The sequence below is a fragment of the Massilia mucilaginosa genome, from assembly GCF_011682145.1.
Taxonomy (GTDB): Bacteria; Pseudomonadota; Gammaproteobacteria; order Burkholderiales; family Burkholderiaceae_D; genus Telluria_A; species Telluria_A mucilaginosa.
In genome coordinates this window covers 168,415-225,580 of record NZ_WHJH01000003.1, presented here as the reverse complement: position 1 = coordinate 225,580, position 57,166 = coordinate 168,415, and the positions used below count along the sequence as shown (strand labels likewise).

Annotated in this window: 51 protein-coding genes, 1 pseudogene and 1 other annotated feature (2 of these 53 running past the window's edge); of the genes and pseudogenes, 23 read left to right on the top strand and 29 right to left on the bottom strand. The window is 61.9% G+C overall.

From position 1 onward, the window contains the following. The 5 genes in view from F2P45_RS04965 to F2P45_RS04945 are tightly spaced (at most 48 nt apart) and all read left to right on the top strand, a layout consistent with a single transcriptional unit that may run on beyond the window. Nucleotides 1–570: the 3' portion of an alpha-hydroxy acid oxidase gene (locus F2P45_RS04965; protein WP_166871059.1), read on the top strand. It extends 564 nt beyond the left edge of the window; the window shows 570 of its 1,134 coding nt (coding positions 565–1,134); its start codon lies off the left edge, out of view; the stop codon is at nucleotides 568–570. Next, nucleotides 564–1,247, top strand: coding sequence for a Fe2+-dependent dioxygenase (locus F2P45_RS04960; RefSeq protein WP_166871058.1), 684 nt, complete (start codon nucleotides 564–566; stop codon nucleotides 1,245–1,247). Before F2P45_RS04965 ends, F2P45_RS04960 begins: the two co-directional genes overlap by 7 nt. A gap of 48 nt (nucleotides 1,248–1,295) precedes the next feature. Continuing rightward, nucleotides 1,296–1,568, top strand: a complete 273-nt coding sequence (locus tag F2P45_RS04955) for a PepSY domain-containing protein (protein ID WP_166871057.1) — start codon at nucleotides 1,296–1,298, stop codon at nucleotides 1,566–1,568. Beyond that, nucleotides 1,546–2,112 carry a cytochrome b/b6 domain-containing protein gene (locus F2P45_RS04950; RefSeq protein WP_229504916.1) on the top strand — a complete coding sequence of 189 codons (567 nt, stop codon included), beginning with the start codon at nucleotides 1,546–1,548 and terminating at the stop codon, nucleotides 2,110–2,112. The genes F2P45_RS04955 and F2P45_RS04950 overlap by 23 nt, the downstream gene beginning before the upstream one ends. Nucleotides 2,113–2,143: 31 nt before the next feature. Next, a complete protein-coding gene (locus F2P45_RS04945; protein ID WP_166871055.1) occupies nucleotides 2,144–4,783 on the top strand; it encodes a hypothetical protein in 2,640 nt (879 codons plus the stop codon). A 56-nt stretch (nucleotides 4,784–4,839) separates the two neighbouring features. Here the strand turns inward: F2P45_RS04945 and F2P45_RS04940 are convergent, their stop codons facing one another. From F2P45_RS04940 to F2P45_RS04930, 3 genes are all read right to left on the bottom strand, one after another. Then, complete coding sequence (locus F2P45_RS04940) at nucleotides 4,840–5,247, bottom strand: hypothetical protein (protein WP_166871054.1); 408 nt, start codon at nucleotides 5,245–5,247, stop codon at nucleotides 4,840–4,842. A gap of 178 nt (nucleotides 5,248–5,425) precedes the next feature. Next, complete coding sequence (locus tag F2P45_RS04935) at nucleotides 5,426–6,622, bottom strand: MFS transporter (RefSeq protein WP_166871053.1); 1,197 nt, start codon at nucleotides 6,620–6,622, stop codon at nucleotides 5,426–5,428. Then, nucleotides 6,619–7,815, bottom strand: a complete 1,197-nt coding sequence (locus tag F2P45_RS04930; RefSeq protein WP_223164675.1) for a serine hydrolase domain-containing protein — start codon at nucleotides 7,813–7,815, stop codon at nucleotides 6,619–6,621. Before F2P45_RS04930 ends, F2P45_RS04935 begins: the two co-directional genes overlap by 4 nt. Nucleotides 7,816–7,943: 128 nt before the next feature. On the opposite strand from F2P45_RS04930, the gene F2P45_RS04925 reads away from it, so the two are divergent. Next, nucleotides 7,944–8,864 carry a LysR family transcriptional regulator gene (locus tag F2P45_RS04925; protein WP_166871052.1) on the top strand — a complete coding sequence of 307 codons (921 nt, stop codon included), beginning with the start codon at nucleotides 7,944–7,946 and terminating at the stop codon, nucleotides 8,862–8,864. A gap of 38 nt (nucleotides 8,865–8,902) precedes the next feature. Here the strand turns inward: F2P45_RS04925 and F2P45_RS04920 are convergent, their stop codons facing one another. Then, nucleotides 8,903–9,883, bottom strand: a complete 981-nt coding sequence (locus tag F2P45_RS04920; protein WP_223164674.1) for a lipin/Ned1/Smp2 family protein — start codon at nucleotides 9,881–9,883, stop codon at nucleotides 8,903–8,905. Between the two features lie 359 nt (nucleotides 9,884–10,242). Between F2P45_RS04920 and F2P45_RS35420 the strand changes: the two genes are divergently transcribed. Continuing rightward, entirely contained in the window at nucleotides 10,243–11,010 is a 768-nt protein-coding gene (locus tag F2P45_RS35420) for an FxDxF family PEP-CTERM protein (RefSeq protein ID WP_187367141.1), read from the top strand. A gap of 31 nt (nucleotides 11,011–11,041) precedes the next feature. On the opposite strand, the gene F2P45_RS04910 is transcribed toward F2P45_RS35420, so the two are convergent. Further along, nucleotides 11,042–12,046, bottom strand: a complete 1,005-nt coding sequence (locus F2P45_RS04910) for a lipin/Ned1/Smp2 family protein (RefSeq protein WP_166871050.1) — start codon at nucleotides 12,044–12,046, stop codon at nucleotides 11,042–11,044. A 374-nt stretch (nucleotides 12,047–12,420) separates the two neighbouring features. Between F2P45_RS04910 and F2P45_RS04905 the strand changes: the two genes are divergently transcribed. After that, complete coding sequence (locus F2P45_RS04905) at nucleotides 12,421–12,795, top strand: hypothetical protein (RefSeq protein ID WP_166871049.1); 375 nt, start codon at nucleotides 12,421–12,423, stop codon at nucleotides 12,793–12,795. A 31-nt stretch (nucleotides 12,796–12,826) separates the two neighbouring features. On the opposite strand, the gene F2P45_RS04900 is transcribed toward F2P45_RS04905, so the two are convergent. The 8 genes from F2P45_RS04900 to F2P45_RS04865 form a co-directional block, all read right to left on the bottom strand. Then, nucleotides 12,827–14,173: a HEAT repeat domain-containing protein gene (locus F2P45_RS04900; RefSeq protein WP_166871048.1), complete on the bottom strand. Its 1,347-nt coding sequence runs from the start codon at nucleotides 14,171–14,173 to the stop codon at nucleotides 12,827–12,829. Between the two features lie 16 nt (nucleotides 14,174–14,189). Then, nucleotides 14,190–15,170 (bottom strand): beta propeller repeat protein, encoded by a 981-nt coding sequence (locus F2P45_RS04895; protein WP_166871046.1) that lies wholly within the window; start codon nucleotides 15,168–15,170, stop codon nucleotides 14,190–14,192. A gap of 16 nt (nucleotides 15,171–15,186) precedes the next feature. Next, nucleotides 15,187–16,806, bottom strand: coding sequence for a PAAR-like domain-containing protein (locus tag F2P45_RS04890; RefSeq protein ID WP_166871045.1), 1,620 nt, complete (start codon nucleotides 16,804–16,806; stop codon nucleotides 15,187–15,189). An 11-nt stretch (nucleotides 16,807–16,817) separates the two neighbouring features. Next, entirely contained in the window at nucleotides 16,818–17,921 is a 1,104-nt protein-coding gene (locus tag F2P45_RS04885) for a hypothetical protein (protein WP_166871044.1), read from the bottom strand. Continuing rightward, nucleotides 17,918–19,036: a DUF2169 family type VI secretion system accessory protein gene (locus tag F2P45_RS04880; RefSeq protein WP_166871042.1), complete on the bottom strand. Its 1,119-nt coding sequence runs from the start codon at nucleotides 19,034–19,036 to the stop codon at nucleotides 17,918–17,920. The genes F2P45_RS04885 and F2P45_RS04880 overlap by 4 nt, the downstream gene beginning before the upstream one ends. A gap of 520 nt (nucleotides 19,037–19,556) precedes the next feature. Next, the gene (locus F2P45_RS04875; RefSeq protein ID WP_166871041.1) at nucleotides 19,557–20,198 is read right to left on the bottom strand and encodes a hypothetical protein; all 642 of its coding nucleotides are present in this window, start codon (nucleotides 20,196–20,198) and stop codon (nucleotides 19,557–19,559) included. A gap of 129 nt (nucleotides 20,199–20,327) precedes the next feature. Next, nucleotides 20,328–21,137 (bottom strand): hypothetical protein, encoded by an 810-nt coding sequence (locus F2P45_RS04870; RefSeq protein WP_166871039.1) that lies wholly within the window; start codon nucleotides 21,135–21,137, stop codon nucleotides 20,328–20,330. Nucleotides 21,138–21,460: 323 nt separating this feature from the next. Beyond that, nucleotides 21,461–22,683 (bottom strand): IS3 family transposase gene (locus F2P45_RS04865; protein WP_166871037.1). Its coding sequence is split into 2 segments (ribosomal slippage): nucleotides 21,461–22,398 and nucleotides 22,398–22,683, totalling 1,224 coding nucleotides; the frame shifts between segments, so codons are not numbered across the junction. Beyond that, nucleotides 22,292–22,408: a sequence feature (AL1L pseudoknot), on the bottom strand. It overlaps the preceding gene by 117 nt. Here F2P45_RS04865 and F2P45_RS04860 point away from each other — a divergent pair. From F2P45_RS04860 to F2P45_RS04840, 5 genes and pseudogenes are all read left to right on the top strand, one after another. Continuing rightward, nucleotides 22,682–23,062, top strand: coding sequence for a hypothetical protein (locus F2P45_RS04860; protein WP_166871036.1), 381 nt, complete (start codon nucleotides 22,682–22,684; stop codon nucleotides 23,060–23,062). The genes F2P45_RS04865 and F2P45_RS04860 overlap by 2 nt on opposite strands. A gap of 59 nt (nucleotides 23,063–23,121) precedes the next feature. Then, a complete protein-coding gene (locus F2P45_RS04855) occupies nucleotides 23,122–23,373 on the top strand; it encodes a transposase (protein ID WP_166871034.1) in 252 nt (83 codons plus the stop codon). Between the two features lie 174 nt (nucleotides 23,374–23,547). Beyond that, on the top strand, nucleotides 23,548–25,071 hold the full coding sequence (gene istA, locus F2P45_RS04850; protein WP_166871033.1) for an IS21 family transposase: 1,524 nt from the start codon (nucleotides 23,548–23,550) through the stop codon (nucleotides 25,069–25,071). A gap of 36 nt (nucleotides 25,072–25,107) precedes the next feature. After that, nucleotides 25,108–25,875, top strand: coding sequence for an IS21-like element helper ATPase IstB (gene istB / locus F2P45_RS04845; RefSeq protein ID WP_166871031.1), 768 nt, complete (start codon nucleotides 25,108–25,110; stop codon nucleotides 25,873–25,875). Nucleotides 25,876–25,969: 94 nt separating this feature from the next. Then, nucleotides 25,970–26,950, top strand: a pseudogene (locus F2P45_RS04840) (IS3 family transposase); the annotation flags it as partial. A gap of 80 nt (nucleotides 26,951–27,030) precedes the next feature. Here F2P45_RS04840 and F2P45_RS04835 read toward each other — a convergent pair. The 4 genes from F2P45_RS04835 to F2P45_RS04820 all read right to left on the bottom strand — a co-directional run bounded on the left by F2P45_RS04835 (nucleotide 27,031) and on the right by F2P45_RS04820 (nucleotide 30,220). Continuing rightward, entirely contained in the window at nucleotides 27,031–27,588 is a 558-nt protein-coding gene (locus F2P45_RS04835; RefSeq protein WP_223164673.1) for a hypothetical protein, read from the bottom strand. A 148-nt stretch (nucleotides 27,589–27,736) separates the two neighbouring features. Further along, complete coding sequence (locus F2P45_RS04830; RefSeq protein ID WP_223164672.1) at nucleotides 27,737–28,150, bottom strand: hypothetical protein; 414 nt, start codon at nucleotides 28,148–28,150, stop codon at nucleotides 27,737–27,739. A 110-nt stretch (nucleotides 28,151–28,260) separates the two neighbouring features. Next, entirely contained in the window at nucleotides 28,261–29,067 is an 807-nt protein-coding gene (locus F2P45_RS04825) for a hypothetical protein (RefSeq protein WP_166871026.1), read from the bottom strand. Nucleotides 29,068–29,308: 241 nt separating this feature from the next. Beyond that, nucleotides 29,309–30,220 (bottom strand): hypothetical protein, encoded by a 912-nt coding sequence (locus F2P45_RS04820; protein WP_229504915.1) that lies wholly within the window; start codon nucleotides 30,218–30,220, stop codon nucleotides 29,309–29,311. A 544-nt stretch (nucleotides 30,221–30,764) separates the two neighbouring features. On the opposite strand from F2P45_RS04820, the gene F2P45_RS04815 reads away from it, so the two are divergent. After that, nucleotides 30,765–31,166 carry a CopG family ribbon-helix-helix protein gene (locus F2P45_RS04815; RefSeq protein WP_166871024.1) on the top strand — a complete coding sequence of 134 codons (402 nt, stop codon included), beginning with the start codon at nucleotides 30,765–30,767 and terminating at the stop codon, nucleotides 31,164–31,166. Then, nucleotides 31,163–32,425, top strand: coding sequence for an AAA family ATPase (locus tag F2P45_RS04810; protein WP_166871022.1), 1,263 nt, complete (start codon nucleotides 31,163–31,165; stop codon nucleotides 32,423–32,425). Before F2P45_RS04815 ends, F2P45_RS04810 begins: the two co-directional genes overlap by 4 nt. 482 nt (nucleotides 32,426–32,907) lie before the next feature. Here the strand turns inward: F2P45_RS04810 and F2P45_RS04805 are convergent, their stop codons facing one another. From F2P45_RS04805 to F2P45_RS04780, 6 genes are all read right to left on the bottom strand, one after another. Further along, on the bottom strand, nucleotides 32,908–33,687 hold the full coding sequence (locus F2P45_RS04805; RefSeq protein WP_166871020.1) for an enoyl-CoA hydratase: 780 nt from the start codon (nucleotides 33,685–33,687) through the stop codon (nucleotides 32,908–32,910). A 73-nt stretch (nucleotides 33,688–33,760) separates the two neighbouring features. Beyond that, the gene (locus tag F2P45_RS04800; RefSeq protein ID WP_166871018.1) at nucleotides 33,761–34,957 is read right to left on the bottom strand and encodes an acetyl-CoA C-acyltransferase; all 1,197 of its coding nucleotides are present in this window, start codon (nucleotides 34,955–34,957) and stop codon (nucleotides 33,761–33,763) included. A 169-nt stretch (nucleotides 34,958–35,126) separates the two neighbouring features. After that, nucleotides 35,127–35,573 (bottom strand): PaaI family thioesterase, encoded by a 447-nt coding sequence (locus F2P45_RS04795; RefSeq protein WP_166871017.1) that lies wholly within the window; start codon nucleotides 35,571–35,573, stop codon nucleotides 35,127–35,129. Between the two features lie 58 nt (nucleotides 35,574–35,631). Next, entirely contained in the window at nucleotides 35,632–38,028 is a 2,397-nt protein-coding gene (locus tag F2P45_RS04790) for a 3-hydroxyacyl-CoA dehydrogenase/enoyl-CoA hydratase family protein (RefSeq protein ID WP_166871014.1), read from the bottom strand. Between the two features lie 114 nt (nucleotides 38,029–38,142). Beyond that, entirely contained in the window at nucleotides 38,143–39,933 is a 1,791-nt protein-coding gene (locus F2P45_RS04785; protein WP_166871012.1) for an acyl-CoA dehydrogenase C-terminal domain-containing protein, read from the bottom strand. 103 nt (nucleotides 39,934–40,036) lie between these two features. Then, nucleotides 40,037–40,654 (bottom strand): TetR/AcrR family transcriptional regulator, encoded by a 618-nt coding sequence (locus F2P45_RS04780; RefSeq protein ID WP_166871010.1) that lies wholly within the window; start codon nucleotides 40,652–40,654, stop codon nucleotides 40,037–40,039. Between the two features lie 601 nt (nucleotides 40,655–41,255). Between F2P45_RS04780 and F2P45_RS04775 the strand changes: the two genes are divergently transcribed. Next, nucleotides 41,256–41,900: a beta/gamma crystallin domain-containing protein gene (locus F2P45_RS04775; protein ID WP_166871008.1), complete on the top strand. Its 645-nt coding sequence runs from the start codon at nucleotides 41,256–41,258 to the stop codon at nucleotides 41,898–41,900. Nucleotides 41,901–41,997: 97 nt separating this feature from the next. Here F2P45_RS04775 and F2P45_RS04770 read toward each other — a convergent pair whose 3' ends face one another. The 4 genes from F2P45_RS04770 to F2P45_RS04755 form a co-directional block, all read right to left on the bottom strand. Continuing rightward, nucleotides 41,998–42,372 (bottom strand): RNA-binding S4 domain-containing protein, encoded by a 375-nt coding sequence (locus F2P45_RS04770; RefSeq protein ID WP_166871006.1) that lies wholly within the window; start codon nucleotides 42,370–42,372, stop codon nucleotides 41,998–42,000. Beyond that, a complete protein-coding gene (clsB, locus tag F2P45_RS04765) occupies nucleotides 42,372–43,532 on the bottom strand; it encodes a cardiolipin synthase ClsB (RefSeq protein WP_166871004.1) in 1,161 nt (386 codons plus the stop codon). The genes F2P45_RS04770 and clsB overlap by 1 nt, the downstream gene beginning before the upstream one ends. A 25-nt stretch (nucleotides 43,533–43,557) precedes the next feature. Beyond that, nucleotides 43,558–44,370, bottom strand: coding sequence for an endonuclease/exonuclease/phosphatase family protein (locus F2P45_RS04760; RefSeq protein ID WP_166871002.1), 813 nt, complete (start codon nucleotides 44,368–44,370; stop codon nucleotides 43,558–43,560). A 68-nt stretch (nucleotides 44,371–44,438) separates the two neighbouring features. Further along, nucleotides 44,439–45,326, bottom strand: coding sequence for a LysR family transcriptional regulator (locus F2P45_RS04755; RefSeq protein ID WP_229504914.1), 888 nt, complete (start codon nucleotides 45,324–45,326; stop codon nucleotides 44,439–44,441). A gap of 56 nt (nucleotides 45,327–45,382) precedes the next feature. Here F2P45_RS04755 and F2P45_RS04750 point away from each other — a divergent pair, with 56 nt between their 5' ends. From F2P45_RS04750 to F2P45_RS04725, 6 genes are all read left to right on the top strand, one after another. After that, the gene (locus F2P45_RS04750) at nucleotides 45,383–45,661 is read left to right on the top strand and encodes a DUF2798 domain-containing protein (protein WP_229504913.1); all 279 of its coding nucleotides are present in this window, start codon (nucleotides 45,383–45,385) and stop codon (nucleotides 45,659–45,661) included. A gap of 68 nt (nucleotides 45,662–45,729) precedes the next feature. Continuing rightward, nucleotides 45,730–46,419: a hypothetical protein gene (locus F2P45_RS04745; protein ID WP_166871000.1), complete on the top strand. Its 690-nt coding sequence runs from the start codon at nucleotides 45,730–45,732 to the stop codon at nucleotides 46,417–46,419. Between the two features lie 100 nt (nucleotides 46,420–46,519). After that, nucleotides 46,520–47,041, top strand: a complete 522-nt coding sequence (locus tag F2P45_RS04740; protein WP_166870998.1) for a hypothetical protein — start codon at nucleotides 46,520–46,522, stop codon at nucleotides 47,039–47,041. A 78-nt stretch (nucleotides 47,042–47,119) separates the two neighbouring features. Further along, complete coding sequence (locus F2P45_RS04735; RefSeq protein ID WP_187367140.1) at nucleotides 47,120–47,305, top strand: hypothetical protein; 186 nt, start codon at nucleotides 47,120–47,122, stop codon at nucleotides 47,303–47,305. 3 nt (nucleotides 47,306–47,308) lie between these two features. After that, complete coding sequence (locus F2P45_RS04730) at nucleotides 47,309–47,719, top strand: hypothetical protein (RefSeq protein WP_166870996.1); 411 nt, start codon at nucleotides 47,309–47,311, stop codon at nucleotides 47,717–47,719. 221 nt (nucleotides 47,720–47,940) lie between these two features. Next, a complete protein-coding gene (locus tag F2P45_RS04725) occupies nucleotides 47,941–51,039 on the top strand; it encodes a calcium-binding protein (RefSeq protein WP_166870994.1) in 3,099 nt (1,032 codons plus the stop codon). A gap of 42 nt (nucleotides 51,040–51,081) precedes the next feature. Here F2P45_RS04725 and epsC read toward each other — a convergent pair whose 3' ends face one another. Continuing rightward, entirely contained in the window at nucleotides 51,082–52,005 is a 924-nt protein-coding gene (gene epsC / locus F2P45_RS04720) for a serine O-acetyltransferase EpsC (protein ID WP_166870991.1), read from the bottom strand. Nucleotides 52,006–52,292: 287 nt separating this feature from the next. Here epsC and F2P45_RS04715 point away from each other — a divergent pair, with 287 nt between their 5' ends. Next, a complete protein-coding gene (locus tag F2P45_RS04715) occupies nucleotides 52,293–56,870 on the top strand; it encodes a calcium-binding protein (RefSeq protein WP_166870989.1) in 4,578 nt (1,525 codons plus the stop codon). Nucleotides 56,871–56,906: 36 nt separating this feature from the next. Here F2P45_RS04715 and nudB read toward each other — a convergent pair whose 3' ends face one another. Next, a protein-coding gene (gene nudB, locus F2P45_RS04710) for a dihydroneopterin triphosphate diphosphatase (protein WP_166870987.1) crosses the window boundary here: on the bottom strand, nucleotides 56,907–57,166 show its 3' portion. The gene runs 199 nt beyond the window's last position; the window shows 260 of its 459 coding nt (coding positions 200–459); its start codon lies beyond the right edge, outside the window; it ends in the stop codon at nucleotides 56,907–56,909.

Genomic DNA, 57,166 nt, shown 5'->3' with positions numbered 1-57,166 from the left:
CGCATGCCGGCCGACTGCGTGGCGGCCAACCTGCGCGGCTACGCCCCGGCCGCCACGCCCGCCCTCGCGCCCGAACAGAGCCGCATCTTCCAGGGCATCATGAGCAGCGCCCCGACCTGGGACGACCTGCGCTGGCTGCTGGGCCAGACCACCCTGCCGGTGCTGGTCAAGGGCGTGCTGCATCCCGACGACGCCGTTGCCCTGCGCGCCATCGGCGTGGCCGGGCTGGTGGTATCGAACCACGGCGGGCGCACCCTCGACGGCGCCCCGGCCAGCCTGGACGTGCTGCCGGCCATCCGCGCCGCCGTTGGCCCGGCGTTTCCGCTGCTGTTCGACGGCGGCATCCGCTCCGGGGCCGACGTGTTCAAGGCGCTGGCCCTGGGCGCCGACGCGGTGCTGGTCGGGCGCCTGCAGATGTACGCGCTCAGCGTGGCCGGCGCGCTCGGCGTGGCGCACATGCTCAAGCTGCTGCGCGAAGAACTCGAAGTGTGCATGGCCCTGGCCGGCTGCGCCACGGTGGCCGAGATCGACAGCGGCACCCTTCTGCGCCGCCAGGACGCGCCATGCTGACCACCCTCGACGCGGTCCTCTCCAAGGACGAAGTTCGGCAGTGTCGCGCCTACCTCGACAAGGCCGAGTGGCGCGATGGCGCGGCCACCGCCGGCACCCTGGCGCGCTCGGCCAAGAACAATGCCCAGATCGACGACGGGGCCGAAGTGGCCGTCAGCCTCGGCAACCATATCCTGCGCACGCTGGGCAATACGCCGCTGTTCATCGCCGCCGCCCTGCCGCGCAAGATCTATCCGCCAAAATTCAATCGCTACAGTGTCGGCGAAACCTATGGCACGCACGTTGATAGTGCTGTGATGCAGATTCCCGGCACCCATCTGAGCCTGCGCAGCGACCTGGCCGCCACCCTGTTCCTGGCCGAGCCGGATGAATACGACGGCGGCGAGCTGGAAATCGATACCGAATTCGGCGTCCAGACCGTTAAACTGGGCGCCGGCGACATGGTGCTGTATCCGGCCTCGAGCCTGCACCGGGTCACGCCGGTCACGCGCGGGGCGCGGGTTGCCTCGTTTTTCTGGATCGAGAGCCTGGTCGGCGACGAGGCCGAGCGCACCTTGCTGTTCGACCTGGACCAGACGATCCAGAACCTGACCCCCGGCCTGGCGGCGGACGACCGCAACCTGCTCAAGCTGACCGGGATTTACCACAACCTGCTGCGCCGCTGGGCGGCGACCTGATTTTTCATCTGATTTTTCATCCGATTTTTCAATAAACAAGGAAACGACATGACTTCGACCTTCGCCAAACTGGTACCGCTCGTCCTCGCCTTCGCCGTCAACGGCGCCTGGGCGCACGGCGACGTGAAATGCACCACCCGCCCAAAAGCGGAGTGGAAACCGCACACCGAACTGCACGAAAAACTGACCAAGGAAGGCTGGGTGATTCGCCGCATGGAACAGACCCCGAGCTGCTACGAAGTGTATGCCAAGGACCCGCAAGGCAAGCGCATCGAAGCGTTTTTCGACCCGGTGACCTTTGCCCGCGTCGAAGAGAAGTAATCTGAGCAAAGCCTCGCAAAAAATCTGGGATGTGCCGGTGCGCCTGCTGCACTGGTCGCTGGTCGCAAGCATCGTCGCGGCCTGGGCGACCAGCGAGCGGATCGACGGGGCGCACGAGCTCATCGGCTACGCCTCGGCCGCCATCGTGGCCGCGCGCCTGCTGTGGGGCTTCGCCGGCAATCGCTACGCCCGCTTTTCCCACTTCGTGCGCGCGCCCGGCCCCACCGTCGCCTACCTGCGCGCGGTGGCGCAGGGCCGCGCCGCGCGCCACCTGGGCCACAATCCGCTCGGCGGGGCGATGGTGATCGCCCTGCTCTCCTGCGTGGGCCTGCTGGCCGTCAGCGGCTGGGCGCTCGGCACCGACCTGCTGTGGGGTTATGCCTGGCCGGTGCGGCTGCACGTGGCGCTTGCCTGGACCCTGGTCGGACTAGTGGTGCTACACGTGTCGGGCGTGGTGTTTACCAGCTTGCAGCATCGTGAAAACCTGATCCTTGCCATGATCACCGGCAAAAAGAAGCCGCCTGCGCAGGGCGACCAGGATTGATCCTGTCCAGGTAACGAAAGAACGCGTCTCCATGCCGCCTGATACGCAATCGCTTGAACGTCCCCTCCTTCTCGCTCTGATGCGCGGCGCCGACGGCCTGTTTGCGTGGGTCGCCGATGCGTCCGACGGCGCGCAGGCACCGGCGCTGCGCCGCATGGCGCTGGCCGAGCTGCCCGCCGGCCTGTATCCGCAGCGCGACACCTTGCTGGCCGACTGGCGGCAGGTCCGCGCGGCGCGCGAGCTGGGCGCCGCGTGGCCGGCCCTGTGGCGCGTGTTCCGGGCCACGCTGTCCGAGTCCGGCGACCAAGCCGCGCCGATGCCGCGGCGCGTCACGCCGGCCGCGCGCCCGATCGCCACCGCCGCCCACCCGCGCGCCTTTCGCGGCACCAAATTCCAGCCGCCCAAACAGGCGGCACCGGTGCTCGACCTGGCCGCCTGGCTGGCGGACGACCGCCTGTTCGACGGTTTTCTGGCGCGCCACGACCACGCGCGCCTGCCGCTTCCCGGCGCCGACGGCGCGCCGCTCGCACTTGCTGGGGCTGCGGATCGGGTGCCAACCGTGGCAAGCTTGCTGGCGCAGGGAGCGGGCCAGTGGCCGGCTGTCCCGGAGGCCTTCCGCCGCGCCTTCCTGTGGCGGCTGCGCACGCGTCCATTGAGCGAGCTGCTGGCCTGGCTGCAGCTCTGGCGTGGGCTCGGCGGCGTGCCGCACGGGCCCGCATTGATCGTGCCCGCAACCCTGTGCGCACTGGCCCCGCACGAGCATGCCTGGGCCGCGCTGGCGCTCACGCTGGCGCCGCCGCGCCAGATCGTCTTCTTGACGGCAGTGCTGAAACAGCGCGCGTACCTGCTGGCGCCGGGCGTTCTGGATCAAAGCCAACTGGCCGCGATCGATGCGCTTGACGCGGACGACGAGCGTTTCGCCGCCTACCTCGACGCCGTGCTCGATAACCTTCAGCGCAAGGTGAGCGTGGCCTACAGCCTGGAAGGCTGCCTGCTGGCCAGTCAGAGGGTCACTCCTCTTCGCCCGCACGAGTTGAGGTCCAGGCTGAGAGCGGGCAAAGCGTGCCCGGACTTTCGTGTCAGCGATATTGTCCGCATGCGCGTCACGCTTGGTCCGGATGGCGATTACCGCAATCTGCGTCTCTGGGAAGACTGCGCACACGCACCTGGACTGGCGCAGGTGCTGCGCGACACCTGCTGGGAAAAGCTCAGCGCCGGCGTGGCCGACACCTGGCTGTCAATCTTCACCAGCACGGTGTGGTACGACGACGATCAGACAGAAAAACAGAATGACAAACGCTGGCGTGCCCACCTTGCGATTTTTCCGACCTGGCACGCCGACCTGATCGCCCTGTCGGGAGTGTGGCAAGAAAAATATGTGCGCCTGACGAGCGACTATGCGAGCCGTTGGGACGATGGCGACACCTTGCGTGATAGCGTGGCGCACCTGGCGCCCTTGCTGCGGCGGCTGTGCAGCCCGCCGTTTTCAGCGGACACCGACATCGGGTTTCCGCTTTCCAGCATGGCCGACGCCTTTCCCGTGGAAGGCTGGCGGCAACTGGCCGCCGCTGGCGAGCGCACCTGGCTGACGGTGGAAAGGGCCTGCCGGCGCGAGGACGATGGCAGGATGATCGGACGCGGCCTGGCCAGCCTCGCGCGATGCTGGCCCGCATTCACCATGCGCAGCTTTAGTTTGGCACCACAGAGCCTGATGCGCGTCGCGCGGCTGCTGGGATACATCGCATGGGAACGCCGCCGCCAGTTCCTGTCCGAGAGCGCGCATACGGTCTGGTTTTCCACGCGCTGGACCGAGCTGGCGCCGGACGACGCCTGCCGCATGCTGTACCGGCTGTGCCTCGACTGCGGCGTGCAAAGCCCGGTGCCACGGCGCCTGCGCGAGCACTTCGAAGGCAAGGTGGTCTTGAGCGAGGCGCAGATCGCGCGTCACTGCCACCTCGCCATGTCGCGTATGCCGCACGTGCTGCTGGCGGCGCTGGAGCAGGCAATCCTGCGCAGTATCGACCAGCCGTTCAAGCTGCATGACCGATCCGGCGCGGCCAGCCACGCGGTGCGCCTGGCGGCCGGGATCGACACTAACCGCAAGGGATTGCGGCGCTTTCTGCGCGAGCAGGCCGAGGGCCGCGCCGGTGCCTACCTTGAGCACTCGCTTAACCGCGCCTGGTTCGCGCGTCATCCGCGCATCGACGCGCTGGCGTGGCAAGGCGGCGCGCTATGCGTGGACGTCGACGGCCTGCCCGGCGCGCGACTGACGGTGGCAAGCGATCCGCTCGACATCCTGATGCTTGGCACTCACGTGGGCAGTTGCCTCGGCCTGGGCGGCTTGTGCGACTATTCCGCTGTGGCCTGCCTGCTCGACGCCAACAAGCAGGTGGTGTATGCGCGCGATGCCGCCGGCCGGGTGCTGGCGCGCCAGTTGCTGGCGATCGATGAAGGCGACCGGCTGGTCTGCTTCGCGGTCTATCCGCCGAACGCCAATGAAGCGCTGCTGCGCGCGTTTCATGCCTTCGACCAGGCCATGGCCGCGTCCCTGGGCATCGACATCTATCGCCATGATGACGACGACGCGTACGAGGTCGCCATTGTCCTGGCCGAACACTGGTGGGACGACGGCCTGTGGCAGGAGCAGGACGACTACGCCGCTGCCGACTGACGCCGCGCCAGCGCTGGCAGCCGCCCGATACCGGCAGCGTTCACGGCGAAGGCCGATTAATGGCGTGCGCTCTTTTCCCCTGGCGTGATCAGGAACACCAGCTTGCCGTTTTTCGGATCGTTTCCGGTCCATTCCGTGCCCAGCTTTTTGCCTGCCAGATCGAGGCAATATTCGGGCGTCACCCGCTCCGGCGTGGGATCGACAGTGGTGCAAATCTGATCCTTGTCGGCACGCCAGGAGCCTTCCGACAAGGTGCTGCCGGCAGTGTGGCGAACCCGTCCGGAAGGGTCGAAGTAAATCGCGCTCGGGCCGAAGCGGTTCGTCACAAACATCGTGTTCCCGCTGACCAGGCTGGCGGCTCCATGACTGGTATTGTCGGTGGTGCGCGCCGCCGGAACGGTGCACGCCACGCACGCCACGCACGCCAGTGCCATGCTCGCGCAGGCCAGGGGTTTCTTCAACATCGTCGCTCCCATGCCTTTCCCATCCAAGAAATGATTTCCAATGGTTACCAGTATGCCACGCATGATGCAGCCGATGCAATATTAACGAAAAGGCCATCTCCGCTCACTGATGCGCAACGCTGGCCGCTGGTTCAACCAGGTACGTGAGGGACGACGGCGTATGGCACGACAGGGACAACTACGCCGCCGCGCCGCTCTCCTCCTCAGCGATGACGCGGCGCCGGGCGCCCGCGCCGCCGTACAACACTACCTTCAGTCCTGCCAGCAGCATCGCCAGCAGCGCGAACAGCACACCACTCAACAAACTCCCGCGCATGCCGGCATGCGCGATGAACACGCCGCCGGCGACGGAACCGATGGTCACGCCCAGGTTGATGAAGGCGATATACAAGCCAGCCGCAAACGCCGGCGCTTCCGGCGCCGCCGAACTCAGCCATACCTGTGTCACGACCAGGCCACTGGTATGCGCGGCTCCCCAGAACAGCATGATCGCCGCCATCCCCGCCACGCTGGCGGTACCGGAAAAATACAAGGCGGCATACGCCACAGCCAGCACCAGCGGCTGCAGCAGTACGGTCGCGACCAGGCGTTTTGCCAGCAGGCGTCCCGCCAGCGCATTGCCCGACAAACCGCCCAGCCCGAACACCAGCAGCATCAGGCTGATCGTGTTGCCGTCCATGCCGGCGCGTTTGAGCAAGTGCGCCGTGTAGGCATACACCGAGAACATGGCGGCAAACACCATCGTGGCAGCGCCGATATTGAGCCAGAGCGCAGGCTTGCGCAGGATGCGCAATTGCGCGCCGTAGGAGAGCATGGCGCCGCCGTGCGTGCGCGGCAGCCACACCAGCAGTCCCGCGCCCGCAGCCAGGTTCACGGCGGCGCAGAACAGGAACGATGCCTCATAGCCGACAGCGGCGGCAATCCAGGCGGTCAGCGGTATGCCCAAGACCATGCCCATGCTGGTGCCGATGAAGGCGCGCGCACTGGCACGGGTGGCCTCGCGCGGGGGATACATGGCGACCGCGGCGACCATCGCCAACGAAAAGTAGACCGGGTGCAGCAGCGCCGCCAGCATGCGCAGCGCCAGCAGCGTGTCGAACGTCGGCGCGTAGGCGCACAGGGCGCTGACGACGGCGAACAGCAGCAGCGCCCCGGCGAGCAAACGCTTGCGGTCGAATCGGGAAGCGAGCAGCACCAGCAGCGGCCCGCCCAGCGCGACCACCAGGGCGAACAGGCCGACCAGCAGCCCGGCCCGCGCGGCCGACACGTGGAAACGCTCGATCACCAGTGGCAGGATCCCCACCACGCCGAACTCGATGCAGTACAGGCCGAACAGGCCAAGGGCGAGGAAGAAAATGGGATGCGGGCCCTTCATGGCCGCACCCCGGCGGCGCTGTCCGTGCTGCCGTAGACCGCCTGGCACAGCTGGTCGACGAACGCGCCCGACATGCCTTCGAGCGCGGTGTTGGTGAACGCAACCACGCTCAACGCGCGCCGCGGATCGACGAACCACGAGTGGCCGTAGGTGCCACCCATGCGCCAGGTGCCGGGCGACTCGGGGCTGGCGGCCGCGCGCGCGTCTTTCAGCACGGTCACGCCCAGGCCGAAGCCGCGTCCAGGCCAGTATGCCATCGGCAGCTCGCCAATCCGGTTGCCGGTCATTTGCCGCACCAGCGCTGGCGGCAGCAGCGGCGCTCCGCCGCATCGCAGCATTTCCAGCAAACGCAGCAGGTCGGGCGCCGAGCCCACCATGCCGGCGCCGCCGGACGGATAGGCGCCGGCGTCCAGCGCGCGTCCCGGCGCCAGCCGAAAACCCGCACTGCCGTCGATGAAGGGAAGCCGCTCGGCACCGCGCAGAAGGCGCGGTGCCGGACTGGCGTTGGCGTAGGCTTGCGCCAGCCGCTGCGGGTCGGCCACGCCAAAACCCGTGTCGCGCATGGCCAGCGGTTCGCACACCAGTGCCGCAACCGCCTGCGCCAGCGGCATCGCGCAGGCCTGCTCGATCACCGCGCCCAGCACATCGGTCGCCAGCGAATAGCGCCATTGCGTACCCGGCGGGTACAACAGCGGAACGCTGGCCAGCCGCACCAGGTTCTCGCGCAGGGTGAGGCCGCTGTCATCCATGCCGTCGGAGACCTGGGCGCGCGCGTAGGGACCGTCCTCTTCCTGGAAGAAGCGATAGCCCAGGCCGGCGGTATGGGTCATCAGTTGGGCGATGGTAATGACGGCCGGCGCGCCGTCCGCCAGGGTCGGCTGGAAGTAAGGCAGGTAGGCGGCCACCGGCGCATCGAGGTCGAGGCGCCCCTGCGCGACCAGCACCAGCGCGGCCGCCGAGACGATCGGCTTGGACACGGAGGCAAGGCGGAACAGGGTATCGGGCGCCATCGGCCGGCCCTGCTCGCGGTCGGCCATCCCGGCGGCGTTGCGGTAGATCAGGCGAGCGCCTTGGGCGACCAGGACCACGGCGCCGACCAGGCGCCGTTCGGCCAGGGCACGTTCGATCACGGCATCGAGGCGCGCCGGCATTGCCGTGTCGGCATGAGTGAAAGTATGCGGGGAATCGACCATGGGATTTCCTTGTTAACGAGGGAAATCCAGCTTAGCCTTGTACGAACTGAAGAAAAATGGGCTACAGTTCCGCTCATAACGGACTTCACCATCCGCAATCGGGCATCGGGCATCGGGAATCGAACAGCATGGATCATTTGGGAGGAATCGCCGCCTTCGTGCAGGCGGCCGAGGCGCGCAGCTTTGTCGCGGCAGGGCGCATGCTGGGCGTGTCGGCCTCGGCCATCGGCAAAAGCATCGCGCGCCTGGAATCGCGCGTGGGCGTGCGCCTGTTTCATCGCAGTACCCGCAGTATCGCCCTGACCGCCGAAGGCGCGCTATTCCTTGAAAGTTGCCGCCGCATTTTGCTCGAGATCGAACAAGCCGAGCAGGCGTTGTCCAGCACCAGGATGGCGCCGCGCGGACGCCTGAAGATCAGCCTGCCCCTGGTGGGCGGCTTGCTCAATCCGGTGTTGGTGGCGTTTGCGCGGCGCTATCCGGACATCGAGCTCGATATCGATTGCACCGACCGCCGCGTCGACCTGATCGAAGAAGGCTTCGACGCGGTGGTACGCGTGGGCGAGACCGCCGATTCGCGACTGATGAGCCGCAAGCTGGGCACCTTCCATTTGCAACTGGTGGCCTCGCCCGACTACCTGCGCCGGCATGGCTGGCCGTTGCTGCCGGCCGACCTGGCGCGCCAGCGCTGCCTGCTGTACAAGTTCCCCAGCACCGGCAAGATCGAGCCGTGGCCGGTCGGCGGGTGGGAACAGCTGGTCGGCGCCGGCCTGCCGACGGTGCTCGAATGCAGCACGATCGACACCCTGATGTACTTTGCCGAACAGGGAATGGGCATCGCCTGCCTGCCCGACTTCGCCGTTGGCGCGGCACTCGCCGATGGCCGCCTGCACGCCGTGCTGGCGGAGCACACCCGTCACAATGGGGTATTTCAGGTGTTGTGGCCATCAAGCAAGCATCTGTCGCCGAAGCTGCGCGCGCTGATCGACTTCCTCAGCAGCGAGGTATTCGCCAACGCTGGCGCCACGACCAAGGACCACGTTGCTCCTTAGCCTCCCGGCATGGCGCCGGATCACTCACGCCTGCTGCATCAGCGGCGGCAACTGGCCACCGGCGTCGGCGTCACCACGAACGACAAGTGCGACCCGTACTCGCCGTGGATCGGCTGGGTGCCGGAGGCGCCCGCGTTGGGGCCGATGATGTAGGTATTGGCCTTGGCGATCCCGCCGTCGGCATACGCCGCGATATCGGTGGTCGCGTTACCGTAGGCGCGCACGATGTTCAGGCCCACCACATCGCGCAGGTGGCGCACGTAATCGGTCTTGAATTTTTGCGTATCGGGCGGAATCGGACCGTCGCCGTACGGGTTGGAATGATAGTGCCAGCGCCCGACCTTTTGAATATCGAGCCACTCCAGGCCATCCTTGGTAACCCAGTACGGGCGCGCCGTCAAAAAGATCACCTGGTAGCCCTTCTCGCGGTAGGCGTTGACCACCTGCGGCGCGTAGTAATACGCGGTGGCGGTCTTGACGCCGACGTAATCGGCATAGGCTTCGAAGTCGTTGATGGTGAGCGTGCCGTCGATGTCGAACAGCACCGCGTCGCGCCCGGCGTCAACCACGCTCAGGTAGCCGGTGGTGCCGCTCAAGTCGCCTTCAACAACAAAGCGCACCACATAGTCGCCGACCGGGCGCACGCCCAGCGGCACGTTGACCTTGCCGTCGCTGTCGGTCACGAAGTTGCCGACGTACTGCCAGCCGCTCATGCCGGTCCCGTACAGATACGCGTGCACCCGCTCGCCTTCCAGGTCCTTGTGCAGCACGGCGTCGTAATCGAACTTGCCGGTGATGGTCGCCGCCGTTCCGGCCTTGACGATGGTGTCGTGCGCCATGTGCCAGGGCTTGTACAAGCCGGCCAGGATGGTATTGCCGAACTTCGAAAACGTTTTCTTCGCCGGCCCGGAAAAAGCCGGCGGATTGGCTGCGGTGGTGTAATCGGGACAGGCGGCAACGGCAGGCAAAGCGGAACAAGCACAGGCAATCGCAATGCAACGCGCAACGGGTTTCAGCATGAAGGTCTCCGCAGGATGAGGGGATAGTCAGATGACGACGACACAAACTTTACGATTGTGTCTTGCCAACATTACCCTGCCGTGAGCATTTCTAAAATGACATTGTCACCTTTTTGACTGCGATGTTCAAAAAACAAGGATGAGTGTTGTATCGCGTGTACGGATACCCCCGCTGTCGGCGCCGGCGCCATGCGCCCGGTAAAACATGTTCCCGAATAAATGCTCGACAACGATCTTATTGACCAAAAAAACAACAAAATCCCCTATGCATATACGTTATTAACAATATGTCATGATTGACAGGTTTATACTGAGGCGAGCCAGCCGATACCCGGCAGCCCTCTCGCGAAAGCACCCCCATGTCCAACACCTCTTCCAGGCTCGCTTATTGCGTCCTCGCCGCTGCGGCGATCGCAACCGGCTCCGCCCATGCGCAATCGATCAGCACGTCCGCCTCCATTTCACAGTTCTCCTACCAACTGGTCGACCTGGACCTGACCGACAACATCTCCCCGAGCATTTTTTTTACGGAACACTCCGATAGCAGCTTCAGCTACTTCACCGACGCGCAAACCGGGAAAGTCACGTCCCAGAGCATCGGCACCCTGGGTACCACCTCGGCGAGCCACGCTGGCGGCACCGCGAGCACCAGTACGGACGCAGCCAACTGGCGTTCGACAACGTTCGCCAACGCCACGGCGCCGACCAGGGGCACCATGCAGGCCGGCACCTCCCACCTCGACAGATTCAGGCTGAGCCCGAACACGGGGATGATCATTTCCGCGATCGGCACCGTCAGCAACGACGTATCCAATCCGGCCATCGACTCGCGGGGATGGGCGTATTTCAGCCTGAAGGGCAGGCTGGGTGACCAGGAAGGCCAGACTCCCGGTGAAGAAATGACGTTCTACCAGTCCTATTACGCGCGCTTGACCGGCACGAAAACGTACACTGTTTCCGCCTATCTGGCGTCAGGTAGCACCGATGGCTATGGCCATCTCGAGTTTGACACCAACAACGTAGCAGAGGTCATTTCGGCAGTGCCCGAGCCGGAAACCTACGCCATGCTGCTGGCCGGGCTGGCGATGGTGGGCTTGTGCGCCCGCCGCCGCAAAGCCGCCAGGTAACTGCCGGCGAGGCGGCCCGCCCAAGCCACGGTCAGGATGGCGCGGGAAGGGTCGCATCGGCCCGGCAGCGCGCCAGCGGCGCCGGCCTGACCAAGAGGCGGTAGTGCTCCGCATACTCGCCGTGAAGCGGCCGGGTGCCGGCGACACCGGCATGCGGCCCGATGATATAGGTATCGGCCTTGGCCATGCCGGCGTCCGCATACGCCCCGATATCGGTGAGGGCATTGCCGTACACGCGCACGATATTGAGACCGACCGCATCGCGCAAATGGCGCACGTAATCGCCTTTGAACTTCTGGGTATCGGGCGGCACCGGGCCACCGCTGTAGGGATTGCTGTGATAATGCCAGGGCGCGATATTGTGCAGCTCCAGCCACGCGCGTCCATCCTTGGTCACCCAGTACGGCCGCGCGCTCAGAAAGATCAACTGGTAGCCCTTGTCGCGGTAGGCATTGACCATCTCCGGGGCGTACCGGTACGGCCTGGCGTTCCTCACGCCCACGTAATCGGCATACGCCTCGAAGTCGCTGGTGGTCAGGGTGCCGTCGATATCGAAGACAATCGTGTCGCGCCCGGGGTCGACCACGCTCAGGTAGCCGCTGGTGCCGCTCAGGTCCCCTTCCACCACGAAGCGCACGACATACTCGCCCACCGGCTGCGTGCCCAGCGGTACGTCGATCTTGCCGTCGCTGTCGGTCAGGTAATTGCCCACATACTGCCAGCCGCTCATGCCGGTCCCGTACAGATACGCATGCACGCGCTCGCCTTCGAGGTCCTTGTGCAGCGCGCCGTCGTAGTCGAATTTGGCGCTCATGCCAGCCGGCGTTCCCACCTTGACGATGGCGTCGTGCGCCATGTGCCAGGGCGCGTACCTCCCCGTCAGGACCAGGTTGCCGAGGTTGGCGAAAGGCTTTTTGATCGGGCCGGCCAAGGTCGGCGGATTGGCGGCCGTGATGTAGTCGGGACAGGCTGCAACGGCAGGCAGGACGGTAAAAGCACAGGCAAGCGCCAGGCAGCGTGCAACGGGGGTGGACATGCGGGTTTCCTCTGAAATGATCAGCGTACGACGATGGCGTCGACGCCACACCGTCAGATTGTAACCCGTCAATTTTTCCTTACCGCAGGTATTTATCGAGGAGCATGTTGCTGCATCGGGGAAACGGAGCGCGCCACCGGCGCCAGAGCAAGCCGGCGCTTGAGCGGACACAAGCGCCCCACGGCGGGCGGCTTGTAGTCTGGCCGGACAGGCGCAGCGGCAGAGCGGCAGAGCGGCAGCCGGCGTGCTGTGCGCGCGGACGCGGCGCCTGGCGTTTCCTTGCCTCAAGCAAGCGCACCGCCTTGCCGCAACGGCGCGGTGGGTGGCGAGGAGCTGGCAACACGTTTGCGGCGCAACCCATCAGGGGGAATATCATGGCTATCAGAAACGATCTCAACGGACTGCGGATGCAAATGCCCGGCGCACCGCACGTCTATCTCATCGATCAGGGCAGGAAGCGGCACATTCCCGATCCGCTCACGTACAACAACCTGTTCCGCGACTGGAACGGCATCTTGCAAGACCCGCATCTGAACAATATCGACACCGGCGTCGCGCTCAGCCATGGGGCCGTGCTGGCCCAGGCGCAGGGCGATGCGGCGGTGTACCTGATCGACAATGGCGTCAAGCGCCACATCGCCTCGCCGGCCACCATGGACCGCTATTACTTTGACTGGCACAAGATCCAGCACGTGGCGCCGATCCTGGTGCGCTCGATCCAGAATGGGCCGACGATTGGCTGGCCGTAGGCAGCGCTGCGCCCGGTCAGCCGCAGGTCGCTCAGCGTACCGCTGCGCCCGCGAGCATGGCGTCGATCCGGGCGATGCAGGCTTGCTGGACCAGAGCGCTGGCCCGCACGTGCACCCGCAGTCCGGGATGACTCTGCTGCAGGCTGGCTGCGGCAATGCTGCGTAGCGCCTGCGGGGCATCGCGCAGCAGCTCGCGCGCACGCGCCGGCGTCAACACGGCGCCAGCCAGATAGCGCAGCCCATGCGACAGCCCGCCGGACGGATGGTGCCGCACTGCCGCCACGTCCGGCAGCGCCAGGCCGAAATCGGCGTCCGTGCCCACGCCGCTCACGCGCGGCGTGGGCTGGTCGCGCTCCGGCTCGGACCCACCCAAGCCGGAGGCGACCAGATCGACACCGGTCATGGTCTGCCACACCCAGCCGGCGTAGCGCTCCAGCCCGGGCATATCCATGTGTTCGATGACGAGCGGCAGATGGCACGGATCGCCGTGCCAGGCCACGAAGCACAGGCGGACACGCGCCGGCAGCGCCGCCAGGGCGGCCGCGCATACCGCGCCGGGAGGCTGGAGCAAGGCCAGCTGTTGTACCCAGCGCTCCAGCCGCCGCTGCGCTTGCATGCGGTACCAGCCGCTGGCGCCGGCGGCCAGCTCGGCCTGCGTGGCCACGCAGTGCCACAGGATGGGCAGGAAGGGCCAGGCCGCGCCTGGCCGCGCATGCCCGGCCAGGCTGCCGATCGCGATCGCCGCTTCCGCGCGTACCGCCGCGACCGGATCGTCCAGCAGCGCGTGCACGCCGTCCCAATGGCCGCTCGCGCCAGGCAAAGCGGCGGCGGCGCGGCAGGCCGCCGCGCGCACATGCGGGTCTGGATCGGCCAGAAAGATGGCCAGCGGCCGGGCCATGACCAGCGCCGCCTCGCCCCCGATGAGGGCGATGGCGCGCAAGGCGGCAACCTGCATGACGCTGTCGCTGTCCGTGCCGGTCCATTGCGCGATCACGCGGCCGGCGTCGGCCGCGGGCAGCCAGGCCAGGGCACTGACAACGCCGCGCAACAACTGGTCCGGATGCGCGCGCAGCTGCTTGAGCAGGGCCTCGCTGTACGCCGGCTCGGCCATGGCAAACGCGACATACGCGCAGACGAAGGCCTCGGCCGGCTTTTTCCAGCGCTCCAGGGCGGCGTGGCAGTGCGGCCAGGCGTGCGCACCGGCAACGGCCAGCCCCTCCAGATGAGCGACCAGCAGCTGGCTGAAGCTGCCCAGCGCGGCCAGGCCGAGCCGGGGGGAGTCGGCAGATGCGTCATGCCGGTTCCAGTAAAATGCCGCGTCTTCGGCATGGCGGCGGACCAGAGGGGGGATCGCGCCAGGAATGAGGTGAGCAGGCATGGTGGCGCGCTCCCGCTCATTCGTCATACGGTTCAACCAGATGGCGCCAGGCGGCGCCATCGAAAGTGCGCACCGAGTCCTGGCTGGCAATGACCAGCAAGCCGTCGTGCACATCCATGCGGCCATACATGGGTACCGCTTCGCCCTCGTGGCTGGCGCGCGCCATCGCGCTGCCGTCCCACTGATAAAACTGGTAGTTCGAGGCCAGCCAGAGCTTGTCCTGGAACCAGCGTACGTCATTCCATGGCACTGTCGATGTCCCCCGGTAGACGGATTTCCAAGTCGACTTTTGTCCAAGCCACAAACTGCCCCCTTCGCCGGAAATGTACACATTGCCATCCCCCGCGCACGTCACGGTCGCCAGTTGCACATTGCTCGGGAAACCCATCTGCTTCCAGGCCTGGCCATCGAAATGCCATACGTCGCCGTGTCCGCCGACGGCATACATGTCCGATTCGGAAAACGCATCGATATCCTCGAATCCCATCCTGGTCGTCACTTCATCGGGCCTGGGCAGTCCTGCGTCGACGGCCAGCCACGTCCCGGAGTCGACGCGTTTGTAGACGCGTCTTCCTACGCCGACAGCGAAGGTATAGCCGCGAATGCACTTGAGCCTGAGCGTGCTTGGCCACTTGCCCGGATCGATATGCTCCATCGGCCCTTCCACGCCGCCGCCGCGCGGATACACATCGCCATCCATGTTCATGGCGCAGACCATGCCGCTCGGTCGCGGGAACGGCGGGCGCGAGACGCCCACCACGGAATGGGCCATCCCGGTCAACTGGCGAAATCCGCAATTGCTCCCCGCCTCGCGGTCGGTGTACAGGACGATCAGGCGGGTCGCAATATCGTGATCGAACAAGTGCGACGATTCTTCGATCGACATGCGCTGACGCGCACAAAAATGCAAGGCACGCCGGTCGAGCAGCGCCACGCTGGAGATAACAAAGCCGGAGAACACTTCGGTCCAGCGCTTCTTGTCCAGAAATACAGTCACAGCCAACTCCTCTTCATTAATTGACATCGCCGCCCACGACGCCGGGAGGCGTGGCAAGTTTACCCTGTGCATTGACCATCTTGGGCCTGTCATTGGCGCCACACACTTTGTCGTAGTAAGCCGCAAGTTGAGCGCGAATGCAGTCGAACGAACACTTCGAAAACGGAAATGCCGCTTGATGAGATCTGGCTGCCGCATCCAGGGCATCGCTCATGCTCATGCTGCCGTCGGCAGCGATGGTGCCGGGGAGCGCAGACAACACCAGGGCGGCGTGCTCCTTCGCCAGGTCGACATGCACCTGCTGGTGGCTGCCGGCGTTCTGGTTGGTGCCTTCGGCGCAGACCGTGGGCGCCGCCGCGTGCTTATACTGCAAACAAGTACCTGCCAGAGATTTCTCTGGAAGCAAATGGTGCCCGGTCTGTCCAAAACAGCAGCCGCCTTTTTTCACAGGCTCATGACTCTTAAGTTCGTTGGGCGGGATTCCTGTCGCATTTTCGAACGGCACCAGATGGCACTTGCGCGCGCGCACGCATTCATTCAACATCGCCAGCAAGCTCTGGGCCTCGGCGGCCAGCTTGACGGCGGCGTCTTCCTGTTGCTTGGGACTGAGCTGCTTGAATTTGTCGAACTCGTCGCGCAGCCTGTTCATATCGGGAAGCCGTTTCTCGAGCTCCTTCAGTTGTTCCAGGGCCTCATCGGCTACCTTTTTGATTTCTGTAACATCGCCGACCGATTCGACGACGTCGTACACCGACCACGCCGCCATCGCAACGTTTCCGGCCAGCGGCACCGCGCTGCCGATGGCCTGCTTGACTGCGGCCTTGGCAGCCCACTTGCCGGCGGCCCAGGCGGCCGCATCGGCGACCATGCCTTCCAGCTCGGCTTTGATCAGATTCATGGCATCGATTTCCTTGGGCAGCGCCGCCATGATCTCTTCCATCTCCTTGATGTAGGCCACCGCACCCGGCCTTGTCCCGACCGGCAGCTGCAGGCCATCGCAATGGTCGTCCGTCCAGTGCCAGCTGTCCGCTTCTTCGCGTTTGCCGGTTCGAACACCGGTGTTTTTCTTGCGCCTCAGAAGATCGAGCAGCGGGCTTCTGCTTCTGATCTCGCGCTTGGTCTCCGACATGTCCGCTTCGGGCCCGCATGCACGTTCAATGGCATCCTCTTCCTTCTTGCAGGGAAACGATTCCCAGAATCCGCGCGACAAGTACGGAAACACCGCCGTATTGCCAGGCTGCGAGCCATGGTTATGGCTGACCAGGTCGGTATGCCGCGGCACCCCGAAGCCTTCGAACACCACGTCGAAAGACCACTGCGTAAAATACGCCTTGCCCGTGATGACAGCGGTCGCCACGCCTTGGCCGAAGGCCTCGGTGGCCGCTTCATTGCCGGTACTGGTCGCGAAGAAAGAGTGATCCTCGATTGCAATTTCCTGCCCGCCAATGAACACCGTGCGGGTGCCATTCGTGATACTGCCGGCGAAACAGGTGTTCGGATAGGGAATGGCCACCGGGCCGGCCGGGGGACCCGGCGGGCTCCAGCAGGTATCGGGAAAGGCCTGCGGCGACACGCCATCGTTGCCGACGGCCTTGCAGGCGATTTCTTCATTATTGGCGTAGACGTGGGTCTGCATGGTGTTCCTGTCTAAGAGGCGGGCGGCGCCGCGCGGTAGCGCACCACCATGGCCGTACGGCGGCCGTCATCGCCGGCAAAATGCAGTAGTCCGGCGCGGCCGGGGCTGTGCGTCGGATGCCCCATCAGCGCAGCCAGCCAGGCCAGCGTCAGCAGGGCACTGGCGGCGCCGGTTTCGCCGACGCTGCGCGCCACCATCAGGTGCGGGAACTGCGCCTTCTTGCGTTCCATGCAGCGCGCCAGCGCCATGCTCACTTCCCTGGCATACCAGCCCTCGCCGGTCATGCCGCTGGCATGAAAGTCGAGCGCCGCGATCTCGCAGCCGGCGGCCTGCGCCGCGTTGCGCATGGCGTCCGTGAGCGCGCGGGCGCGTACCGGCGTATCGGCGCCGAAACGCCAGGCTTCCTCGGTGCTGGCAAGCGCGTCGATCCACAAGGCTGGCGCAGCCGCCTCCGCCCGGCTGAGCAAGACAGCGGCGGCGCCCTCGGCCGGAATGAATCCGTCGGCATTGCTTTTGGTGGCCAGCCGTTCCTGGTCCAGGTAGTGCTCGATCGCCCCGGCATCGAGCAAGCTATCGACCGCCGCCAGCAACACATACGCCGGCCCGTCGCGCTGCGCCATCGACAGCGACGCCTGCGCCAGCGCCTTGCCGACGCCGCCCTTGCCGTCGACGCACAATGCGCCGCGCGCATGAAACTGGCGGCCTTCGCCGCGCATCTCTTCCAGGATCGCGGCCAGGGCCTCGGCGAGGCAATTGCCGGACATGCCGGGCCGCCCCGGTTCGGCGCCCAGCACCAGGATCGCCACCGTGCGCGTATCGATGCCAGGCTGCCCGGCCATCGCTTCGGCAAGCACCGTGCGCAGCATCAGGCCGAGGCGCTCGGCGCCCCAGGCGCCGACCTCGTACAGCGCGCCGCCGGTGATCGGCGCGCCGCCCCGCGCCACGAATCCGGTTTCGCGAAAGTGGTTAATGCGGGCGTTGATGGCGGCGCTGGCCGCCGGCGCCGTGTGGCCGACCGCACAGCACATCGCGCGCGCGACGACCCGCAGCGGCATCCAGGGCGCCGTCGTTGACTGGTCCGTGCCGGTAGCGGGGGAAAGGGGCCACAGCTTCATGCCGGCATCGCGCCGGCATCCGCCGCGGCAGCGCCGCAGCCGCCGCAGCCAGCTCCCAGGCCCAGCGATTTTTCTTGCCACCAGCCGGGGTCGACCGGGCCGACCGCCACCGTGTCGATTTCCTGCAAGCGCCGCTTGAGTGGGGTGCTGATCCGCCAGACCACGGAAAAGCGTTGTTCGTCCGGTTCAAAATACAGCGTGTCGGCAAGCGCTTCGAGTACGCTGCTGCTGTAGTCGGTGCGCAGTACGCGCACCGTTTGCTGTTTCATGCGCGGCAGCGCAAAACGCACATCGGGACGGCCGCGCATCATGTTGCGCAAGACGACCGGCTCGCCGCCCTCGGGGTAGGCCATCTGCTGGTCCTCGGGGGCGCACTGGTGAAAGCGTTCGTCGAAATCTTCCGGCAGCAGGGGGAACACGTCGCGCCGCCAGGCAGCATCGTAGGTACCGCCATATTGCTTGCGCGGCGGCCAGTGGCGTCCGATGGCGGAAAAGGCGGCGGCGGCATGCTTTCCCTGGGCGCTGCGGAGCGGGTCATCCATCGCTTCGAGTTGCGCGGCAGGCGCGCCGTCGAGCTGCGCGCGCGTGCGCGCTCCGGCCCAGCCGATTCCGGCCGGGTTATCCGGATAGCTTTCGTACACGGCTTCGGCCTGCTCTTTCTGGAAAATACGGGTTCCCCCGAAGGCAAAGCCATAGTGCAGCGGCTGGGTCGTAAACGCTTCCGGTTTGCTCAGCGACAGCAAGCCCATCTTGCTGCGCCAGGTGCGCGGCCCGAGGACACGCAAGCCTTTGCGCAGCGCGCCAACTTGCCATGCCACGAGCAGTTCGGGTACCGGCAGGTTATCGGGCGCATGCGCGCTGGCGTTGAACAGGACATCGCAGCGCGCCTTGAAGCGCGCAAAGTCGGCGCCGTACAGCATGGCGCTGGCGCCGGGCTGGCCGGCATAGATATCGGCCTGGACCAGCGGCTGCGGCGGCAGCGGGCGTGCACGTTCTCCAGGTTCGGGAATCGACCAGGTGCTTTTGGCGACGATGACCAGGTGCTCGCGCCCCGCATTGTCCAGTGCCACTGCAATATCGGCTGCCAGGTGCTTGGAATCGACGACAATCTTCATGAACAGCGCTTCCTCAACGTGACGGTGGATGCATGACGCGTCCACCCGACACCGTCTTATCCGAAAGCCGGAGCGCGATTCGCAGCGCTCCCCGATCGGCCGCGCTACGCTAGCTCAGCCGTTTGATAAGAATAGTCTATTTGGCAATATTAGTCGATTGAAATGTGAGATTTTTTATAACTTTATGCGGCGCCTGCCTTGCCAGGCCGCGCACGTTGAGTCTCACAGAAGTCGGGATCGGAAATCACCTAAATCAATAACTTAACAAGAAAAATCCCACATAAGCTGGGACTGAATCTCACATAAGTCGGGATTATTCAACGAAATCTCACATAAGTCGGGATTATTCAGATTGCCTATTTTTTGGCACTCATCCCTCAGGTCTGTATAAGCTTGCCGCCATTACTGAACGGCAACACTAGGGAAGCGCTGATTTATTCAATATTTTCAAGAATTTTGCGTGTAACCCTTTGATTCTAAAGGGGGCGAATATTCGAAAAGTGAATAAATCAGCACTTCCCTAGAGGGAATTGCACGTAATTTCGAGGTCCGGAAGAGTATTTTCCTGGGCTAATTTTTCGATTAATGCACCTATGACATAGGGTGGTTCACAATTGGCCACAGCTCTATTGATGCTACTGCTTGGATGTGTTAGTCCTACCTTATGTGCCACTTCATGTCCAACTGTGTTTCCGAGTGATGGAATGGATCGCGGAAGAGCCCATTCATTAAGGCGAATCGGTCCATTGCCATCACCGTCATAAGCTATATTCTGTGCTGGGCCGAAGCGCAGCACAAAAGCCCAAAGACCGCCATAGGTCACGATTTCAACATTTTTGATACTTGTCCTAAGTTGGTTTGCAACGGTTTCAGCATCAAATCCAACCCAGGCAGCAGAATGCGGTCCGGATTTTGCATTCTTTATGTAAAATTCGTTGAGCGTTTTTTCAAATCGCAAAGAATAGATAGCGTCTATTGCAACCCGAACACCGGAGCGAATATTCTCAATGGAAGCCTGTGGTGCTACTATTTTACCAGCGCAAATTTCTGTATGCAAATTGCTGCAGGTTTTGCTGGCAATTTGATTACTCGTGCATCCCGAGCTAATCAATAGAAAAGAAAGCCAGATTCCACCTAGAGCGGTTCTGAAAAATTTTGTCATCGCAATGTCTCATCTCAATTATTCATGAGCCGATCGAGGAATCAGTCGCGGGATTCCGGTGAATTTGAATAAGATATCATACTCACCGCTATACAAATCGCCGCGAAGCCAGCTGATATCTGAACCAGTTTAACGAGAAACTCCAGGCACGATTAATTTTGCACCTTCTAGTTCGTTAATTTTTGGTACAAAAAGCTTTGAATCTATCTTGGCAGCAGTTTTTGGACCAGTAAACGATTTGTTGATAACTGCCGGAGCAATCACTACAGGTTGATCAACCGGAGCTAATACGCCATTCAAAATGGGACCGTAGACGCTGATGCTCGCAATTTTCTCCACTCCCCCGACGTTATTGTCGGTTTGAAAGGTACCTTCGGCCGTAGCGATAGTGTACGTGCCTTTTGCCGTGTTATTTGTTTTCTTATACTTACGCGTAGTTATTTTGGACAATGTAATGGCTGTAATGCACCAATACTTAGAACTAGCAAGTGCAGCCGGACGATTAGCAATGCACGAATCCAGTTTCAGTGTTGGATCCGTAGCGGAAATCAAATCAGTAATGACCAACTCGTTAAGAAATTCCTTGCTTCTGTTGAATTTAAAAAATGCAACAATATCTAGTCCGACGGTCTGCTTTTGGCTGATCAGCGCTCGGTACACCTCGCCATCCTTTAGATCAACTTGCAAGGCTGGAGTGGTCGTTCCTATCCCCTTCCCTTGCAGCATTATCACCCCGTTCTCTTTGGTAATGTAAGAGCCCACTAAGGTGCTAATTGCGGTCGACCACTGTGTCGAGTCGTTAATCGTCAACGATGGTCGTTTTACGAAAGATGCAAGGGCACCGTCCGGATCCAGCACTTCAGCCGCACAAGAAAAAGAACTTGCGCAAATCAACGCAACTGCCAATGCAGCTCGAATTCTAAATCGACAATCATGCATATAATTTCCTATTTGTCCTATAAAAACATTTACCCAAAGGTGGGAGTAATTGGCAATATGATATTAAAGCCATTCGTTACTGATCGCACAATTTTTCTCAAAATTCTTTTTTATCATGCAGTTTGTTGCGGAAGTGATACATATCAACATGTTTTTGTAACGCGCGGTGTGCAAAGAGCGAGAGCGCGGTCCTGTGAGGTGAAGATCGCTATGGTTTGCCCCCTACCGCTGCAATTTGTACTGCCATGGTGTTTTTAGCAACTAAATGCCGACAATGACTCTTTTGAATCGCCCCGAAATTATGGGAGGCCTTTTGGCGTGAGTCAGACCGTCATGGCCTGCTCGGAAAGTTGTCGAAAGTAGTTTGCCTCAGCTTCAGCCGGCGGAATGTAGCCTAGTGGTTCTAGCAGCCGGTGGTGGTTGAACCAAGATACCCATTCCAGCGTTGCCAGTTCAACGGCTTCGCGCGTCTTCCAAGGAGCACGGCGGTGGATCAGTTCTGCCTTGTACAAGCCGTTAATGGTCTCGGCCAGGGCGTTGTCATAGCTGTCGCCCTTGCTTCCCACAGACGGTTCAACGCCAGCTTCAGCAAGGCGCTCACTGTAGCGGATAGAGACGTATTGCGAACCACGGTCGCTATGGTGAATCAACGAGTCATCCCGTTCAGGCTGACGATCATAAAGGGCCTGTTCCAAGGCATCCAGGACGAAGTCGGTACGCATCGAGCTGCTCACGCGCCAGCCCACGATTCGCCGTGCGAACACGTCGATCACGAAGGCCACGTAGACGAAGCCCTGCCAAGTCGAAACATAAGTAAAATCGCTCACCCAGAGTTGGTTCGGCCGTTGTGCCTTGAACTGACGATTGACGCGGTCCAGCGGGCATGGTGCCGCGGCATTGCCGATCGTGGTCCGAACTACTTTTCCCCGCATCACGCCTCGCAGTCCAGCACGGCGCATCAATCGCTCAACCGTGCATCGAGCAACGTCGGTTCCTTCGCGGCGCAATTGCCGCCAGACTTTGTCGGCCCCGTAGACCTGCATATTGGCATTCCAGACGCGCTCAATTTCAGGTGCAAGTGCCTCATCGATCTTGGCACGCCGGCAGCGCAAGTCAGGGTTACGTCGCTGCGCGGCATAACGCCAGTAGCCGGACGGGGCAACCTGCAACACGTTGCAGATCGACTCGACCCCGTAAGCGTGGCGGTTCTGGTCGATAAAACCTCTCACGATTTGAAGCGGCGGTCGAGCTCCGCCTGGGCAAAAAACGCGCTGGCCAGCCGCAAGATCTCGTTGGCCTTGCGCAACTCGCGCACCTCGCGTTCCAGCGCTTTGACCCGCTCCGTTTCGGACGTGGTGACACCCTCTCGTCGGCCAGTGTCCCGCTCGTGCCGGCGGACCCAGCGACGGAGCGTTTCCGCAGTACAGCCAATCTTGGCTGCGATGGATGTGATGGCCGCCCACTGCGACTCGTACTGGCTGCCAGCCTCTTCGACCATGCGCACGGCGCGTTCCATCACTTCAGGAGAGTATTTCGATTTTTTCATGGTGGCTCCATTTTCTCAAATGTTGGAGCCTCCTTCAAACCCGGGGCGATTCATTTATAACTTCGCGTTGAAGAGTGTGCCGCCGATGATCTTTACGGTGCTGGTGACCGCATTCGGTGTTACCGCGTACGCATACTTCCATACGTTCGGTAGCCAAGGCGTTGGGGACCAAGCCACATGGGGGCAATTCGGTGACTACATGGGCGGGACATTGAATCCCCTCATCGGACTTTTTACCGTCTGGGGGCTGCTAGTAGCTTTCAGGCTCCAATCCGCCCAGTTGGCCGTGGCGCGGAAGGACTCCGCTCGACTAGCAAAAGACATGAAGGCTGCCGCAAAACTCAACGCACTTACGGCAGCACTGGACGCGACAAACTGAGGTAACCTGACTTTTTCGGACACTCTGGTTTGGTAAACTTCATCAACTGGAGAAATTTTATGACACGCTCAAAAACATACACCCCGGAGCTTCGGGAAGAAGCCGTGAAACTGGTTCTGACGCAGGGCCTCACGTTGGAAGACGCCTCATTGCGCCTGACGATTCCCAAAGGAACGTTGGCCAACTGGGTTGCGGCGGCGAGGCATGGCACGTCGCCCAAGGTGGCCCCTGGCAGCCGTTCCGTTCCGGAGTGGGTATTCCGGACGAACGTGACCAGTGATTCCGGCATCGTGACCAGTCATTCCGTTTGAACGTGACCACCCATTCCGGGCGAACGTGACCGATTTCGAGCATCTTCCGGAATCAGCGGTCACGATACCGGAATCACTGGTCACGATGCCGGAATGGCGTCGTACAGCGCAGTAATGGTGTTACGCATTTTGCAACCTAACGGGTACGCTCCCAGCTTTTTGACTGGAAACAGCGTGCCCGCACCAAGGATCAATATGCGTAAGATTAAGGACGTACTACGGCTCAAGCTTGATGCCAAACTGTCGCACCAGCAGATCGCCGACGCGCTGGGGCTGTCGAAAGGTGTGGTCACAAAGTACGCGGGCCTGGCAGCTGCGGCGGGCTTGGACTGGCCCACAGTGCAAGGCATGGACGAGGCGGCGCTGGAGCGGCGTCTGCTGGTCGGCTCCCAAAAGGCACGAGACTATGTGCAACCCGACTATGGCCGCTTGCACCAGGAGCTGCGTCGCAAAGGCATGACATTGATGCTGCTGTGGGAGGAGCATCGCGCCGACTACGCGGACTGTCAGACCTACGCGTACTCGCAATACTGCGAAAACTACCGCCGCTTCGCCAAGCAACTCAAGCGGTCGATGCGGCAGGTGCACCGCGCCGGTGAAAAGCTGTTCATCGACTACGCAGGCCCCACCATCGCGCTCACCGACGGCGGACGTGCCCACATCTTCGTCGCTTCGATGGGGGCGTCGAGCTACACCTACGCCTGCGCCACGCCGCGCGAAACGATGGCCGACTGGCTTGAGTCGACGGCACGCGCGCTGAGCTTCTATGGCGGCGTCACGCAGCTCATCGTTCCCGATAACCCGAAGGCGATGATCTCGCACGCCAACCGCTATGAACCGCGCGGCAACGACACCGTGCTCGACTTCGGGCGCCACTACGGCACCTCGATCCTGCCGGCACGCCCTTACCATCCACAGGATAAGGCAAAGGCCGAATCGGCGGTGCAGATCGTCGAGCGCTGGATCATGGCGCGTCTGCGCCACCAGCAGTTCGGCAGCGTGCACGAGGTCAATCAGGCTATGGCGCCGTTGCTCGCGCGGCTCAACGACAAGCCCTTCCAAAAGCTGCCTGGCAGCCGTGCCAGCACCTTCGCCGAGATCGATGCGCCAGCCTTGTGGGCTCTCCCGCTACAGCGTTACGAGATGGCTCGATTCAAGACCGTCAAGGTCCACATCGACTATCACGTGGAGGTCGAGCGCCACCGCTACAGCGTGCCGCAAACCTTGGTCGGTCAAGTACTGGAAGCACGCATCACCACAGCCGTGGTCGAGCTTCTGCATCGTGGCCAGCGGGTCGCCAGCCACGCCCGCAACACCCGCGTCGGCGGCTTTACAACCACGCCCGCGCACATGCCGGCCGCGCACCGCGCGCACATGGAATGGACGCCGCAGCGCCTGATCCACCGGGGCGAGAGCATCGGCCCGGCGACCGCCGAGGAGGTGACGCGGCTGATGGCCGAGAACAGGCATCCAGAGCACGGCTACCGCGCCTGCCTTGGCCTGCTGTCGCTGGCCAAGCGCTATGGCAAGGTGCGCCTCGAAGCGGCTTGCATGCTGGCCCTGCAGATCGGCGCCTGCCAGTACCGCCACGTGAACGACATCCTGAAAAACAACCGCGACCAAAGCGTGCCCGTGGTAGCCGACGAATGGGTCAGCCCAGAACACGTGCACCTGCGCGGCCCCGACTACTACCAATAAACAATATAAACAATATAAATAATAAGGAAGATGGCGATGATGATGCACACCACCCTGGCGCAACTGCGCACCCTGAAACTGGATGGCCTGGCAGCAGGATTGGAAGAACAACTGGCCCAACCCGGCATGACCGCGTTGAGCTTCGAAGAGCGCGTGGCGCTGTTGGTCGACCGCGAGGTCCACGCCCGCAATGACCGCAAGCTGGTGCGACTACTCAAGAACGCGCACCTCAAATATGGACAGGCCGCGATCGAGGACATCGACGCGCGTGCTGGCCGTGGCATCGACCGGCGCGAGGTGATGAGTCTGGCCCTGTGTGACTGGGTCAGCGCCGGCCACAGCGTCCTGGTCACCGGCCCAACCGGCGCCGGCAAGTCGTGGCTGGCCTGCGCATTGGCGCAGTACGCCTGCCGGCGTGGATACTCCGCGATCTATCAGCGTGTACCCCGCTTGCAGGAAGAACTGCGCATCCGGCACGGCAGTGGCGCCTTCGGCAAATGGCTGCTGCAACTGGCCAAGACTGACGTGTTGGTCCTGGACGATTGGGGCATGGGGACCATTGACGGCATGACGCGCTCGGATCTGCTGGAGATCATCGACGACCGCGCAGGCAACAAGGCCACCATCATCACCAGCCAATTGCCGGTCGAACACTGGCATGCCTGGATCGGCGACGCCACCATCGCCGACGCCATCCTGGACCGCGTCATGCAGCGCAACCACCGCTTCACGCTGACCGGTGATTCCCTACGCGCCCAACGGCCAAAAGCGGCTAAAAAGGAGAAAAATATCGACCCATCGTGACCGCAGGGATTAGAATTTGACCGCGTAACGCCATCTCATGCGCAGCGGTCACGTTCCCCGGAATGACCGGTCACGTTCGCCGGAATACGCACCGGAGCTCGAGGCCGAGGTCACCAAGCTGCGCAAGGAGCTCGCAGAGGCGCGTATGGAGCGCGATATCGTAAAAAAGGCGGCAGCGTACTTTGCGCGGGAGTCGCTGCCAAGTACGCGGTCATGAAACAACTACGACTCGAGTATCCCGTCACCGTTCTGTGCCGCGTCTTTGAGGTTTCGCGCAGCGGCTTCTATGCATGGACGCAGGGCAAGTTGTCGCAGCGGGCGCAGGATGATGCGCGCCTGAAGGTCGCCATCGAGGCCGTCCATGCGCAAAGCCGCCAGACCTACGGGCCGCTGCGCATGCAGCCGGAACTGGAAGCGCAGGGCTTTCCAGCAGGCCGGGACCGCATTGTGCGACTGCGCCGCGAGCTCGCCTTGCGCTGCAAGCAGAAGCGCAAATTCAAGGCCACCACCAATTCAAACCATGACCTTGCCCGTGGCCGAGAATTTGCTGAACCAGACCTTCGCGCCAACCCGGCCGAATGAAGCCTGGGTGACTGATATTACGTATGTCGCCACCGGCGAGGGCTGGCTCTACCTGGCCGGTATCAAGGACGTCTTCACCTGCGAGCTGGTGGGCTACGCGATGGACGAACGCATGACGCAAACGCTGACGGCAACGGCGCTCTGGAAGGCCGTGCGCAACAAGCGCCCCGCGCCTGGGCTGATCCACCACTCCGACCGTGGCACCCAGTACTGCGCTCACGACTATCAAAAACTGGTGAAGCAATTCGGCATGCAGTCCTCCATGTCGCGCAGGGGGAATTGCTACGACAATGCGCCGATGGAAAGCTTCTGGGGCAGCCTGAAAAACGAGCTGGTACATCACCAGCGCTACGCGACAAGGGCCGACGCTAAAGCGGCCATTCAGGAATATATCGAAAGCTTCTATAACCGCCAGCGGCGCCACTCGGGCCTCGGCAATGTTCCGCCAGCGCTGTTTGCCGAAAAATTCAGCAAACAGCGACAGGCGGCCTGAAACAAGAGTGTCCGCTATTGACAGTACACCTCAGACCTCCAAAAAGTCTTTACTAGACTTTCGACAGAACAACCTAACCTCTAGACCCACATCACAATATCGATGTTGGGGCTGTATTCCGCGCCAAGACAGTCATCTATCCTTGTCGCGTTCAACGGATGCAGAAGCTCAGGCGGGAACCGCCGTCCATGCGGATTCTGAATCAAGGCCTTAGGCGGAAACTCGTAGTGATGGTAACCGAACGGCAGCTCATTATCGATCAGTGGCTGATCCCTCATCAATGCATGAAGCTGAATTTGGTACCGGCACAGGAGGATCGCATCGACCATCGGAAATCTTACTGCCTCTCCGTTAGGATCCTTGTGAAACGAATTTTCTGTCAGCAGTCCAGACATCGGGTTTAGGAGCGCCGCGAGTACTTCTTGGACATGATCGTCCCAGACAACTGTCAGGATCCGAACGGCATCGGGACGAAGCTCCTCATATGCAGTGAATTTCTCGTTTGCGGAAATTAGAAAGTCTTTTACTGGGTTATCCCGCGGTAGCATCGGTGCCTCGACGGGTTGAACAACGCCCTCTGGCAATCGAGCCGTGAGTTGCCAATTTGCGACCGCTCGACGCCGACCGTGGGCTACCAAGCTAGGGGCCTTGTAACTGTTCAGCCCCTATGAAGGACTATCAAAAATCAGCAAATTTTGCTTAAAAAATGTGCAAAAACGCCTTTATTCGCTTAATTTTTCAGCAAAATTTCAGGCCTTTTCCCTACCTGTCATAGAGGCTGAACAGTTACGGGGCCTTTACCTCAACTGCATACCATAAGCCTTCCGCACACGCTTCGAACTCCGGATTCTTCCCTTTTTTTAGCCGTGGCTCATGGGTAAAAAGGGGAGAGCCAAATTCGTCTGCATCGGCCGATTGAACTGCTCCGCACGTTGCATATATTTCTGAAGCTATTTGGACCAGACTTTCGTACTGTGACTCACCTATGCCTTTTACACTTGCAATTCGAGAAATCATCTCCGCTGCATACCCAGGTACGGCAAAATCTATGCATGCCAACGCTTCACAGAGACCTTCCGTGTATGGCAAAGCCACGCCTTTTGTTGCGGCAGCGGCGAACATCTGAAGCATGTGCTGATCCGAAGGAACGGCACGCGCGAACACCTCAAGTATTTCCGTCTTCTTCAACACGATCTCCATTTCGGTTGCTTGCGTCTTATACCAGGCGTAAGCATGACAATCCATGCCCGCCGATACGGATTTCACTGCTCTAGTAATGATTACGAATTGGTTGTCTCGACTTTGGCTGGCTACGCCGCCACCGAGATCAAAGTAGCGCTCGATGGTTTTGACTCATCTTCCATGCTCATGGAAAGCGCTGTCCAACGCAAATAGCGCAAGAAAATCCAGCGAGTTTCTGCCCTTGCATGCTTCAACGAGAAGACTAACCATCCCATCCCGAAGATCCAAGCCACAGAAATTCCGATCAAAATTGAAAGCCTTTCGAAGCTCACGATGGCGAGTGTGATCATTGACCCGACTTTCGCATTCACGAGATAGACCACTATGCCTAGCAACAGAAGGGCGATTGGGTGCCGAAAGTACGCGACACCTGTTGTCGGCAAGTCCTTTTCAACGAGTTCAATAAACGAAATACATGATTCTATCTGGGCTTTTGTCGGCTTTTCAGTTGCAAAGATTTTGTCCTGGAACCACTTGAGACGCAGCAAGGAAGAATGAAGGTAACTCGGCTGAGAAGTACCGCTCCCAGTGATACCGACCGAACGATAGTCTTCTGGAAGCCCCATCCTTAAGCATTTATTGACGATTGGGCGGACACAGACGTACATCACCACCCCCTGTATAAATGGGTTTAGCCATGCGAATCTCCAGTCAAGATAAAGTAGCGTAAAGAGGATGAAGGGCGGCACTACGGTGGTGATCCAAAGTAGGTAGTTGTACCAGTGCAGAACAGGTGGGACAAAAGCCACTTTCAAAGTGCGAAAACCCACGCAATTCTGGTATGCATGGTAGAGCCGGCCATGCAATCGAACAGCATCGAGGGCATGGTATCCGGGGGATCCAACTGGATTTTCATCATGGGTATTTTCGTTCATTGTCGTGCCTTATAAAGGATTGCAACCATGGGGAAAAATTTCCACGCGCGCCTGGTCACCTCTGGCAGCCGGCGTCGCTGGATGCTAGCTCGTCAAATCATTTCCAATCGCAACGTGAGCTTAGTATCTCCGCTCGGAACTACAAGATTTTTCAGAATGCTTCGCGACATGGGGGCGACTGCGATGACTGAATGCGACGAAGACGGTGCTGGGATCCAGCACCGTCTTCGTCACGTGTCCTCTACATGATCACGCGGCCTCGGTCCCCGAAGCCGGCGGGCCTCACATCAATTGAGGCGAGCTGACTTAGAAGCGCCTTCCTGCACTTGAAACTGGTGGTCGATGATTGAATCCACGCACCCCGCTCCCTTTCCAGCCAGCTCGCCGCAAAAGCGTCTCCAGCGGAAAATCCGGCGTCATATGAGCGCACCCAACTCTCTGCGCGTTCCGTCGGCAACACTGCCACGTTTATGGCCAGCTCTGAAAATCCTGCGTCAGCGACATACGCTTTTGCAGGAAGCCCGCCTGGCAGTTCGAAATCGAAGACAATCCCGCGGACCGTGCTTTGGTCGCGCTGTTCAGTCCAGCCGGGCCAGCGATTGTCATGCGCCCGCAAACTAAACAGGCGCCGACGCAGTCCTTCATTAACGGCGCAAGTAATCAAATTGCGCCACGCTCTATCCCGCGAACTCTTATATTCGATCTCGTAGGCCCGTTTGCATGTCGTGATGAGCAGAACAGGAAGATCCAGCAGTTCAAAACTAAATTCAATGTCCGCCTGATGACCCAGCGCTAATAATTTGGCATCGAACTTTTCGTCATCGAGTAGTACAAAGTCCGGATCAGCCTCAAATTTAGGCAATGCGGCCAACAATGCTGCGTGGGTGCCGAAACCAAGTGACGCGGCTAATGCTTCACTCAGATGGGCAGAACCTACAGTGGGAAATTCATCGCGCAGTGCATTTTTGACAGACGCGACAGACGCTTTGACGAAGGGAAGGGACGACATAACGAAACTCCAATCAATAAATGGCCGGTGTCCACCGATTACACACCGACCTTCGATTGAAGGATCGATTAGATTTTTTGCTACGTCTGCTTTGACCCGGCGGCAGGTCAGGCCCAGACGGCCCGTATGTGGAGAATAGCTCAACCGCATTTCCTTTTCAAGCCACCTTTCGGCAGCGTTATGCGCGGCGGGTGACGGCTCGACATGGCGGCTACGCGGTCCAGCAGTATCCTTGCATGGATCAAGCAGTTGATGATTTCCAGTTCGGTATATGGCGCTATCTCCCGGTACTTGTCGGCAATCTTCCGCTCGTGGGGCGTGTAAGCCACCCGGTATTTCCTGGCGGAGTGCGCCGAAGCCATGTAGCGCGCGACGACCGACATGTTCGTTAGGAAGCGTCGTGCCGAGAGGAAGTAGAGGTGGTACGCGTCGCGGTAGCGGGATATGTCTGTACCCGGTACTGATTACCGGATTCAAGTCGTGTCCCAACCCTTCGAACCAAGGCTCCAGGGGATCGCGCTTGATCCTCGCTATCTCATTGCGGACGTTCGGCCGTTTTCCGAGCGGGCGGTGCCCCAAGGGGAAATTCATGCGGTGCGGCTCCGGCTGTGAATGTTGGCTGAGTCCGGCCTTGCAATTAATAGGGCCGTGCTTATAGTTTCCTGTAGTACATTGTAAGACAACCAGTATGAAAACAGCTACCGTAAGCGCGCGCCTGCCCGACGACTTCGGGGCCACCGTCTCCGCGCTCTCGAAGGTCCCCGGACAGTCGCTCTCCTCGATTACCGAAGATGCGCTGAGAGAGTACACCGGATGGCGGGTCCCGCAGATCGACGATCTCCAGCTAGCCATTGCCGCTGCGGACCGTGGCGAATTCGCGACCGACGACGAAGTAGATGCGGTATTCGCGCGATATGGAGCATTGAATCGAACTCAAGTGGTCGCGCCTCTCGATCCAGGGCTGGCACACCGCGCAGCAGCGCTAAAGAATCAGATTGGGAATGCTGGAGTCTTGCCGCGCGCGGCGGGTATCATTGGATGCCGCGACTACCGCACGCGACTTTCGCATCTAACCAGGACTGAAAAATGATCGACCAAATCTACGAAGCCGTGGAACGGAAATACTTCGAATCCGGAGATTTCAACGGCATGCCGATCTACGCGTTAAAAGGTTTTTTCGACGTGGATACGCCCGAGTTCCGCTCCGTCCTGCGCAAGGGGATAGAGAACGAGGTCCTGACCGCCAACTTCCACGGCAACACCCACATCAAGCCCTTTTCCAAAATGCCGACGGCGAAGGTGCTTGAAGTCTTCGATTCCGCCGAGTACCCGTCCCATACTTGCCTTTACCCGCATCCCAGCAAGCTGGCAAGTTCACCTCGCCTCTCCGGCTACGCGCAGGCCCCATACGAGCTGGAGCTGGCCAAGGGCGGGGGGCAGCTCGACTACAGGACGTTCGACCTGTCGGTCCTGGAACACTACCGGAACGATCCGCGTTACTCGTACAGCACGGACTTTATCCACGGCCAGATCTGCATCGAAGATGCATACTACGAATCCGGAAAGATGGCCGAACACGACCAGATACTTCTCGAAACCTTCGGCTTCGCGTACGACGACGACCTGAACCGGTACGTGGCGGTCTTCCTGCGTTACCTCTCGAAACTCAGCCCGGAACACCAGCGGGTATGGCATGCCAAGGAGGTCTCCGGGAACATCAAGCTCCACCCCGATTACTATGCGTCTTCCATCGAGGGTTCTTGGGGAACGCGGATCTCGATCTTCGAAGCGTTCGTGATGGAATTGCAAACGATAAATGAGATGTGCGCGCTCATGAAACGCCCCCCGCTGTTCCGGAATTCGTTCAGCGAGGACCGCCCCAAGGAGTTCGGATTTCTCCTCCGACCGACGGTCGCGGAATTCAACGACTTCATCCTGCTCCTGGACAAAATGATGTCCGACAACATTGACAAGGCCTTCTTCGGCAACGACGTGGAAATCGAAACCGACGAGGTACGCGCCGATGGCAAGATCGTGGTCAAGCCCAAGGGAACGGTGCAGATACTGGAAGCGTGGTTCGCCAAGCTGTTCCGAGCAGCCGACGAAGGCCCCATGAAAGCCATGATCGCCAGCTTCAAGAAAGTCCGGAAGCTCCGCCAAGCGCCGGCGCACAAGGTGAATGCCGACGCGTTCGACCAGGAAATATTCCGGAAGCAGCGGGACATCGTGATCGAGGCGTACGACTCCGTCCGAACCATCCGCCAAGCGTTCGCCAACCATCCTGCGGTCAAGAAGAATCCGCCCGAGATAGACGAACAGCTTTTCAACGGGGAGATTTGGGATATCTAGGTGCTATGAACGGGACCTTTGTTTTCAATAGTACCAGCCCTTATACATCTAACTGGCCACGGTAGCTCTACTCTTCGTATGGTGGACTGCCGGCGGCGCGCCGCGCGCAATCGCCGCATTGGCCTGCACCTGGTGATGATGCGCACCAGCTGGTGGCTGGCGCCTGGCCGGCGCCCAGGTCAACCTGCAGGTGCTCACCGGCGTGGATCCAGCACCAGATGGTGCACAAAAACGAGCTGCTGTTGGGCGCCAGGTCATTGGCAAGCAGCTCGGGGCATCAACGTTTGATGTCTTTTCCAACAACACGGCTCAGGCGTGGTTAGTGGCGCGGATTGTCTTTGCTCCGCATACTTGAACTAATGCAAAAAAAGTTCCCCATGAATAACTTTTGTTCAACTTATGCGAAAAAATCCCGACTTATGCGAGAAAAATCCCGACTTCTGTGACAGTCAACGGCGCAGGCGCGCTGTCAAAACAAGGTATCACGCAAACTTCGAAAAATCCGGCTTGCGCTTTTCAAAGAACGCGGTGAACGCTTCCTTCGCTTCGGGCGCGAGCAGCATGGCGCCGAACAAGGCGTTTTCGGCGCCCATGGTCTCGGTGATGGCCGCATTGCGCGAGCGCTTCATCAGCGACTTGGTCGCGCGGATCGAGGCGGCCGGCAGCGCCACCAGCTTGGCGGCCTGGCGCGCCGCGTACGGACGCAGTTCTTCCAATGGCAGCACTTTCGACACCAGGCCCATGTCGTAGGCTTCCTGCGCCAGGAACGCTTCGCCGAGCAGCAGCTTTTCGGCCGCGCGCGGAAAACCGGCCAGCTGCGGCAGCAGCAGGCTCGATGCGAATTCCGGGCACAGTCCGAGCTGCGAGAACGGCATCGAGAACTTGGCGTTGTCGGCAGCGTAGACCAGGTCGCAGTGCATCAGCAAGGTGGTGCCGATGCCGACCGCCGCACCCGACACCGCCGCCACCACCGGCTTGGTGCTGCCGGAGAGCGCGCGCATGAACTGGAACACCGGGCGCATGTCGGCCGGCACGCCGTCGACCGGGGCCGAATTTTTCATGAAGTCGTCCAGGTCGTTCCCGGCCGTGAAAATCTCGGGCTTGCCCACGATGAGGATCGCGCGCACCGCGTCGTCGGTTTCGGCGTCGACCAGGGCGTCGGCCATGGCCTGGTACATCACGCCGGTGATCGCGTTCTTGCGCTCGACGCGGTTGAATTCGATCGTCAGGATGCCCTCGGCCTTGCTCGTCAAAATATCCATGCATTCTCCAAAAAGTGAAAAGGGCGCCGGGGATAATCCACAGCGCCCTCGATAACGATAGTTTAACCGACGCTTACACGCGTTCGAAAATGCCTGCCGCGCCCATGCCGGTACCGACGCACATGGTGACCATGCCGTACTTCAGGTTATTGCGGCGCAGTGCGTGCACCACGGTCGCGGCGCGGATCGCACCGGTCGCGCCCAGCGGGTGGCCCAGCGCAATCGCGCCGCCCATCGGGTTGACCTTGGCCGGATCGAGGCCCAGGTCGCCGATGACCGCCAGCGCCTGCGCGGCGAAGGCTTCGTTCAGTTCGATCCAGTCCAGTTGATCCTGGGTGATGCCGGCGGCGGCGCAGGCGGCGGGAATGGCCACCTTCGGGCCGATGCCCATGATTTCAGGCGGCACGCCGCGCACCGCGAACGAGGAGAACTTGGCCAGCGGGGTCAGGTTATGCTCGCGCAGGATTTTTTCGCTGACGATCAGCAGCGCACCGGCGCCGTCCGACATCTGCGAGCTGTTGGCGGCGGTGACGGAACCCTTGGCCGCGAACACCGGCTTGAGTTTGCCGAGCGATTCGATGGTCGAATCGGCGCGCGCGCCTTCGTCGGTATCGACCGTGCGGGTCTTGATGTCGACCTGGCCGGTGGCCAGGTTCGGGGTGCGCGTGATGATCTCGACCGGGGTGGTCTCGTCCTTGAAGAAGCCGGCCTGCTGCGCGGCGATGGCGCGGCGGTGCGACTCGACCGAGAACGCGTCCTGCTGTTCGCGCGTCACTTTCCACTGCTTGGCCACGTTTTCCGCGGTCAGGCCCATGCCGTAGGCCATGCCGACGTTTTCGTCGGTGAACATATTCATGTTCATCGATGGGTGGTGGCCCATCATCGGCACCATCGACATCGATTCGACGCCGCCGGCGATCATCACATCGGCTTCGCCGACGCGGATGCGGTCGGCCGCCATGGCGATCGCGGTGATGCCCGAGGCGCAGTAACGGTTGACGGTCACGCCGCCGACGGTTTTAGGCAGGCCGGCCAGCAGCACCGACATACGGGCGATGTTGAAGCCTTGTTCGGCTTCCGGGAACGAGCAGCCGATGATGGCGTCGTTGATCAGCGCCGGATCGAGGCCGGGTGCCTGCGCCATGGCGTTTTGCAGCACGCGCACCAGCAGGTCGTCCGGACGCATGGACTTGAACATGCCGCGCGGCGCCTTGCCGATCGGGGTGCGGGTTGCGGAGACGATGTAGGCGTCTTGAAGTTGTTTGCTCATAGTGTTCTCTCAAAAATTCTGTGGTTCGAAATGGGGATGCACTGATCACCGGGGGCCTCGAAAAACCGTAGCGAGCGGTGCAAGTTTCGTCCGAGAAGCGCAGCCGTACGAAGGTACGGTGAGCATCGCAGGGCGAAAATTGCGCCGCGCAGTAGGTTTTTGAGGTTCCCTATCGTTTTTCGGACAAATACCAGTCAACCTGTACCTGCGCCGCCAGGGTGCCGTGTTCGTCGAACACGTCGACTTCCACCGGAAACGCCACCTTGCCTTCCGCTGTCAAAGTGGCCTTGAGCGCCGCCACATCGCCCGGAACGCGGCCGCTGGCGCGCGTCGCGCCCTTGGCCACTTTCTGGTACTGGATGCGCGACTCCTTGGCCACCGGCCGCAGACCGAGAATCAGGTCGGCGAACGCGCCCGCCATGGCCGCGCCGGAGGCCGTTTCGGCCAGCGTAAACAGGGCCCCGGCGTGCTGCGTGCCGAGGTGGTTGTTCAGTTTCGGGTCGGCCGGCATCGACACCTCGGAGGTGCCGTTGCCGATCGCATCGATCCGGATTCCCAGCAGCTGCACAAACGGCAGCGTGTCCATCATTTGCTGCTTGATACGGTCATACACCATGCTCGGCCTCACTCGCAGTAAACATCGGAACGCCAGGTTAAGGATCGACATTGGCCGATCAGTTGCGGACCGGTTTACCGGTCTGCATCATGCCCATGATCCGTTCCTGGGATTTCGGATGGTTCAGCAGTTCGAGGAATGCCTTGCGCTCCATGTCGAGGAACCACTGCTCGCTCAACTGGCTGCCCTGGTCGATGTCGCCACCGCTCACGATCTCGGCGATCATGTCGCCCAGCTTGTAGTCGTGCGCGGAGATGAAGCCGCCGTCGCGCATGTTGACCAGCTGCGCGCGGATGGTCGCCCAGCCGTAGCGGCCGGTCGCGGTGATCGTCTTCTTCATCGGAGGACGGTAGCCGGCGTCGAACATGGCGCGCGCTTCGACTTTCGCCACGTGCAGCAGTTCGTACGGGTTGAAGACGATGACGTCGTCTTCTTTCAGATAGCCCATCGCTTTGGCTTCCAGCGCCGATTTCGACACGTTGGCCGTTGCCGCGTTGGTGAAGCCGGTTTTCAGGAAGTGCAGGACGTCCGAACCCTTGGCTTCGCCGGAAGCGCGCGCAGCCGCTTCTTTCAGGCCGCCGCCGGCGGGAATCAGGCCCACGCCGACTTCAACGAGGCCGATGTACGATTCGATCGAAGCGACGCGCTTGGACGCGTGCAGCGCCATTTCGCAGCCGCCGCCCAGTGCCAGGCCCGCCACCGCGGCGACCACCGGAATGCTCGAATATTTCATCGCCATGAAGGTATCCTGCAGCAGCGCGATACCCGGCTCCATGGCCTTGGCCCCGCCTTGCATGAACAGCGGCAGTGCGGCTTGCAGGTCGGCGCCGGCCGAGAAGGCACCGCCTTCGGCTGCGTCGGTATTCCAGATGACCAGGCCCTTGAAGTTTTTCTCAGCCTCGGCTTGCGCCATTTTCAGGCCGTTGATCACGCCTTCGCCGATGACGTGCATCTTGGTCTTGAGCGAGATGATCAGCACGTCGTCGTTCTGGTGCCAGATGCGCACCGAGTCGTCTTCGTGGAAGGTCACGCCGGCGGTCTTGCCGTCGACAGCGCCGGCGCCCAGCACCGGTGCGCGGAACGGCTGGCGCTCGTACACGGCCAGCGTGGAACGCGGCACGTAAGCGTTTTTCGATGCGGAGAACGAACCTTCAGGCGTGTGCACGCCCTTCTCGGCGACCTGGCCTTCGAACACCCATGCCGGCAGCGGAGCCGAGCACAGTGCGGTGCCGGCGTCGATGTCTTCCTTGACCCAGTTGGCGATCTGGGTCCAGCCCGATGCCTGCCAGGTTTCGAAAGGACCGACGTTCCAGCCGAAGCCCCAGCGCATCGCGAAGTCGACGTCGCGCGCGTTATCGGCGATCGAACCGAGATGCACGGCGATGTAGTGGAAGGCGTCGCGGAAGATCGCCCACAGGAACTGGCCTTGCGGGTTGGTCGACTCGCGCAGCGCTTTCATCTTCTTGACCGGATCCTTTTCTTTCAGGATGCGGGCGACGATGTCGGCAGCCTTGCCGCCGCCGGCGACGTAGGCACCGGTGGCGAAGTCGAAGCGCAAGATCTCCTTGCCGACTTTTTTGTAGAAACCGGCGCCGGCTTTCTGGCCGAGCGCACCGGCGGCGACCAGCTTGGCCAGCACCTCCGGGGTTTTGTAGACGGAGAAGAACGGATCGTCGGCCAGGTTGTCCTGCATGGTCTTGATCACATGGCCCATCGTGTCCAGCCCGACCACGTCGGCGGTACGGAAGGTGCCCGACTTGGCGCGACCGAGCTTGGCGCCGGTCAGGTCGTCGACCACGTCCACGGTCAGGCCGAATTTTTCGGCTTCGTGGATGATCGCCAGCATGCCGAAGATACCGACGCGGTTGGCGATGAAGTTAGGGGTGTCCTTGGCGCGCACGACGCCCTTGCCCAGGGTGGTGGTCAGGAAGCCTTCGAGCTGGTCGACGATTTCGGGCCTGGTCGACTCGGTCGGGATGATTTCGACCAGGTGCATGTAGCGCGGCGGGTTGAAGAAGTGCACGCCGCAGAAGCGCGCTTTCAGTTCGGCGTCGAAGCCGTCGGACAGGGTGGTGATCGACAGGCCCGACGTGTTCGAAGCGAAGATCGCGTTCGGCGCGATGTGCGGTGCGACCTTCTTGTACAGGTCGTGCTTCCAGTCCATGCGCTCGGCGATGGCTTCGATAATCAGGTCGCAGCCGGCCAGCAGTTCGAGGTTGTCTTCGTAGTTGGCGATTTCGATCAGCGCAGCGTCGTCCTTGTTGCCGAGTGGCGCAGGGCTGAGTTTTTTCAGGTTGTCGATGGCGCGCTGGACGATGCCGTTCTTGTTGCCGTCTTTGGCCGGCAGGTCGAACAGGACGACCGGTACCTTGGCGTTGACGCAGTGGGCGGCGATCTGCGCACCCATCACGCCGGCGCCGAGCACGGCGACTTTTTTAACGATGAAATTGGTCATGGCTTTCCTTTGTTTTTCAATGTACTGACTGCGCATCCCGCTGCCACTAGCGTCGTCCCCGCACCAAGGTGGCACTCGGCGGGGACGACGGGAGAGCGGGGAGCACTTGGCGTATTAGAACAAGTCGGCGTCGAGCGCCATCAGGTTGGCCGAGCCGGAACGCGCCTGGCGGATCAGCATTGCGGTTTCCGGCTGCAGGCGCGCGAAGTAGAAACGCGCGGTCGCCAGCTTGGCTTTGTAGAAGTTGTCGCCCGAGTCTTCCTTGGCCAGCGCGATCTTCGCCATCTGCGCGAAGAAGTAGCTGTAGATCAGGTGACCGACAACGCGCAGGTAAGGAACCGCCGCCGCGCCCACTTCATCCGGATTCTGGAAGGCCTTCATGCCGATTTCCATGGTCAGCTTGGTGACCTTGTCGCCCAGGTCGCCCAGCGGCGTGACGAATTCCGACAGCGCTTCGTCGGTGCCGTTTTCTTCGACGAAGTTCTTGATCTTCTCGCCGAACTTGCGCAGCTTGGCGCCGTTGTCCATCAGGACCTTGCGGCCCAGCAGGTCGAGCGACTGGATCGTGTTGGTGCCTTCGTAAATCAGGTTGATGCGGGCGTCGCGCACGTACTGCTCCATGCCCCACTCGGAGATGTAGCCGTGGCCGCCGTAGACCTGCATCGCTTCCGAGGTCGCGATCCAGCCGTTGTCGGTGATGAAGGCCTTGATGATTGGGGTGAGCAGCGCGACTTCGTCGGCCGCTTCTTTGCGCACTTCTTCGTCAGGGTGATGCAGTTCGCGGTCGATCTGCAGCGCGGCGTAGGACGTGAATGCGCGCGCGCCTTCGGCGTAGGCCTTGGCGGTGAGCAGCATGCGGCGCACGTCGGCGTGCACGATGATCGGGTCGGCTTGCTTTTCAGGGGCTTTGACGCCCGACAGGCTGCGCATCTGGATGCGGTCCTTCGCATACACCAGCGCGTTCTGGTACGCCACTTCGGTCAGGCCGAGCGACTGCATGCCCACGCCCAGGCGGGCCGCGTTCATGAACACGAACATGGCGTTGAGGCCCTTGTTCGGCTGGCCGATGATCCAGCCCTTGGCGCCGTCCAGGTTCATCTGGCAGGTCGAGTTACCGTGGATGCCCATCTTTTCTTCGATCGCGCCGCAGAAAATCGGATTGCGCTCGCCCAGAGTGCCGTCCGCGTTCGGCAGGAACTTCGGTACCAGGAACAGCGAGATGCCTTTCGAGCCTTCCGGTGCGTCCGGCACGCGGGCCAGCACCAGGTGCAGGATGTTTTCGGCGACGTCATGTTCGCCGGCCGAGATGAAGATCTTCGAGCCGGTGATCAGCCACGAACCGTCGTCCTGCGGCAGCGCCTTGGAGCGCAGCATGCCCAGGTCGGTGCCGCAGTGCGATTCGGTCAGGCACATGGTGCCGGTCCATTCGCCCGAGACCAGTTTCGGCAGATAGGTTTTTTTCTGTTCTTCGGTGCCGTGCTCCAGCAGGCACTCGTAGGCGCCGTGCGACAGGCCCGGGTACATCGACCAGGCCTGGTTGGAGGAGTTGAGCATTTCGTAGAACGAGTTGTTCAGCACGACCGGCAAGCCCTGGCCGCCGTATTCCGGGTCGCACGCGAGCGCGGCCCAGCCGCCTTCGACGTACTGCTTGTAGGCTTCCTTGAAGCCTTTTGGCGTGGTCACCGACTTGGTCGCCGCATCATAGTGGCAGCCTTCGCGGTCGCCCGAGTGGTTCAGCGGGAACAGCACGTCCTGCGTGAACTTGGCACCCTCTTCCAGCACCTGATTGATGATGTCGGCGTCGACATCTTCGAATTTCGGCAACTGCTTCAATTCGTCGGATACATTGAGGAACTCGTGCAGCACGAACTGCATATCCCGAATTGGCGCGACGTATTGACCCATGATTTTCTCCTGACGAACGTATGGTTGATGACCAGGCCAGCGACTGCTGGACCCGGCAAGGTGATGACTCGGTACTTGATTCGATTACTGCGATTTGATTCGGTTATGACGCTTGATTCGGTTGATTCCTGGACGGATTCTGGTAATTCATGATCAGGCGCTCGAAGCCGCTGCGCGCGCGATCGACGCTGCCCGGACGACGCAGGAAACGCGCATCGTGGTGCAGCGCCAGAATCAGGCCGTACATCTCGTAGACCATCTGGTTGGCATCGGTATCAGGCTTGAGGTCGCCGCATTCGATGGTCTGCTCCACACATCTTAGCAGTGCTCCCTGCCACGCACGCACCATCGACACCAGTTCTTCGCGAATCGGGCCGGGACGGTCGTCGTATTCGACCGCGCCGCTGATATAGATGCAGCCGGAAGCGATTTCGACGCTGACGCGCTTGATCCAGCGGGCATTCATGGCCTTGAGGCGCGAAATGCCGCGCGGCTCCTTGACGCTCGGGAAAAACACTTCCTGCTCGAACCGGTGGTGATACAGCTTGAGCACTTCCATCTGCAAGTCTTCACGCGAACCGAAGTGCGCGAACACGCCGGACTTGCTCATGTTCATTTTGTCCGCGAGCAAACCGATCGTCAGCCCTTCGAGACCGTCGCGGCTGGCGAGGTCGAGCGCGACGTCGAGGATGGCGGCCCGCGTGAGCTCGCCCTTGCGCATGAATTTGACTGAAGTGTTAATAGATGGTCCCGTTGGTAGTTAAAAATGCGACCCGCTGAATATAAATCCGAACGCTCGTACTATTATCCACTACAAAGCAAATGTCAAACGGGAACTTAGAGGTGGGGGTCTATTGCTGCGATGCAGCAAAACTGCGAATTTTCCAGGCGCTTGGTGCGCGTTGCCGACCGTCAATGCAGGCAGGCGACATGCCGTTTTTTGCGCGACCGTGCACTTCATGCAGCTTGGCGGCAAAAATCTGGTGGAACCGGACGGACCCAAGCCAGCGGGATTGTCCTAACCAGCGGCGCAGTCGACCTGCCTCCGCGCCTACGTTCAAAGCACAGCTTCGCCAGACAGCGATAGCTCGTCATTGTGATGGTTTTTCGCCATTGGATTAGGGGTAATATTGCACACAAAGCAATATTCGCAGGGCTTGCCAAAATGTCACCAACGACGCTTCAAGCCGACGGACCGAGTCGGTTTTTTGTTGGCAATGTTGCGATGGACAAGGACATCACGCCGCCGCACCGTGCGCGTCGCCCCTAAGGCGCATGGTGAGCAAACAGGGTAAATGAAGTTACTTTATCAAGGATAAACTATGTCATTGACAGAAACTACGCTCACTTCCCCCGGCCCCGACCAGGTTATTTTCTACGAGGGCCGGAATTTTGACGGCAAGGCTTATCTGTCCACGCTTGGTGCACAAGTAGATATTTATCGCAGCTACCGCCCCCTCAATGACAAATTGAATTCAGTGAAAGTCGGCTCCGCATGCAAAGTCGTGGCGTTCTATCGTGCGAATTTCGGGAGCCCATCGAAAGAGCTGACTGCCGACACGGGCAATATCGATATCGACGGCATGAGCGCCTTTATCGTGCTCAATAAAGTCGGACAGCACGCCCTGTTATTCGAGTTCCGCGACGGCACCGGCCAGGGCCGTAGCATGACGCTTCAAAGCGCAGGCTTCGGCTCGGTCATCCAACCGAACCCCGAACCGGAGGAGGGAGCCGATCCGAACATCCCGCGCGCATTCGCCACGATGAAAGAGAGCGATATCGACACCAAGCCCATCGTCACCGCAATCTTCGTCAGGAAACCGAACGGCGAATATGAATCCCCGAACGGCTCGCTTCACTTCTATTGGAAGGATGGCGCGCCTCATGCAAGGAACATCCCTGAATACGAGTCGGCCAGCCTGAGCTATACGCAGAACGGAAACGTCTTCTCGTTTACCTGGAAATAGCACACACCCGGTGACGGCCGCGAGGCTGCGCTCCGGGGATGGCGGGACCGCATGCGGTCCCGCTTGCACGGGACGCCGCCGGCGGCGACAAGGCTGGCTACTCCCCCGCCTTGCTGATCGCGCGCCGGTCGCGCTTGGTCGGCCGGCCCTTGATGGTGGTCCCCGGCTCGCGGTACAGCTTGCGTGCCTCGGCATCGTTCTCGCGCTTGCTCACGCTCTCTTGCGTCTCTTCGTACAAGGTGCGCGCGACCGGCGCACCGCCGCGCACGTCCGAAATGCGCAGGACCCGCACTTCCCACGTCTCGGCGCCATTGTCGATGGCGAGCTTGTCCTCCAGCTTGACCGTGCGCGCCGGCTTGATGCGCTCGCCGTCTAGGCGCACCTTGCCCGTATCGACCGCGTCCGTCGCCAGCGAACGCGTCTTGAAGAAACGCGCCGCCCATAACCATTTATCTATTCGTACATTGTCCATCAGGCATATCCTATAGCGAAAATCCGCATCGCCATTTTATAGAAGAAATACGCCACCTCGTAACCGCTGCGCCGTACCCATCCCACGTGTTCAAAATCTTCCCGGCAAATCATGACGCCGTCCGCAATCCCGCGCCGGATGTGTTCGCGCATCGAGCGGGCGAATTCATGGTCTTTGACGACCACATTGGCTTCCTGGTTCAAGAACAAGGACAAGCCATCGCAATTGCTCGACCCGACCGTCGACCAGTCGTCGTCCACCACCGCTACCTTGGCGTGCAGCTGGGTCTTGCGGTATTCGTAGACTTCGACCCCGCTGTCGAGCAGTTTCGGATAAAACGAGCGCGCCACCATGTCTTGCAGCTTGATTTCGCCCACGCCGATCAGCAACTTCACCTCGACCCCGCGCTCGGCCGCGATGGCCAGCGCCTTGCGGAATTTATGTCCGGGGGCAAAGTAGGGATTGACCAGCAGCACGCTTTTCTTGGCGTGGCCGATGGCATGCAGGTAAGCGCGCTGGATGGTGTGGCGGTTGCGCAAGCTGTCGCGCACCACGAAGGCGGCCTGCATCGGCTTGTCGCCTTCGAGCGACTGGTCCTTGCGCATTTCGCGGAACAGGCCGATCCGCTTCATCAGGCCCAGATGGCCCACGCGCGCCCATTGGGTCTGCATTTCGTGGTGGATGGCGGCCACCAGCGGGCCGCGCACCTGCACCGCAAAGTCCCAGCGCGGCGCCGGCAGGCGCTTGCCCGGATCGTAATCGCAAAACCAGTCGTCGTTGACGTTGATGCCGCCCACAAACGCCACTTCGCGGTCGACCACGACGATCTTGCGGTGGGTGCGGGCCACGCCGCGCTTGAACCAGGCATTGAAGGCGCGAAAACGCACGTTGGCGGCGGCAAAGGCGATGCCGAGGCGGGTCGACTGCGCGTGCCCGGTGCCCCACCAGTCGGTGACCACGCGCACCTTGACGCCGCGCTGCCCGGCGCGGCACAGGGCGTCCGCCACCGAGCGGCCGGTGGCATCGTCCGCAAAAATATAGGTTTCGAAGTAAATGTCGTACTGCGCCGCATCAATTGCCGCAATCAACGCGGGGAAGAATGCCAGTCCGGTTTCGAGCAGGGCGATGTCGTTGTGGGCGGTGTAATGGACCGAGCGCATAGTGCTTCAGGTTGGTTGCAGAGCCTCAGGCCAGCTTGAGATTGGCCACAATCGGGGCGTGATCGGATAATTTCGCCCATAAGGTACCATGCAAGACCTCGGCCGCGTCCACCTTGAAGCCGCGCACATAGATGCGATCGAGGCGGAAAAACGGCAGCGCGGCGGGAAAGGTGCGCGCCGGCGTGACCGCTTTTTCGCGTCCCGAAAAGCTGCGCACCAGGTCGCCCAGGCGCGAACGCGCACCGAGTTCGTCGAACACTTCGACCACGCCCAGTTCATTGCGCAGCTTGTCGCTGAGGGTGTTGCGCCAGTCGTTGAAGTCGCCCGCGATGATGACCGGCTCGCCATTCGGCGCCGAGGCCTTGACGCAGTCGATCAGCGCCTGGGTCTGCCGTCCGCGTCCCGATTCGAACAGCCCCAGGTGGACCACGTAGCAGTGCACCTGGCATTTGGGCGTGTCGAGGATGCAATGCAGGATACCGCGCTGTTCATAGGCATGGTCCGACACGTCATGGTTGTGCGTGCCGCCGATCGGGTAGGCCGACAGCAAGGCGTTGCCGTGGTGACCGTGATCGTAGACGGCGTTCATGCCGTAGGCAGAATGATGCGAGTCGCCCGCGAAATATTCGTGCTGGGCACGCTCGGGCCAATGGCGGTGTCCGCGGCTCTCGTCGCCGAACTTGGCCGAGTTGCGGTCGTGCTTGCCCTGCACTTCCTGCAGGAACACGACCTCCGCATCGAATTGGGCAATCGCCTTCTTCAGGGCCAGCACGCGTGGTGTGCTCCGGATGGAGGACACGCCTTTGTGGATATTATAGGTAGCGACACGAATCTTCATGGGAACATTCTAACCCCTTCGGTGAATGTTCTTCAGAAGGAAGCCTATCGTGCGCGCTCGCTGGGCGCTCACAGCGGATGGATGGCGCAAAACTCGCTCAGGTGATCGAGCAAGGCGCGCACCCGCGCCGGCAGGTAGCGCTGCTGCGACCAGGCCGCATAAATGTGACGCCGCTCGGTGCTCCAGCCGGGCAGGACCACCACCAGCGCGCCGGCGGCCACGTGTTGGCGGCCCATGGTGCCGGGGCATAGCATGATGCCCAGGCCGTCGAGCGTCATCGACAGCGCCAGGTCCATCTGGTTGGCCTGGAAGCGCGGCGCGCCCTGCACCACGACCTCCAGGCTGTCGGCCGGATCGCGCAGTTTCCAGCGCGTGAGCGGACGGCCGACGATGCGCGCATGCGCTTCCAGCTCGCCTGGCGTGTGCGGCACGCCGGCCGCCCGCAGGTAGGCCGGCGAGGCGACCAGCATCAGGTCGGTGCTGGCGAGGAGTTTCTGGTTCAGGCTGGAATCTTGCTGCTCGCCCACGCGGATCGCCAGGTCGGCGCCGCTGCCGACCACGTCGACAAGCTCGTTCGACATCTCCACCTCGAGCGTCACCTCGGGATAGGACCGCAGGAAGCCCGACCACGCCTGCCGGAAGTAGCCCTGCGCCAGATGCACGGGAGCGAGCACGCGAATATTGCCGGAAATGGCGCCCAGGGTGGCATCGAGGCGCTGGGTGGCCTGGCGCAGCGCATGGATCAGCGGGCGGCACTGTTCGTAGTATTGCGCACCTTCGGCCGTGAGCTGCATGCGGCGCGCACTGCGGTTGAGCAATTTGTAACCGAGCGCACGCTCCAGCGCCTGCAATCGCCGCGTCACCGTCGCGGCCGGCAGTTGCATGGCGCCGGCCGCCGTCGCCAGGCTGCCTGCCTCGACGATGGCGACGAACAGGGACAGATCGTCGAGCATCATGATGTCATTTTTGGAATTACAGATTGATGTTGTCGGTCTAGTATATCGATTCGCAATTGATTACGCTGATCGACTTCTGGAACTTCAAGGCGAACCCTATGTCCAATCAATTCAAGACACGGCTGCTGTTCAGCGTCGTGATGTCGGCACTGATGTCGTTTCTCATGACAGGATGGGTAACGTGGCTCAATCTCGGGTTTGGTCCGGACTATACGGCGCGCTGGATGCGGGCGTTCCTGGCCGCATGGCCGGCCGCGTTCACGATCGTGATGCTGTGCGGACCCACGGTGCAGCGGTTCTGCCAGCGCATGGTCGCACCGGCCCAAGCGCGCTGATCCGGCGTGGAATACCATATGGCATCAAAAAATCCTTACGCCGACGGTTTACAAGAAAACAACCCAAGATGTCCACGCCTCCCACATCCGATACGATCGCTTCCAGCATGTTGGCCGGTACCTTGCCCAGCGTTGCGTTGCGCTCCGTGCTTGCTCAATCCCCCGGGCTGGATCACCACGCAGCAGTGCGCCTGCTGCACGACGCGTTCAAGGGGCGCTGGCTGCTCGCCTGTGGATGGAAATGGAAATTCACCGAGAACTGCGCTGCTTTCGATACCGTTTTCGATCTCTGCGTCATCGGCCGCCTGATTGAAGGCGGCATCGCCGTGCCCTGGGACCTGGCCTACTGCGAAGCGGAACGTCAGCGCGTCGGCCCCGCGTTGGCGGAAAGTGCAAGACTGGAACTGCTTGCTGCGCGCGAAGCTGTCAGCTACGAACGCCTGTGCGACAGACTGGAGGCCCTGGACGCCCCGCCGGTCTGCATCCAGGCCCTCTGGGGCGGCGATTCGGACGGCTGGTTCCTTGGACTCGATTGCATCGTCAGGGAAAACGGCAAGCTGGAAGCCATCAACCTGGGAGTCATCCCGAGTGACGGCGATATTCTGCTAGTGAAGGGCTTCGTTCTCCGCTGGCCAGAAGCCGAGCACGCCAAAATCGTGGGGCGTCAACTCGCGGAAAAGTTCAATATCGAATTCTATTTCCCATCTCCCGATACGCCAGACGACGGTTTGCCAGGCTGGCAAGAATTCCATGCATGAATCAGATGCAAGACGAGGGACGAGCAGCCCGGCGCCATGGGAATCGCATCCGCTACCATGATGGACTTTATTGGAGTGTCAAACAACATAGAGAGTCGCAATGCGCCAAGTAAAATCATTTCTTCTCGCACTGTTCCTGCCCTGCGCATTCATTAACGCGGCGGCGCAGGATGTGGTCCTCACCGGCCATGTGCAGAAAATCACCTTGTTGCCGTTCGGGGCAGATGACTGTCCACCCACGTGCACACCGGATGCCGGGAGGGTGTGCATCCACAATTCGCCCGGTTGCCAGATCATGGAAGTGAGCGTCGACAAGGTGCTGCTTGGTGAGGCCGGTCCGGTCCGGCACTTCAGATCGCACATCGGCGAATGGGGCCCGACTTTTCGCGTCGCCTCCTGGCCGATCGTCGTCAGCGAGAAGGACGGCAAAGTTTCGTGGGCGGATGCAACTGTCCGGGGCGATCGCCTCTACATCGATCCAACCCAGTTACGCAGCATCGGCGACGTCAGCGCGCGCGATCTGCAGCCGGATGAACATGGCCTGGTCCCACTCGACGCACTGCTCGAGCGCGTGCGCCAGGCAGACGCCCGACGGCAGCGCCGCAGCCTCGGAAAGGAATAAGAACAGCGCCGCGCCAACCAGAGCGAGGCCGCCAGGATCCTCGCCGAAGAAGCCAGGGTATCGCTGCCGGCAGCGCTCTTGCAGATCCAGCTGCGCAGCGATTTCAGCAAGCCGCAAGCGTCGGCGGAACACCTCAGGGCGCTGCAACTGGCGGCCCGGATCCTGCGCGACGAAGCGCTAGTCAAGCCGGGCACGGACCTCGACAAAGTCATCGCCGACCTGGCCGGCACGCGCTTGGTCCAAGCCGTCATCGCACGCGCGTAAGCCATGACGACCCATTCCCTCGGCCTGCCGGCGCCAGCGCGCCGCCTGGTGCTGCGCGTGCCGCTCGGCCTGGTGGTGCCGGCGCCCTGCTGCCGATCGCGGCGGGGCTGGACTGGGCCGCGCATATGGGGCCAGGTGCTGCTCGCTGGCGTGGCGCAGGCGGGCGTGCACCGCGACATCGGCGTCATCTTCCAGGAGCCGCGCCTGTTCCCCTGGCTGACGGTGGGCCAGAACATCGCGTTGGGCCAGGGTGCGGGTGCGGGCGCGGCAGCGCCGCCGCGCTGGAACGCCTGCCGCAAGAAGTGGGCCTGGAAGACTATGCCGGCGCCTGCCCATGCAGCTCGCGGGCGGGCAGGCGCAGCGCGTGGCGACCTTGCGCAAGCGCCGGTCAAGGCGGGATATTGCACAGACTGAAAGCGGCGCACGCCCTCTAGCATCTTTCCATGCGCGCGAACCGCCGTCGCATGTTATCGCACGTTTTTTCTCAAATTTGAACTTTTGCATTGTTGTTCACATGATATTCTTTCTGTGATCACACAATGTTGGAGAGACAGCAATTCATACTGGCTACTTTCTGATGTTGTGCAAACATCCCGCACCGACATCGTGCGCTTCCCACCGCCAGAAAGATATCCATGCCCATCAATACCAGCACGACCAGCCCCCTTCTCACAAGCGCAGCGACCGGCAGCACCGGCAACGACACGCTCGACGGCAGCGCAGCCAATGACACACTGATCGGCCTGGCCGGCAACGACAGCCTGTCCGGACTGGGCGGCGACGACATCCTCGACGGCGGCACCGGCAGCGACATCCTCAACGGCGGCCTGGGTAACGATAGCTACCTGTTCGGCCGTGGCGACGGCCGCGACAGGGTGTACATGAGCGATGTGCGTCCGATGACCGAAGTCAATACCCTGCGCCTGAAGGAAGGCGTGTTGCCGTCCGACCTGGCGTTCGACATGAGCGGTACTTCCCTGCTGATCAATATCATCGGCACCAGCGACCAGTTCCGCGTGGATGGTTTCCTGTACGGAAACAACACCAGCAACAGCGCCAATCCGCTGCAACAGATTATCTTCGCCGACGGCAACACCTGGAACCTGCCCGAGATCCAGGCCAAGCTGTACGCCGGCACCCAGGGCGCCGACGTGCGCGGCGGCACCTATCTGGCCGATGTGATCGGCGGCCTGGGCGGCAATGACGTGCTCGACGGCAAGGACGGCGACGACAGCATCGATGGCGGCGCCGATGCGGATACCTTGATTGGCGGGCTCGGCAACGACGTACTGGCCGGCGGCGATGGCAACGATAGCCTGACTGGCAACGAAGGCAATGACAAACTCGATGGCGGCGCGAGCGATGACCGGCTCGATGGCGGACAAGGCAGCGATACGCTCGACGGCGGCGCCAGCAACGACATCCTGCTCGGCGGTCTCGACAACGACCTGCTGCTGGGCGGCGCCGGTAACGACGACCTCAAGGGCAACGACGGCGACGATACGCTCGACGGCGGCAGCGGCAACGACAGCCTGACGGGTGGCTTCGGGAACGATGTGGTCTTGTTCGGCAAGGGCGATGGCCAGGACACGATCTCGATGGGCCAGACCCTGGAAGCGGGCCGCCTGGGCACGCTCCAGTTCAAGGAGGGCGTGCTGCCGGGAGATATCATCGTCACCCCGGCAGCGGTCGGCTACGGCGGCGTGATCGTCAAGATCCGCGATTCGCTGGACCAGCTGACCATCAACGGTTTCCTGTCCCAGGACGACCCGTCCCTGCCCTACAACCCCGTGCAAAGCTTCAAGTTTGCCGACGGCAGCAGCTGGAACCTGGCCGCCATCCAGGCCGCCCTGTACGCCGGCAGCGCCCAGGCCGACCACCTGCTGGGCACCGTCAAGGGCGAGCTGATCGCGGGACAGGCAGGCAACGACTGGCTCGACGGCAAGAGCGGCGACGACACCATCGATGGCGGCCTGGGCAACGATGTCATCCTTGGCGGCGTCGGCAACGATACCTATCTGTTCGGCAAAGGCGACGGCCAGGACGACATCCGCGCGACCGAGGACAAGGCCGTGGGCAAACTCAATATTCTGCAATTCAAGGCCGGCATCGTCCCGGACGACGTGATCCTGGCCTTCAATCTGTCCGACCTGGTGATCACCTTCAAGGGCAGCACCGACAAAGTCACGGCCAGCTTCTTCTTCAACGGCGCCGATATCAACAACGCCTTCAATCCGCTCCAGCAAATCCGCTTCGACGACGGCACGATCTGGGACAGCGCCGCCATTCTTGCGAAACAGCTCGCCGCGACCGAGGGCAACGACACCATCAGCGGCGCCACCGGCGCCGACCTGATCAGCGGCCTGGGCGGCAACGACAGGCTCAACGGCTTCAGCGGGAACGATACCATCGATGGCGGCACGGGCAACGACACCGTCAACGGCGGCGCCGGCAGCGATACCTACCTGTACGGCAAGGGCGATGGCTGGGACCGCATTACCGCGTCCGGCGGCGACGGCGTCGACGTGCTCCAGTTCAAGCCTGGCGTGCTTCCTGGCGACGTCACGTTGAGCACAAGCAGCTACAACGCCCTGCTGGTGCGCGTGGCCGGCAGCGACGGCCCGGTCCAGATCGAGCAGTTCTTTCCCGCCGACGATACCGTCACCACCCTCAACGCGCTGCAGGAGATCCGCTTTGCCGACGGCACCTCCTGGAACCTGGCCGCCATCGAAGCGATGCTCCACGGCGGCAGCGCGGGCGCGGACGAATTGCTCGGTACCGTCAACGGCAACACCATGCGCGGCCTGGACGGCAACGACATCCTGCGCGGCAACGCCGGCAACGACACCCTCGAAGGCGGCCTGGGCAACGATACGATCAAGGGCGGTACGGGCAGCGACACCTATGTGTTCGGCAAGGGCGACGGCAGCGATACCATCTCCGCCTCGCTCGACGCCACCCAGGGCAAAGTCGACACCTTGCAGTTCAAGGAAGGGATTCTGCCGTCCGACATCATCCTCAACAGCGCAGGCCAGGCGCTCGTGATCGGCATCGCGGGCACGAGCGACCAGGTGACGGTCGCCTCGTTTTCCGAACTCGACGCCAGTTATAGCGCCTTCGCTCCGCTGCAGCAAATTGCCTTCGCCGACGGCACACTATGGAATACGCAGGCCATCACTGCGCGGCTGTATGCAGGCACGGATGGCGCCGATACAATCAACGGGGACGGCGGCAACAACCTGCTCACCGGCCAGGGCGGCGCCGACGTCATCGATGGCAAGGGCGGGCGCGACACCATCCGCGGCGGCGCCGGCGACGATCTGATCACCGGCAGCACTGGCGCCGACACGGTGCTGTTCGGGCGCGGCGATGGCAAGGACACCATGCTCTCCACCGGCGCCGACGCGGCCATCGACACACTGCGCTTCGACGCCAATATCGGCAGCAGCGACTTGCACTTCAGCGCATCCGGCACGGCGCTGATCATCAGGATCCGCAATAGCAGCGACCAGATCACGGTCAACGATTTCATCCAGGATAGCGTCCCCTTCCCGCTGCCAATGCAGCTCGACGAGATTGCTTTTGGCACTGGCGAGTTGTGGACCATCGCGCGCATCAGGGCCGAGCTGGTGGAAGACAGCAGATTCCCTTCGCCCTTTCCTGCCAGCGCAGCGCCCGAGGTCGCACTCAGTCTGATCGGGATGGATACGGCCGGCCCCGCGCCGGCTTGGTAATGTAAGCAGCGTAGCGCCGGCCGCAATGGCCGGTGCTACCGTTCAGTCGCTGCGCATCTGCGCCTGCGACACCGTGCTGCCCGGCGCCACGCTGTCGGTCAGCCACACATTGCCGCCGATAGTCGATCCGGCGCCAATGGTGATCCGTCCCAGAATCGTCGCCCCCGCATAAATCACCACGTCGTCCTCGACGATCGGGTGGCGCGCCACGCCCTTGATCAGGACCCCGTTTTCATCGGCAGGGAAGCGCTTGGCGCCCAGTGTGACCGCCTGGTAAAGGCGCACGCGCTGGCCGATGATGGCGGTCTCGCCGATCACCACGCCGGTGCCGTGATCGATGAAGAAGCTGGCGCCGATGCGCGCGCCCGGATGGATGTCGATCCCGGTCAGCGAGTGGCCGATGTCCGACACCAGGCGCGCCAGGAACGGCACGCCCAGCTGGTGCAGGCGGTGCGCGAAGCGGTGGTACAGGATGGCGATGGTGCCGGGGTAGCACAGCATGATTTCGGCCACCGAGGTGGCGGCCGGGTCGCCCGCCAGCGCGGCCTGCATGTCCGACACCAGCAGCGCGCGGATGTCCGGCAGGGCGGAGGCGAAGTCGCGCGTGATGGCGGCCGCCTTGCGCACCAGCTCTTCTTCGCTGGCTTCTTCGGGCTCGGCCGCGAACAGCAGGCCGCGGCGCACCTGTTCGACCAGCCGGTTCAGGGTGGTGGTGAGGGTATCGCCGACAAAGTAGTCGATGCTGTCGTCGGTCAGGTTGGGGCGTCCGTAATGGGTCGGGAACAGCGCCGCCGACAGGCCGCCCACGATCACGGTGAGCGCCTCGCGCGAGGGCAGCTCGCGCACCCGCCCGTGGTGGCGGATGTTATGCGTGGCTTCGCGCGAGACGCGCAATTGCTCGATCACCGGGCCAAGGTTCCAGTGCGGCGCGCGGCAGCCGGCCGGTTCGGGGAGGTCGTTTTTCATCAGCCCAGCCTAGCGCGAACCAGGAAGAATGCAAACGAATCTTTTCGCGTTTGCATATCCGTTTCTTGCTGCTACTGGATAGGTTGTTTCTTTCATTAGTTTCTCAAATTTGAACGCGGTCGGCATTGCCCACATGATACTATTTCCGTATGTACATAATATTAGAGTGATAGCAAGTTTCACACTGAGTCTGTGCAAGCAAATCCGGACCGAACAGTCGACCTTCCCCCTGCCAGAAAGACGTCATGCCCCTCAATATCACGACAAACAACGGTGTAATCACCACAATGACCACTGTATTCGACGGCACGGCCGGCAACGACACCCTCAACGGCAGCGCTGCCGATGACACCCTGAACAGCCTGGGCGGCAACGACCAGCTGTTCGGCTTCGCCGGCAACGACATCCTCCACGGCGGCGCCGGCAACGATTTTCTCAATGGGGGCCTGGGCGACGACAGCTATCTGTTCGGCCGCGGCGACGGGCGCGACATCGTGTACATGACCGATGTCCGCCCGATGAGCGAAGTTAACACCCTGCGCCTGAAGGAAGGCGTGCTGCCGTCCGAACTTGCCTTCGACATGACGGGTACCTCCCTGCTGATCAACATCGTCGGCGGCAGCGACCAGTTCCGGGCCGACGGCTTCTTCTACGGAAGCAATACCACCAACAGCGCCAATCCCCTGCAACAGATTGTCTTCGCCGACGGCACCACCTGGAACCTGGCCGAGATCCAGGCCCGCCTGTATGCCGGCACCGACGGCGCCGATGTGCGCGGCGGCACCTACCTGGGCGATGCGATCGGCGGCTTGGGCGGCAATGACGTGCTCGACGGCAGAGGCGGCGACGACACCATCGAGGGCGGAGCCGGCACCGATACCCTGATCGGCGGTCTCGGCAACGACCAGTTGTTCGGTGGCGCAGGCAACGACAGCTTGTCGGGCAACGACGGCAACGACAAGCTCGACGGCGGCATAGACGACGATCGCCTCGATGGCGCGCAAGGCGCCGACACGCTCGATGGCGGCGCAGGCAACGATATCGTTGAAGGCGGACTCGATAACGATCTGCTGCTGGGCAACGACGGCAATGACCGTCTGTATGGTAACAACGGCGACGACACGCTCGACGGCGGCGCCGGCAACGACACGCTCGACAGCGGTTTCGGCAAGGACGTGTACCTGTTCGGCAAGGGCGACGCCCAGGACACCATCTCGGGCGGCATGACCCTGGAAACGGGGCGCCTAGGCATACTCCAGTTCAAGCAGGGCGTCTTGCCGGGCGATGTCGTCGTTACCCCAGCCCCGGTCGGCTATGGCGGCGTGGTGTTCAAACTCAGGGATAGTGCGGACCAGGTGACGATCAACAGCTTCCTGAGCAATGACGACCCGGCCTCCCCATACAATCCGGTGCAGGAAGTCCGATTTGCCAACGGCACAAGCTGGAACCTGGCCGCCATTCAAGCAGCCTTGTACGCGGGAACCAAGGACGCCGACCACCTCATCGGCACGGTAAAAGGCGAACTGATCACTGGCCAGGCCGGCAACGACTGGATCGACGGCAAAGGCGGCGACGACACCATCGATGGTGGCTTGGGCAACGACGTCGTCCATGGCGGCCTCGGCAACGATACCTATCTGTTCGGCAGAGGCGACGGCCAGGATGATATCCGCACGGAGGAAGACGCGGCACCAGGCAAACTCAACATCTTGCAATTCAAGGCCGGCATCGTTCCTGGCGAAGTGATCCTGAGCCGCAATGCTAGCGACCTGATCATTACCTTGAAAGGCAGTACCGACAAAATTACGGTCACCTTCTTCCTGAACAAGGACGATATCGGGAATGCCTTCAATCCGCTGCAGCAAATCCGTTTCGATGACGGTACGGCGTGGGACGGCGCTACCATCCTGGCCAAACTGAACGGCCCAACCGAGGGCAACGACACCATCAGCGGCACCGGCGGTGCTGACCTGATCAATGGTCTGGGCGGCGCCGACAGGCTCGACGGCCTGGCTGGCAACGACACTCTCGACGGCGCGCACGGTGCCGATACGCTCAGCGGTGGCGATGGCGACGACCTCCTGGCCGGCGGTCTCGACGACGATACGCTCGACGGAGGCGACGGCGACGACCGCCTGGACGGCGGTCTCGGCAACGATCTGCTGCAGGGCGGGCTGGGCAACAACGAGTTCGATGGCGGCCAGGGCAACGATACCCTCAACGGCGGCTTTGGCGACGATGTGTATCTGTTCGGCAGAGGCGACGGCAGCGACAGCATCTGGCTGGAACGCGGCAGTACGCCGGTCCGCCCGGGTGCGCTGCAGTTCAAGCCGGGTGTGCTGCCGTCCGACCTGCTCCTGACTTCCTCAGTCTACAGCAGCTTGGTCATCAAAATCAGGGACACGGCCGATCAGGTGTCGATCCTGGACTTCCTGCTCCGGGACGATTCCAGCAACGCCTCCAATCCGGTGCGAGAGTTCAGGTTTGCCGATGGCACGCGTTGGAATCTGGCGGCCATCCAGGCTGCCATATACGCGGGCACGGCCGACGCAGACCGTCTCGATGGGACGGTCAAGGCAGACCTGATCACGGGACAGGGCGGCGACGACTGGATCAACGGCAAGGGCGGCGACGATACGCTCGATGGCGGCACGGGGAACGACGCCCTGCATGGCGGCGAAGGCAACGATACCTATCTGTTCGGCAGAGGCGACGGCCAGGATCAGATCGGCGTGCTCGGCCAGGATGCGCCAGGCGCGCTCAATGTACTGCAGTTGAAGGCGGGCATTGTTCCCGGCGACATTCTGCTGAGTCGCAGGATGGAAACGCTGGACGTGAGCATCAAGGGCACGACCGACAAGGTCATGGTGAAGATGTTCTTAGCTGACGACAACGTTAACAACCCGTACAACCCGCTGCAGCAAATCCGCTTCGCCGACGGCACCACGTGGGATGCGGCCGCCATTCTTGCCAAACTGAGCGCGGCGACCGAAGGCAACGACACCATCGGCGGTACCAGCGGCGATGACTTCCTCAGCGGCGCCGGCGGCGCCGACAGACTCGATGGCATGGCTGGCAACGACACCCTCGACGGGGGCAGCGGCAAGGACATCCTCAACGGCGGCAACGGCGGCGATACCTTCTTGTTCGGCAAGGGCGATGGCCAGGACCGGATCACCGTCACCGATGGCAGCGACGTTGATACCTTACAGTTCAAACCCGGCGTTCTGCCCGGCGATGTGCTGCTCGAAGCCTCGCCTTACAGCGGCCTGATCGCCAAGATCAAGGGGAGTACCGATCAGATTACCGTGGAATCGTTCATGCCCAGCAATGGCACCGCGACCGAACTCAGTCCGCTTCAGCTGATCCGTTTTGCCGACGGGACCAGCTGGAACATGGCCCAGATCGAGTCGCAGCTGTATGGCGGCAGCGCGGGCGCGGACCGGGTCTTCGGTACCGTCAATGCGAACGCCATGTTCGGCCTGGGCGGAGCGGATTTCCTGTCCGGGAACGCGGGCAACGATACCATCGAAGGCGGCCTGGGCAACGACACGCTCAGTGGCGGTGGCGGCAACGACATCTATGTGTATGGCAGCGGCGACGGCGCCGATAAGCTCATGCCTGCCTATAATGAGCTCGCCGGCAAGATCGATGCGCTGCAGTTCAAGGCCGGGATTGCGCCGGCCGACATTACACTGGCAACCTCCTTCAGCGCGCTGCTCATCAAGATCAAGGGCGGAACCGGCCAGATCCGTGTCGAAGAATACCTCAGCCAGGACAACCCGGCCAGCGGCACCAACCCCTTGCAGGAAATTCGTTTCGCCGATGGCACGGTATGGAACCTGTCGGCAATCCAAAACCTGCTGCTCGCCGGCACCAACGGTGCCGAGGAAATCAGCGGCACCTTCGCTGCCGATACCATTACCGGGCTTGCCGGGGCGGATAGCCTGAGCGGCAAACGCGGCGACGATACGCTCGACGGCGGCGCCGGCAACGATACGGTTAACGGCTGCGAAGGCAGCGACACCTATCTGTTCGGGCGCGGCGATGGTGCCGACGTGCTTGGTTCGCTCAATGACTGGGCCGCCGGCAAGATCGATACCTTGCAATTCAAGGCAGGCATTCTGCCCGGCGACATCAGCCTGACCAGCAGCAATGGGGTCTTGACGGTGAAGATCGCGGGCTCGTCGGACTCGCTCTCGGTGAACTCGTTCCTGTACGAAGACAACACCGAGAATGCGTATAACCCGCTGCAGCAGATCCGCTTTGCCGATGGCACCAGCTGGAACCTGGCGGCCATCGAAGCGACGCTGCTCGCAGGCAGCGCTGCCACCGGCCTGATCGACGCCACCCTGAAGGCCGACGTCATCAACGGCCTGGCCGGTAACGATATCATCGACGGCAAGGGTGGGGACGACACCATCCGCGGCGGCGCAGGCGACGACCAGATCACTGGCGGCGCCGGCAGCGATACCTATATGTTCGGCAGGGGCGATGGCCAGGATAGCTTGTTGAGAACCAAGCTTGGCGCAGAGGGAAAGTTGAACACGCTGCAATTTGACGCTGGCATCAGCGGCAGCGATCTGCAATTGAGCAAGTCAGGTACCACTTTGCTCATCAAGATCGTCGGCGGCAGCGATCAACTGACGGTCTCCAACTTCCTGTCCGAGACGGCAACGCCGAATCCCTACAATCCGCTGCAGCACATCGTCTTCGCCGATGGCGCCAGCTGGGATCTGGCAAGGATCAATGCCGAACTGGCGGCGGACAGTACATCGGTACCGGCCGGCGCGGCGTTCGGCAGCATGGCCGCGTCCGCGACGGATATTGGCTTGGTCGGCGTAGCCACGCCACCGCTGCTGTAAACAGGCAGAGACGAAAACTGGCCGGCGCCCTGCCGGTCAGTCGGTTACGTCGACCCGGCGCGGCAGTTGCAAAATCGCTTCCGCGTTGGACGATGAAAAACAGCGGTCGGCTGCCTCGACATGCGGCAGCCAGACATGCCGCAGATGCTCGCGCGCGCTCAGCACAATGGGCGTCTCGCGCGGCACGCACACGCTGAACACATGTTCGGTGTTGTGCGTCACGCCAGGCGCGTAGCGGTGGCGCCAGACCGGATAAATCTCATACACATTCGACAGCTGCCAATCGCACAGCGCGA

What these genes read in the sequence shown, in the direction of transcription:
- F2P45_RS04785 (WP_166871012.1), bottom strand. Translation starts at nt 39,933, where the DNA reads ATGGGTCAATACGTCGCGCCAATTCGGGATATGCAGTTCGTGCTGCAC.
- F2P45_RS04795 (WP_166871017.1), bottom strand. Translation starts at nt 35,573, where the DNA reads ATGGTGTATGACCGTATCAAGCAGCAAATGATGGACACGCTGCCGTTT.
- F2P45_RS04945 (WP_166871055.1), top strand. Translation starts at nt 2,144, where the DNA reads ATGCCGCCTGATACGCAATCGCTTGAACGTCCCCTCCTTCTCGCTCTG.
- F2P45_RS04810 (WP_166871022.1), top strand. Translation starts at nt 31,163, where the DNA reads ATGATCGACCAAATCTACGAAGCCGTGGAACGGAAATACTTCGAATCC.
- F2P45_RS04870 (WP_166871039.1), bottom strand. Translation starts at nt 21,137, where the DNA reads ATGCATGATTGTCGATTTAGAATTCGAGCTGCATTGGCAGTTGCGTTG.
- clsB (WP_166871004.1), bottom strand. Translation starts at nt 43,532, where the DNA reads ATGCGCTCGGTCCATTACACCGCCCACAACGACATCGCCCTGCTCGAA.
- epsC (WP_166870991.1), bottom strand. Translation starts at nt 52,005, where the DNA reads ATGAAAAACGACCTCCCCGAACCGGCCGGCTGCCGCGCGCCGCACTGG.
- F2P45_RS04885 (WP_166871044.1), bottom strand. Translation starts at nt 17,921, where the DNA reads ATGAAGCTGTGGCCCCTTTCCCCCGCTACCGGCACGGACCAGTCAACG.
- F2P45_RS04805 (WP_166871020.1), bottom strand. Translation starts at nt 33,687, where the DNA reads ATGGATATTTTGACGAGCAAGGCCGAGGGCATCCTGACGATCGAATTC.
- F2P45_RS04935 (WP_166871053.1), bottom strand. Translation starts at nt 6,622, where the DNA reads ATGAAGGGCCCGCATCCCATTTTCTTCCTCGCCCTTGGCCTGTTCGGC.
- F2P45_RS04875 (WP_166871041.1), bottom strand. Translation starts at nt 20,198, where the DNA reads ATGACAAAATTTTTCAGAACCGCTCTAGGTGGAATCTGGCTTTCTTTT.
- F2P45_RS04900 (WP_166871048.1), bottom strand. Translation starts at nt 14,173, where the DNA reads ATGCCTGCTCACCTCATTCCTGGCGCGATCCCCCCTCTGGTCCGCCGC.
- F2P45_RS04780 (WP_166871010.1), bottom strand. Translation starts at nt 40,654, where the DNA reads ATGCGCAAGGGCGAGCTCACGCGGGCCGCCATCCTCGACGTCGCGCTC.
- F2P45_RS04760 (WP_166871002.1), bottom strand. Translation starts at nt 44,370, where the DNA reads ATGAAGATTCGTGTCGCTACCTATAATATCCACAAAGGCGTGTCCTCC.
- F2P45_RS04725 (WP_166870994.1), top strand. Translation starts at nt 47,941, where the DNA reads ATGCCCATCAATACCAGCACGACCAGCCCCCTTCTCACAAGCGCAGCG.
- F2P45_RS04860 (WP_166871036.1), top strand. Translation starts at nt 22,682, where the DNA reads ATGGTGGCTCCATTTTCTCAAATGTTGGAGCCTCCTTCAAACCCGGGG.
- F2P45_RS04905 (WP_166871049.1), top strand. Translation starts at nt 12,421, where the DNA reads ATGGCTATCAGAAACGATCTCAACGGACTGCGGATGCAAATGCCCGGC.
- F2P45_RS04800 (WP_166871018.1), bottom strand. Translation starts at nt 34,957, where the DNA reads ATGAGCAAACAACTTCAAGACGCCTACATCGTCTCCGCAACCCGCACC.
- F2P45_RS04825 (WP_166871026.1), bottom strand. Translation starts at nt 29,067, where the DNA reads ATGAACGAAAATACCCATGATGAAAATCCAGTTGGATCCCCCGGATAC.
- F2P45_RS04940 (WP_166871054.1), bottom strand. Translation starts at nt 5,247, where the DNA reads ATGTTGAAGAAACCCCTGGCCTGCGCGAGCATGGCACTGGCGTGCGTG.
- F2P45_RS04920 (WP_223164674.1), bottom strand. Translation starts at nt 9,883, where the DNA reads ATGCTGAAACCCGTTGCGCGTTGCATTGCGATTGCCTGTGCTTGTTCC.
- F2P45_RS04775 (WP_166871008.1), top strand. Translation starts at nt 41,256, where the DNA reads ATGTCATTGACAGAAACTACGCTCACTTCCCCCGGCCCCGACCAGGTT.
- F2P45_RS04890 (WP_166871045.1), bottom strand. Translation starts at nt 16,806, where the DNA reads ATGCAGACCCACGTCTACGCCAATAATGAAGAAATCGCCTGCAAGGCC.
- F2P45_RS04955 (WP_166871057.1), top strand. Translation starts at nt 1,296, where the DNA reads ATGACTTCGACCTTCGCCAAACTGGTACCGCTCGTCCTCGCCTTCGCC.
- F2P45_RS35420 (WP_187367141.1), top strand. Translation starts at nt 10,243, where the DNA reads ATGTCCAACACCTCTTCCAGGCTCGCTTATTGCGTCCTCGCCGCTGCG.
- F2P45_RS04745 (WP_166871000.1), top strand. Translation starts at nt 45,730, where the DNA reads ATGTCCACGCCTCCCACATCCGATACGATCGCTTCCAGCATGTTGGCC.
- F2P45_RS04925 (WP_166871052.1), top strand. Translation starts at nt 7,944, where the DNA reads ATGGATCATTTGGGAGGAATCGCCGCCTTCGTGCAGGCGGCCGAGGCG.
- F2P45_RS04855 (WP_166871034.1), top strand. Translation starts at nt 23,122, where the DNA reads ATGACACGCTCAAAAACATACACCCCGGAGCTTCGGGAAGAAGCCGTG.
- F2P45_RS04730 (WP_166870996.1), top strand. Translation starts at nt 47,309, where the DNA reads ATGACGACCCATTCCCTCGGCCTGCCGGCGCCAGCGCGCCGCCTGGTG.
- F2P45_RS04930 (WP_223164675.1), bottom strand. Translation starts at nt 7,815, where the DNA reads ATGGTCGATTCCCCGCATACTTTCACTCATGCCGACACGGCAATGCCG.
- F2P45_RS04830 (WP_223164672.1), bottom strand. Translation starts at nt 28,150, where the DNA reads ATGGAGATCGTGTTGAAGAAGACGGAAATACTTGAGGTGTTCGCGCGT.
- F2P45_RS04880 (WP_166871042.1), bottom strand. Translation starts at nt 19,036, where the DNA reads ATGAAGATTGTCGTCGATTCCAAGCACCTGGCAGCCGATATTGCAGTG.
- F2P45_RS04740 (WP_166870998.1), top strand. Translation starts at nt 46,520, where the DNA reads ATGCGCCAAGTAAAATCATTTCTTCTCGCACTGTTCCTGCCCTGCGCA.
- istB (WP_166871031.1), top strand. Translation starts at nt 25,108, where the DNA reads ATGATGATGCACACCACCCTGGCGCAACTGCGCACCCTGAAACTGGAT.
- F2P45_RS04790 (WP_166871014.1), bottom strand. Translation starts at nt 38,028, where the DNA reads ATGACCAATTTCATCGTTAAAAAAGTCGCCGTGCTCGGCGCCGGCGTG.
- F2P45_RS04715 (WP_166870989.1), top strand. Translation starts at nt 52,293, where the DNA reads ATGACCACTGTATTCGACGGCACGGCCGGCAACGACACCCTCAACGGC.
- F2P45_RS04755 (WP_229504914.1), bottom strand. Translation starts at nt 45,326, where the DNA reads ATGATGCTCGACGATCTGTCCCTGTTCGTCGCCATCGTCGAGGCAGGC.
- F2P45_RS04815 (WP_166871024.1), top strand. Translation starts at nt 30,765, where the DNA reads ATGAAAACAGCTACCGTAAGCGCGCGCCTGCCCGACGACTTCGGGGCC.
- F2P45_RS04960 (WP_166871058.1), top strand. Translation starts at nt 564, where the DNA reads ATGCTGACCACCCTCGACGCGGTCCTCTCCAAGGACGAAGTTCGGCAG.
- F2P45_RS04770 (WP_166871006.1), bottom strand. Translation starts at nt 42,372, where the DNA reads ATGGACAATGTACGAATAGATAAATGGTTATGGGCGGCGCGTTTCTTC.
- F2P45_RS04910 (WP_166871050.1), bottom strand. Translation starts at nt 12,046, where the DNA reads ATGTCCACCCCCGTTGCACGCTGCCTGGCGCTTGCCTGTGCTTTTACC.